Genomic DNA, 57,671 nt, shown 5'->3' with positions numbered 1-57,671 from the left:
CCGTGGCTCATGTTGTTCTGGTAATTATACACCTGGCAGGAAACGGGAACGCCCGATTTTTTAAGCCCGTTGCAGTATTCTTTTATGGCTTCTCCCAAACCGTATTTAATCAGCACTTCCGGCATCATGCTCCTGGCTATCCTGCGCAGTTCGTCCACGGCGCTGTCCAGGTGATGCATGGTTTTATGAACAATGGTTTGCCGGGGCAATGAGGTTCCTGGTTCCTGTAATGCGGAGAGCTCTATTTTTACGCCTGAGAGCAGCCCGCCGAGGCCATCGTGCAAATCGCGGGCAAGGCGGGTACGTTCCTGTTCCTGCCCTTCCAGCATAGCAGAGAGAACGGACATGCGATGCGACTGGTTGATCTGTTCCAGCTCCAGGTTGTGCAGCCGCTGCTTTTGTTTAAGGGCGTTCGACCGCTGCTTGAAAGCATAGTACAGGAATGCGGCGGCGAGGAACAATGCAATGGTAAGCGCGGAATATATTTTATTGAGCTTCCTGTTATAGGTGAATCTTTCGTTCACTGTTTTCAGTTCCTGCTCCCGTTTGGCGGTCTTGAAATTCGCATCGGTAAGCGCTTTTTGTTGTACCTCCGCTTTATATTTTGCATTGAGCAGTGATTTATCTTTCAGGGCGGCGGCATATTTCGCGGCCAGTAATGCCTGGTCTTTTTGCCCGGAAAGATACCTGGTGTGGATCAGTTCCCGGTTCCTTTGTTCTGCGAGTAACCGTACCTGCAGCAGGTCCTTCTCTTTGCGGGCCATTTCATATTTGGCTTCCAGGTCTTTGGCTTTGCTCATCTTCTCCCCGTCAAACAGCTCCTTGTAGATATCCATGTATTGTTTGTAGTTGAAAAGCGCCATGGAAGTATCTTTTCTCTGTTCGTACGCGGTTGCCAGTCCGAGGTACGACTGGGAAAGGTTGTATTTATCATAAAGGGGATCCTGCACTGATGTTGCAATGGCGTTGTTGTAATATTCAATCGCCTCGTTATAGTCGCCTCGTTATAGTCGCCGCGGTTATGGGCCATATTGGCCAGGGTGTTATATACGCCGGCTTCCACTACATATTGTTTAGTCATCCTGCCTTCTTCCAGCGCTATATTGTTGTAATAGTCGATACTGTCTTTGTTGGCCTGGGTGGGAGGCATATTCTCTGCAAAAATATTGGCCAGCCCGGCGGCGGCGAAGGGAATATCGCTGGGATTCACGAGCCGTTGCCTGTTGGCCCTTGCAATATTGAGTGCATAGCGTATATAAAACAGCGCTGAATCAAGCGCCTCTTGACGGGAATTGTTGCTGCGGTAAAGATTGGTGAAATACGAGCCCCGTTCCTGGTTGGCGCTGATCAGTTTATCCAGCGAGCCCAGTTTATTGGCGGCGGCCAGGGAGAGCCGGGTATATTTTTCAACATTCACCAGGTCGTACCACCGTAAGTAAATGCCCGCCAGTTCTGAATAAATAGCTTGTTTATATCTTAACGCATCCGGTTCATTTTCCAGGATATCAAGGGCCTGCTGCAACGTGTGGATGCCCTCTGTTTCCTTGTGCGCGCGGATCTGCAGCCAGGCTTTCATGTATTGCACATATCCTTTCATCAGGTTGCTGTGCGACCGGGCTATGTAATAATTGGCGCTGTCCATGCATTGATAGGCGGCGTTTTCATCTCCCATAATAAAATAAGAGGCGGCCATCATGCCATAGGTATGAGCGCGGTATTGGCCGTCTTTCATAGGAGCGGCCATGGCCAGGGAGCCACGCAGGATACCCAGGCCTTCCTTCCAGCCTGAGTTAAAGAATACCACCTGCCCAAGCCTGTCCATTGCGTCTATACGTTTTTCCAGCGGCAGCTGCGGCCGGGCTATAATATTACGAAGCGAATCGGCCAGCAATTGCGCATTACTGCTGGCAGTGGTAAGAAGCAAGGTGATAGTGCATACGATACGGCAGGTGCATGGTTTTTTTGATCAGCTGCAAATTTACAATTGTCGTGGAATTAAAAATGGCTGATTTCAGGGATATCTCCACCAGGCTTCTGCCGCTACTTTTGCCTTATCAATTCATGAAAACTAAAACAAAATGAAAAACGTAAAAGCCATTTTCACCTCCTTCTGTATTGCTGCCGTTAGTACCCTGATTGCAAGTTGCGGCGCATCGCTTAGCCCTGTTGAATATAATAATAAGCTGATGTCTGTGATGAATGAGCAGGAAAAACATATGAATGAAATGAATACTGCCATGGTGAGCCAGGACTTTGCCAAAGCGGAATCGGTGCGTAAAACATGGGTAGAGCAGCTGGATAAATCCATTGCGGAAGTGAACAAGATAGAAACCATCAAAGAGGATGGAGGCCTGAAATCAGCTGTGGAACAGGGATTGAAAGAATATAGAAAGATAGCCGGCGAAACTTACAAAGAACTGATAGGATTGCGGACGAAAGAGAAAAGCGGCGATACTTCCGTACAGCCGCAGATCCAGGCCGCGCTTAACAGGATCAATCAATCGTTTGAACCTATAGGAGGAAACATCAACAAAGCCGGTGATGAATTTGTAAAGAAGCATAGCAAGCCATAGTACCGGCAACCATTGACTTTGTCAGAAGAAGAACCATGGGCTGACCCAAAAGTATTCTTTGCTTTTGGGCAGCCTTTTTTAGAGATGGCACATATTGGCTGAAAAATTGTACATTGCCTGTACAACTGTATCGAGAGTCCGTATCATATCCGAAAAAACGATGAACCTAGCCATATCCGCCAAAGGCAATTTTATTGCCTGTTTCACGCTGTCTGTGCTATCCTTTTGTCTGATGGCTCTTACTACCCGTGCGCAGCTGAAAGCAGATTTTACGGCAAACAATACGGCCGATTGCGGCCTGCTGGTTACCACCTTCACCGATCATTCCACAGGCAACCCTGTATCCTGGCAATGGGACCTGGGCAATGGCTTTACTTCTACAGAACAAAATCCCCAGGCTTCTTATGTAACAGCGGGCAGCTATACCGTTAAGCTCACTGTAACAGACGCTACCGGTGCTACCAATACCATTACCAAAACCAATTTCATCAATGTGTGGAGTAAGCCAAAGGTGAACTTCAGCGCCGTACCTCCAAGCGGTTGCGCCCCTTTTACTACCACATTTACCGATAAGTCGGACCCGGTAGACGGTACCATTACCCAATATGCCTGGGACTTCGGCGACGGCTTTGATGGCAGCGGCAGCAACATCACACATACCTTTGACCGGGCCGGTGATTACGCGGTAACATTAACGGTTACTAATAGTCATGGCTGTACGAATTTTCTCCGGCGGGAAAAAGCAGTGCAAGCATTGCCCGCCATCAGGGCGGATTTTACGGTGGCGCAGAAAACGCTTTGCCAGGCGCCGGCAGATGTGGTTTTCACCAACACCTCCACCGGCAGCGGCACCCTTAGCTATCTCTGGAAGTTTGACGATGGCGCTACTTCTACACAAAAAGATCCGGGGAAGCACACCTTTACCACTCCCGGCAGGCATAGTATTACCCTCACTGTAACCAATGAACTGGGTTGTTCTGATACCAAGATTGTAAGCGATATTAACCTGGCCAATTATAACACGGATATAGATATACCAACGCTGGTATGCGCCGCCAGGGCCAACAGTTTCACCGCTGTGGCCACTGGTATTAAGCCGGATAAATATGCCTGGGAGGTCAATGGCCAGCCCTTCGGCGGAAACACTGCCACAATTGCCTATACCCCAGCAGCTGCAGGCCCGCTGAAAGTGAAGTTAACTACTACCTACGGAAGCTGTACCCAGGTGGTGGAGAAAACCACCACTGTGAATGCCTCGCCGGCAGTGAATATCAGCAGTGATAATAAGCCATCCTGCACGTTGCCGGTTACGGTCAGCTTTAACAGCAATTCATCAGGCGCAACCGGCTGGCAATGGACATTTGGTGATCAGCAAACCTCCACGGAGCAAAATCCTGTACATAGCTACAGCGCAGCAGGTGTTTATAAAGTAAGCGTAGTGGCTTCCAATGCGGTAGGCTGCCAGATGAGGAGTGAAGCAGATATCCCTGTGATACAAACCCTGGTTACGGCTACTGCCAGGGAGGCCAGCGGATGCGAGGGCATCTCACCAACGTTTACCGCTACCAGCAACAGCAGTGACCTGATAGCAACTTACAGCTGGGATTTTGGAGATGGATCTGCAAAGTCAGCAGAAGCCAGTCCTGCACACGTATATCCCAAAGAGGGCACTTACCCGGTAACGCTTACCTATACTACCGTAAACGGATGTACGGGAACCGTGAAATGCCAGCAGGATGTAAAGATATACCGTAAACCCACGGTAGATTTCTCCTCGCCTGAAAGCCCAAAGGTTTGTGGTAATACCACGGTAAGTTTCAAAGACCAGTCGAATATAGGCGATAAATGGGTATGGGATTTCGGAGATAAAACCATCAGCCAGGACAACAATCCAACGCCTCAACACAGTTACACGGCGCCAGGTATATACGATATTACGCTTACCGTTTTCAACGGTACCTGCAGTAATTCCCTGACTAAAAAGCAATACATAGAAGCTACGGATCCATTTCCCCGTTTCACTGTTGCCCCGGCGGATTGTAATAATCGTCTTACCGCCACGTTTAACGAAAGCTCCACCAGGGCCACCTCCTGGAAATGGGAGTGGGGCGATGGTACAGATACGGCCTACACTACACGAAGCGCCAGGCTTACCCATACCTACCCTAAAACAGGCAGGTACCTGGTACGCCTCACGGTGTCAGACGGTATCTGCACCACAAAGCTGGAGAGAACAGTGGAGGTGATTGCAGCTTCACCTGTTGCCATCACTGCAGATAAAAGCACCTTGTGCAGCAGTGATACCGTACATACAAAGATCAGCAGCTATAACCCGGATATCTACGGCATTAACGGGTATGCCTGGCAGGCTAACGGTAAAGCCTATCCCGACAGTACGCTTACCAGCTATCCGTTTACCAACCTGGCGCCGGGCAAACAGGCCTTGCAGCTGCTGGCTATCAACAGGGCGGGTTGTACCGACAGCAGCAACGTGGTGAACGTGGCGGTGCGTGGCCCGCTGGCGGGGTACAACCTGCCGTCAGATGTGCAATGCCGTGGTACGGCGGTAACCTTTACAGATGCTACAGACCTTACTTACAGCAGCGGAGTGGCAAAATGGGAATGGGATTTCGGCGATGGAACACCTTCGCAAACCATCACAGCGCCGCCCTTTACACATGTGTACGACACGGCAGGCTATCGTTTCAAACCGGTATTAAAGGTAACCGATAAAGAAGGCTGCTCGAATGTTTACTCGGGGAAAACTCTGCAGGTGAACGGCCCCAATGCAGATTTTGTGGCAGATAAATACCTGGTAACACCCGGTACCAATGTTACTTTCACCAATCAATCCACAGACATTGGCGGCACCATTGCAACGGTGCGCTGGGATTTTGGTAATGGAACTTCTTCCTCAACTACTCAAAAGGCAGTGGTGAACTACGCCAATTTAGGGTTGTATAAAGTACAGCTGCGGATAACTGATAACAATGGTTGTAAAGACACTGCCGAAAAAGAGATCAAGGTTACAAAAACGGGCGCAGCTTTTACCTATACTTCCTCCTTTGTTGATGGCAGCAATTGTGCGCCTATGTTGTTCCGCTTTACCAATAGGTCTTTCAACTATACCAGCTCCTTCTGGGATTTCGGCGATGGCAGCACTTCAGACCAGGCCAACCCCGTGCATACCTACACGCTGGCCGGCCAATATAAGGTTACTTTAAAAGTAAAGGGAAATAATGGAGATGAAGACCAGGTAGCAGAAACCATTATAGTAACAGGCCCGTTTGCAGAAATAACGGCAAGTACCCAGGGCGGCTGTCATGAACAGGAAGTAGTGTTCAATATCACCGGGGCAAAGCCGGCCACTTTCAGCTGGGATTTTACAGATGGTATTGTACAGCAAACAAAGGAAACAGTGATCTCACATACCTTTAAGAAACCAGGAATATATAATCCCCGCTTGTTGCTTACCGATAATTTAGGGTGCCGTGGACTGGCCCTGCTTAAAGATCCGATCGTAATAGATGAGCTGGATGTAAAACTGAACCCTTCCGCTACGGAACTATGCGGTGAAGGTGATATCACCTTTGATCCTGATTTCACCAGCCATTCCATAAGCCTGGGAATGCCGGCTACCTATCAGTGGACCTATGATCCTTCGGTAACCGCTACAGGCGCAAACACCGCCACACCAAAGTTCCACGTGAATAAGCCAGGTACCTACCAGTTTACGCTCACTACTACTACCGCCTATCATTGTGTAAAAACAGTATCTGTTACGGTGCTGGTACGCCCGGTGCAGCGGGCATCCATTACCGGCCCGGATAAAGCCTGCAGGGATGTACCCGTAACTTTTAACGGAAGCGCTTCCGGTGATGGCGATGTTACGTGGAAATGGAATTTTGGCGGACAGGGTACCGATAACAAACAACAGCCCGCAGATAAGGCGTTTACCACACCAGGCATGGTAGATGTAACACTGGCAGTTACCAATAAGGAAGGCTGTACAGATACCGCGCATCACAGTATCAATATCCTGCCTTTGCCGGATGCGAAAGCCACGGCTCCTGCGGATTTTATTTGTCTGAATAACACAACGGTGCTGCAGGCCAGCGGTGGTGTTAAATATGAATGGACGCCCGCCGAAGGACTGAGCAATCCTAATATTGCCAATCCCCAGGCAAGCCCCGTTGCCAATACCACCTACCAGGTGAAAGTGACAGACAATAATGGCTGCATTAATACCAGCGATGTCAGCATCCGCGTGGTGCAGCCCTTTACCATCAGGGCTACACCTGATACCGGGCTTTGTATCGGTGATAAGCTCCCCCTGATGGCAACCGGGGCTGATAGCTATGTATGGGAAGGGCCTGGCCTTGATAATCCCGGTATTGCCACGCCAACAGGCAGCCTAACCAGCATTGGCAGCTATACTTACAAGGTAACTGGATACGATAAGGACGGCTGTTTTTCCGACAACGCATCGCTGCGGGTGCAGGTGAACCCATTGCCAACAGTAATGCTGGGTGGCGATATGCTGGCAATGGCCAGCGTGCCGGTGCAACTGGGAGCCAGCGTGAGCAATGATGTAGTTCGCTGGAACTGGTCGCCGGTGGAAGACCTGGACTGCAGCACCTGCCGCGTTGTACAGGCTGTTCCCAATCTCACTACCCGGTATGTGCTGGAGGTGGAAAACCGTTTCGGCTGCAAGGCCTCCGATGATATAACCGTACACGTTACCTGTAGTAAAGGTGCAGTGTTTATGCCCAATGCATTTACACCCAACGGCGATGGGCAAAATGAATATTGCTATCCCAAAGGTAAAGGCGTGAAAGAAATAGAATACCTGCGGATCTACGACCGCTGGGGCACACTGGTATTTGAAAATATGCACTTCCCCGTAAATGCACCGGTTTCAGGATGGAATGGTAAGAACAAAGGAAATGTGGCGCCTATAGGCACCTATATCTATTCGTTGAAAACTATCTGCGAAAACGGGGAAGCATTTGAATTCAAGGGAACAATCACGCTGATAAGATAGGTGGTATCCGGGTATAAAAAATCTGAAATTGTAAATTAATTGCGCTATATTATTATATTATTGCGATAGAGATGTTTTGTTAACAGGCGTGCCCGGCGCCGCCGGGAAAATACTATGATAAACTGTATACATGAGCTGCCACGGCTCATATGAACCCGTTATATTCCCGTGTTATTCATTGAACCAAATTCTATTACTATGAGCTTCAACATCAAACCCTTTTTAACCCTCACAGCATTGTCCTTTTCTTTATTGCTGTTAACCACAGCGGCGGTGGCGCAGGTAACATGGCCGGCGGGTCAGTTATTGCCCTCATTTCCCGCAACGGCGGGCAACCTGGATTTATTTTACAATAACGGCACCGCTCCGCTGAGCTGGCGCTGGGAAGCAGAAGGCCCACAAATGGCGCATCATACCGGGCGGCTTGAAACAGATGGATGGCTTTGCCAGGTTGGAATCGACGCGGCAAATGAGCATATGCTCTATGGCCCATATGATAACTCTGTTACTGCAGGAGCCAATATGGCGGAGTTCCGCATGAAAATAGATAACAATACAGCAGATAATAATCCTGTGGTAGATATTGATGTAAGGGACGCTACTACAGGCGCCATTCTCGCAGCGCAAACAATTACCCGGCAACAGTTTACTATAGCATCTAACTATACAAGTTTTAAATTGCCCTTCACTATGCCCGCTGCCAATCATTCTATAGAGCTGCGCGTATTCTGGAAAGGAGCGGCTTATATAAAAGTGGATTGGGTAGGTGTACAGCAACAAACTGATGCCGCTGCGGAAACCTACCTGTTCAGTTCCCTGAAAGGCATTGTGAACAGAACGCAGCCACGCATCTTTTCCTATGAAGGTGATGCCTTTGCGGAAGGGCCATATGCCTGGATGCAATCCCTGGGTTTAACATGGACAGAACATACAGACAGGTGGGAGCTGATCAGCAAATACCGCAGCGAAATATCCGGTCTTATTGTATACGACCCGGCGCAAACGGCCACTGTTAACCTGGCAACAACACTTGCAAAAGATAAGAAAGCGCTCATTGCTTCGCCTGCCTTATTACCAAAGCTCACGGCTGCACCTTATAATCTTCCCATACTAACAGATCTGCGGGGGCAGTTTACGAGCAAGCTGCAGGTATATCAAACATTGTACAACACCTATTGGCCCACAATGGATCATCGTTTACTGATCGGGTTAAGCCCGGAACTGCACCAGGGCTCTTTAAGGGAATACGCCACCGCATTGGGCGCGGCTGTAATCTGGCTGGATCCTGCTGTAAGCGGTGAAAGCGCTTTGCTGAACAGCTTCTTATCTTCCATGCCGGCAGGATCGGCATACATGGGCTGGTGGCCCGAAGAAGGCGCCGGTATCACCCGGGCATCCAGCTATGGTATCGCCACCGTGGCGAGTGATTATGCCACTAATTTAACAGTGCACAGTGGCATGCCCAGAACGGTCAACATCAAACCTATCCCTCCAAAACCAACACTGAAGAACAAGATCTATGTTGCCTTTATACTAAGCGACGGCGATAATTTACAATACGTGGAGCACCTGATGCGCAAGCTATGGAGTAATCCCGATCGCGGCGCTGTGCCTATGGGATGGACCTTGTCGCCCGCCATGCTTGATGCTATGCCAGGGGCGTTGAACTACTATCATCAAACTTCCACTGATAACGATAACCTGATTTCCGGACCTTCTGGGTATGGATATGTATATCCTAATAATTTCCCTGATCAGAATACGTTAAACCAGTTTGTTATTAAAACAGAAGATTACAATAAAAGAGCCGGTTTCCGGGTGCTTACTGTCTGGAATACGATTACAGGCGGTATCAACCAGAATGTAGGCGAGAGCTTTGCCACCTATGCGCCTTCACTGTTGGGATTAACCGCCCAGAATACCGGTGGCGCGCTTAGTATTTACAACCAGCGTTTACCGGGAATGCCGCTTTCCTGCAACTATTGCACAGGGGAGCAGGCTATGAAAGATGCCATTGCCGCTGCTTCTGCAGGATGGAATGGTACCACGCCGAGGTTTATTATCATCCAGGCGCAACCCTGGCAGGATGTGAAGCCCACTAACTTTAAGAACGTAATGAATTCGCTGGATTCAAATCATATTGTAGTGCGGCCGGATCATCTTTTCCAGTTGCTCCGCGAGGAAAACGGGCTTCCGGCAGGAGATAGCCTGGCGGCAGATACTGCCGGAACATTTGCCGTTCAATATCAAAAAGATTTTCCGGGAGATGAAAAATTAAAAAGGGACAAGGACATTGTGTTGTATCCCAACCCGGCCAGCAGCAAGCTTTATGTAAGCGGGCTGAATAATAATGCAGTGCTCGAAGTGTACGACAGCAAAGGTCAGCGTTTGAAGACAGTATCCGGTATATCCATTGACGTTACCGAACTGGTACCGGGTACTTATTTTTTAAAGATCAGGTCCGGGGAAACGAGTCATACCCGTAAGTTTATAAAGCGTTAGGAGAGACGTAATGCAAAAGAGGAAAGGCCATCTTCTGTAAAATACTGAAGATGGCCTTTCCTCTTATTTAAATCTATATCAGGCTAAATCAAACCTGTCGAGGTTCATCACTTTATTCCATGCTGCTACGAAGTCTTTCACAAATTTTTCCTGTGCATCAGCGCTGCCATATACTTCGGCAATTACCCTCAGTTCTGCATTGGAGCCAAACACCAGGTCGGCGCGGGTGGCTGTCCATTTTGCGGCGCCGGTGGCGCGGTCGCTGCCTTCGTACAATTCTTTGTCGTCCGACAGCGCCTTCCATGCGGTACGCATATCGAGCAGATTTACAAAGAAATCGTTGGTAAGCACGCCCGGGCGTGAAGTAAATACGCCATGCTTTGCGCCGTCGAAGTTAATGTTCAGCACACGCAAACCGCCGATCAGCAAAGTTAATTCAGGTGCGGTAAGCGTGAGCAGCTGGGCCTTGTCTATCAGCAGCGCTTCCGTGGGCACAGCAGATCTTGATTTGCGGTAGTTGCGGAAGCCATCTGCAGCGGGTTCCAGGTGACCGACAGATTCAACATCAGTTTGTTCCTGTGAGGCATCCATACGGCCTGGTGTAAATGGAACGGTGACAGTACTTCCTGCATCTTTCGCCGCTTTCTCAATCGCAGCAGCGCCGGCCAGCACGATAAGGTCTGCCAGGGAGATCTTTTTACCGTCTTTTTGTGCGCCGTTGAATTCTTTGCGGATACCTTCCAGTACGTCCAGTACTTTCTGCAGTTGCGGGGGATTGTTCACCGCCCAGAATTTCTGCGGTGCCAGCCGGATGCGCGCGCCGTTGGCGCCGCCGCGTTTATCGGAGCCGCGGAAGGTAGAAGCGGAAGCCCATGCTACAGACACCAGTTCGGATACGGTAAGACCGGATGCGAGCACTTTTGCTTTGAGGGCAGCAATATCATTTTCATCGACCAGCGGATGATCTACTTCAGGAATAGGATCCTGCCAGATCAGTACTTCCTGTGGAACATCCGGACCGAGATAACGTGCACGGGGGCCCATATCACGATGGGTTAATTTAAACCATGCACGGGCAAAAGCGTCGGCAAATTCTTCCGGGTTTTCCAGGAAGCGCCTGGATATTTTTTCGTAGGCAGGATCAAACCGTAAGGCAAGGTCGGTGGTGAGCATGGTAGGCCGATGCTTTTTGGAAGCGTCGTATGCATCAGGAATTATGTCATCGGCATTTTTAGCTACCCATTGGTGTGCACCAGCCGGGCTTTTGGTCAGTTCCCATTCAAAGCCAAAGAGGTTTTCAAAGAAGTTGTTGCTCCATTGGGTAGGCGTTTTTGTCCATATTACTTCCAGTCCGCTGGTAATGGTATCTGCGCCTTTACCGGAGCCGTAGCTGTTGCTCCAGCCCAGGCCCTGCATTTCAAGTCCGGCAGCTTCCGGTTCTTTGCCTACATGGGTGGCCGGAGCTGCGCCATGTGTTTTGCCGAAGCTGTGGCCGCCTGCTATAAGGGCTACTGTTTCTTCGTCGTTCATAGCCATACGGCCAAAAGTATCGCGGATATCTTTAGCGGCTGCAATGGGATCAGGGTTGCCATCAGGACCTTCAGGATTTACATAGATCAGGCCCATCTGTACGGCTGCCAGGGGTTTTTCCAGGTCGCGGGAGTGGATCTTGCCATCTGCATCATCATCAGAGGAAACAACGCCATGCTCTTTGGGAACGCCTTCGGAACCGTGCGCATAGCGCAGGTCTCCGCCCAGCCAGGTGGTTTCTGAGCCCCAGTATACATCTTCATCCGGTTCCCATACGTCTACACGTCCGCCGGCAAAGCCAAATGTTTTAAAGCCCATTGATTCCAGGGCCACATTACCGGTAAGGATCAACAGGTCGGCCCAGGAAAGGTTGCGGCCATATTTCTGTTTGATGGGCCACAGCAGCCTGCGGGCTTTATCAAGACTCACATTATCAGGCCAGCTGTTCAGCGGGGCAAAACGTTGCTGTCCTGAGCCTGCGCCTCCACGGCCGTCCCCCACACGATAGGTACCTGCACTATGCCATGCCATGCGGATGAACAAAGGGCCGTAATGCCCGAAGTCGGCCGGCCACCAGTCCTGTGAGTCGGTCATCAGTGCATGAAGATCTTTTTTCACTGCTTCCAGGTCGAGGCTTTTAAATGCTTCGGCGTAGTTGAAGTCTTCACCCATTGGGTTCGACGAGGGCGAGTGCTGACGCAGGATACTTAATTTTAATTGATTGGGCCACCAATCGCGGTTCCTGGTGCCGCCTCCGCCAACGTTGAGTTTCATGCTGCCATTATGAAAAGGGCATTTACTGATGTCGTTTGATTCTTTTCCCATGTTTACAAGTTTTGTATTGAGTGAACAATTACTTGCACCTTGTATTTGTGCAGGATGATAAAGGTAATGGTATTGTAATATAAATGAACTCAATTAATTTCTATAATTAAATAGTTAAAATCTATTTGCGTAAAAGTTGGCCTAAACCATTCGGGGAGAGTTAAATACAGGTGGCACTCCCTGTATTATTCATAAACATTTAAGCAGCTAAAAGGTTTTCAAATGCAGAAAAGGGCACCTTTTTACAGGATGCCCTTTTGCCGGGGTTAATTAATGTGCATTCATCTGTACCGAAATAAGAAAACAAAGCCAAATGAGATCATTTGGCTGGTGAATGTTTATACCGAAATACCAAGTTGAAGCCAGGTGAGATCTCCCCGCTCATTATCATCTTATTTATAATTGAACACTCTTATTAGCTGTACGACAGGCGACAAATAAAAAAGGGTGATCGGTAACAGAAATTTTTTTTCGGGTCACCCTTTTTTATTTGTCGCCTGTTGTATAGCGAACGTAATTTTATTTACCAACCAAAAGAGTTATAACAAATCTAGACCAGTGAACAGCAGGCCTGTTGTTTTAATGAATGCCCGGAATCAAAACCGCTCCTGACTACCAGGGAAGGGGGGGTATTAATTTATAACCTTAATAAGTATGGACTTTTACAGAATGTTCCGTACGGGGAACGTGTGTGTGCCAACCAAACGATTAAGGCGGCCGGCATTAGCGGCTTTTAATGGTAATTACTTCATTGTGGCAGCGGGTATGACAGCGTTGCTGTTGATGGCAGCCGGCAACGCTGTGGCCCGTGAATCCCCAAATTCAGCTGGTTCGGATCATGTTTCAGAAGAAACATTTATCCGTCAGTAGTAAAAATGTGGTATATACTTAGACATCGGTTATAAATTAAACAGGCGGCAGTATTATTACTGCTGCAAATTTATTACAACGGCAACCTCCGTTTAAGGCCAAGCGGTTTTAATGCCGGGTTGGCCTGCAGCGCAGGGGCGGGTATTTCCAATGTGTAACCCGGATCATTTTTTTTAAGTACAAATCGCTCGCGCGGGCGCACTTGCTGGTTAATAACAGGCGTAAAATAATGTGTGATGGAAGGGGCCGTGGTTCTGCGCAGATCAAACCAGTTGTGCAACTGGAAAGCCAGTTCTTTTCTTCGCTCCAGCAATATTGTTTCCAGCAATGTTCCGCGGTTAATTTGCCTCGATCGGGTGACTGTTTTTACGCGGCGACTTTGCAGGAGATCAAGATCTGCGAGGGCCTTTTCATTTTCACCCAGGTGTGCATTGGCTTCGGCCCTGTTCAGGTATGCTTCGGAAGTGCGGAAGGAAAAGCAGTAGGCGCCGCTGTAAATACCACTTGTTTTGGGAATCACCACAACATTGTTGCTATAATAGTAACCGCCCAATCGCTGGTCGGTGGAATCATATTGCCGGAGCAGGTCTGATGAAACACTGAAGCCGTACCCGTTTCCGCCTCCGAAGTTGTTGAAGGCAGTGGGGTTGGGATCATTATAAAAAGTATAGATGATTTCCGGGTTGGCTGCTCCCAGCATGCGGATATAAAAATCGGACATACTGGTTCGGGGCGTGGTGTTATCTTGCAAAGCAGACCTGATTTCCAGGCATTGGCCTGCAAAGGCGGCGGCCTGTTCCCAATGTCGCAGGTAAAGATGTATACGTGAAAGGAGCAGGTATACCGCTGCCGGGGAGTAATGAAAGATACTGCTTGTTTTTCCCGATTCCTGCACATATTTCAGGGCGGTGTTGAGATCTTCCAGGATCTGGTTGTACACAGCAATAACAGTGCTTCTGGGCAGATGTGTATTTACAAGCGTGCTGCTGACGGAAAGGGGCACCCCCATTGAATCTGCCCTGTTCGCAGGATCATAGGGCCTTCCCCAGATGTTTACGAGGTAATAGTAGGCCAGCGCTCTCGAAAAATGAGCTTCGCCCAGCAGGAATTGCCGTCCGGAAAGATCTCCTTCAATTTTCTCTCCTTTATCGGTAATAATATTACATGCTTTTATAATCCTGTATAACCCAAGCCAGGTATTATTCAGGATATCCGAAGGGGACTGTCTTTCATCATACTGGATATCGTATATATTCTGCCAGGTGTAAAAAGCGGAATAAGGCCCCTTTTCATCAAACGATTGCGCCGGCCCAATGGTTTCTTCCACATCTGCTGTCATCATATCAAGAAAGTAAAGAAAGAGGTCGCCGTCCGGCGACAGGTTCCTGTTCCACCCCTCACCGTTCAGCATTTCAGTATAATCTGCCACCGTTTGGGGGGTGCGACTGTTATCTGTGGGCGTATCCAGGTACTTCCTGCAACTGCTCATGAAGCTGGTAGCAATTAGCAATATACCGGTATATGTGAGATGACTGATTTTCATACCTCTAAAAATTTATCTCCGTTCCAAATGTGAAAGACGGGCGCCTGGGCAATGTACCCGGGGGCAGTTCCGGGTCCTGGCCGTTCAGCCTTTTATCTGCCAGTAGCAATACATCATGCAGCTGCGCATAACAGGAAATATTTTTAAACAGTTGCCTTCCGTTTCCCGGTACAGGGAAATTACGCTGTACCGAAAGCGTGGAAAGCCTGATATGACTGGCATTTACTATCCGGATATCGCTGTTGTTATACATTTCCGGAGAAAGCGTAGACATGAGGTAAAGTGGAGTTGTTCTGTTAAGATTTTGCATAGTGGCAGCATCAAAGCGGTAATACTGCACGGGCGACATGGCAATCGGATCGAAGAGATACAATCCATTCTGGGCATTAACACCGGGTATATCGGTTATTTTTTCATCACCGGGTTGTTTCCAGCGTTTCTCAATGGCTGTCGACATATTCTCCGCCGGGTTAGGTACGAATGCCCCGTTTTCATAAAGGTTGTTCAATCGTTGTTTATAGCCCAGCTTCACCAGGAAAACAGTTGTCAGGCTCCAGTTCCGGTATTTCAGGTTGCTGGAAAAACTACCGTCTGTTAACGGGATACGGCGGCCTGCGGGAACAAATACATTGGCATAATATTGCGCAACAGTAGGCTGAACGGTATAATCGCGGTCGTAAATTCCACGGAAAGTTGGAAATCCCTGGCTGTTGAGTCCCGTGAATTTGTAAGCATACATGGTATTAAGATCGCCACCGGCCTTGATGATATCCCCGCTAAGATACTGTTGCTGATTGCCTATGATCCCCGGATCAGTGAAGTTGTTTTGCAATACCCGGGTTTTATTCACGGCTATATTAGCCGCTATGTTCCATTGCCAGTTTCGCCGCCGGATAACCTGGTACTGAAGCCCCACCTCAATGCCATTGTTTATAATACCGGCGGTGTTAAACATCCCTGCGTTGAAACCATTTTCTTCTGCCAGGTTGATATTGGCAAGCAGATCGCGGCTCCGTTTTCTGTAGGCTTCAACCGTTCCGTATAACCGGTTGTCAAAAAAAGAAAAGTCAATGCCTGCATTGAACACATACGTTTTTTCCCAACACAGCCCGGGGTTATCAAAATTGACAATAGTAGCCTGGCTTTCCCCGGATATAGGATCCTGCACAGGATTGGATATCGACAGGCCGGTGGATTTTATTTCCGGTAAACCGATGTTATATCCATAAGATACCCGGATATCGATAGCGTTGTTTGTTTTCTTATGCCTGCTGATCAGCGGTTCATCCAGCACCCGCCATTTGGCCGCTGCGGACCAGGTTTTTTGCCAGGGCTTGTTACCATACAAGGCAAAATAATTAGCGCCATCCTGCCGGATATTAAAGTTCAATGTATACCTGTCTTTGTAAGAATATACCAGCATGCCATACCAGCTGGTTTGCCGGTATTTATCCATGAATTGTGCAGTAGGTTGAATGCCGGAGTAGGTAAAGAAATTATTATACATGGGGTACTCACTGGCGGGTGGGGGATAAGCCGCCAGCCCGCTGCCCGGATAATACCCGAGTATAAAACGTTTGCTGGTATTATATTTCGACTGTCTCAGTTCATTCCCTGCCAGCAATTGAATATAGTGGGCGTGCGCTTTAAGGCTATATTCCAGCGAATGACGGATAGTATAATAATACTGCCTGGTAGCAGTTTCCTGGTATTCGCCGCCAGAGGGAAGGATGATATTGCCTTTAGCTGCATCGCTGTACGGCATATCAGGCCCCAGCCCCATCCTGTACCGGGAGGCAATATAGTAGGTGTTTTCCAGGGCATAGCTGTTGTTGTTGGCAGCAGATGAGCCCAGTCCGTATAAGCCATGCAACTTAAAGGAACGGAGAAATGTCCAGTCGGCATTCATCACTGCACGGTAAGTATTTACCGATGTCCTGGTACGGCTGTTCTCCATTTCAGAAACAATGTTGAACAGCGCTACCTGTGAGGTGTCCATTACATAATTGTCTACCGACCAGTTGGGAGAAGCCGGCGGATAATACATTCTTTGCTGCTGCCTGGTGTAGGGCAGGCTCCTGGCGGTGTGATAGGCATACTGGTACGGGTCGGTCTGGTAAGGATAGCTGCCTGTGTTGCTGGCGCCGGACAATTTGATGCCTGCCTGTAATCCGGGTATAGGATGATAGCTGGCGCCCAGCATGCCGGAATATTGCCTGGCCCGGGTAAAGATAGCGGGACCTGTTTCACTGGTATAGCCGGCAGACAGGTAATACGCGGTTTTTTTACCACCACCGTTTACCGACAGGTGGTAGTTTTGTGTAACGCCGTTATTGAACAGGATGTTAAACCAGTCTGTATTCATCGATCTGTAATCCTGTTCCAGTTGCTCAAACCTGGCCCGGCTCATATTCCCATTGAGAAAACCAGTGTAGTCGCGCTCAAATCCATCCGGGAGAATGCCGTTTGAAAGCGGCAGCTTTTTATCTATGATTTCCTTTGATAGCCCCATCCGTTGGGCAGCATCCATGAGGTTCAGGTGATGATAGCTGGGCCGGAATGTAATATTGGTCATCTGGGAAAAAGTGATCTCCGGCTTTTTATATGGGGCGCCGTTACGGGTGGTGATAAGAATCACCCCGTTGCCGGAGTTAACGCCATACAGCGCTGTTGAAGCGGCATCTTTCAGGATATCTATCTGTTTGATGTCTTTAGGGTTAAGACCGGTAACGGGACTGGACATCAGGTTTACATCATCCAGCGAATTGATGTTAGCTGCATTGAGTTTTACTGGCGCGTCAACGATAATGCCATCAATCACCCAGATAGGTTCACGGTTGCCGGAAAGAGTGGCAGTGCCCCGCAGCCGTATTTTGGGCGCAGCCCCCGGGCTGGTACTGTTCCTGTTAATAGCAAGGCCGGGAACTTTACCCTGCAACATATTGTCAATGGATAATTGATCTTTTCTATCCAGGCTGGCAGCTGAAACAGTGCTTACCGAGGCCGCAGAATACTGGTGTTTTAAAGTGGAGTACCCGTTTATGACCACTTCATTGATGGCGGTGAAAGCCGGTTGCAGTGAAACGGGGAGGAATGCCCGGTTTTTTACCGCCACTGATGTTGTTTGCATGCCCAGGAAAGATACCTGCAATATAGCATCGGGAGATACCGTGATATGGAACATACCGCTGTCGTTACTCCAGGTGTTGTTACGGCGGCCTTTTTCAACGATATTTGCCTGGGCTAAAGGCATCCCGTTTTTATCCGTGATCCGCCCCGAAATGTTAACAACCGGAGGGTTGTATGCATTGCTATTGATGGGCAGGATCACATGGAGCCCGTTTTTACGCACCACCTGTAATCCTTTATCCTTCAGGAGCAGTTGCAGTATATTGTCTACCGTTTCATTATCGGCCCGCAAGCTTACCAGGCCCAGTTTGTTAAGTTCTTCCGTGTTGTAGAAAAAAGTGATCCCCGTTTTTTGGGTGATCAACGTAAGCGCCTGTGTAATATGTTTATGCTTCACGTGAATAGACATACGCATCGACTGCGCACTGGCACTCAATGGGAGTAAGCAAATAACCAGGAGAAAGAAACAGTTCCGGTATAGTGTTCGGGACAAATGTAGCCATCCCTTCACATGACATCTGGAATGGTACATCAAATTAATGGAATCATATTGGATAACAAAAAATGTGCTGTTGATCTTGATACTTCGACTGATGTTTAGACTAAAGTTGTTCGCTGTTTTAATTAAAGATAGATAAATATTACCTGATTTCAATAACCCTTTGTAAGGAGTCGATATTAAAATTTACGGGGCTGGTGGTAGTAGCCTTAATAAGATCCAGCAGTGGGGAAATATCTGGTGGCCTGGTCATTAACGGTATGTTATAATGGAGCTGACCGGGTGCTTTATTGATGAAGATAACCCTGTAGTGATAAATAGCGCCTAATTGCTGCATAATGTCTTCCAGCGAAGCATCGGTAAATATTATTTTTCCTTCCTTCCATGCCATCGCATTTTCCAGGTTGCCCGTACTTAACTGTAATGTACTGCTGAGAGTGTTTAAATCCGCCTGTTGGCCAGGCTGCAGGTATTGGATGGTACCCGGTTGATCAGCCAGTCCTACTGATATTTTACCCTGGGTGAGCGTGGTGATGATATGTTTTCCGTAAGCATTTATATTGAACGAGGTGCCTAATACCCGTACTACCTGTTTATTTACTTTAACAATAAATGGCTGTTGTGTATTGTGTGTTACTTCGAAATATGCTTCCCCCGTCATAGTCACTTCCCTGGCTGTACCGGTAAAGGTGGCAGGGTAATCCAGGCGGGAAGCTGCATTCAGCCATACCCTGGTGCCATCTGCCAGGGTCAGGGAATCGGCAGCGCCGGCAGGGGTTTCCCTGGATACATAATTTCCTGCTACAGGAAGCTGGTGGCTGTTTCGTTTCAATGCCAGCCAGGTGGCGCCGGCTATAGCCAGCGGCAGCAATATAATGGCGACATAGCGCATTATCTTGTAGTATAAGGGAACAACCGGTGTGGCCGTTTCAGGCAGGGATAGCCTGGCTTTTAGCTTAATGAGGTCTTCCGCTGTGTTTACGCCTTCCCATCCCTTCAGGTCGCCGGCCTGTGCGCGCATTTCCATGATCTCTTTCAGTAACCCGCGTTCTTCCGCTGTCATCCCTTCCGGTGATGCAGCTGCGTTTTGCTCATCCAGCAGGTGATGTAGCTTTTCCCAGTCTATGTCACTATTTTTTTCTCGCTTACCCATTACATTATATTATGACAGTTGAAAATTAAAAAAGGGTGATCCCCCATGTAACAGGTTATCAACAGGAGGATAGACACCGGGCCACAGTTTTTCCGCAGAAAAAGATAGGCCTTCCTGATTTGTGTTTTCACTGTATTGATAGAGATATCCAGTTTTTGGGCAATGTCCGCGTACTTTAGCCCATCCACGGCGCTCATTGTAAAAACTTTGCGTCTTTGTTCCGGTAGCTGGCTGATGGCTGTTAAAAGCCTGGTCCTGTAATCTTCATTTTCATTGTTACGGTGTTGCAGATCATCGTCACTGTAGAGGGATTGTTCAATATCCTGTTTGTGACGTTGTTTCACCTGTTCGCTTTCGATATAATTAAGGCTCCTGTTCTTAACTGATACGTAGGCATAAGCCTCAAAATTATCAGGTTGATCCTGGTGCAGGTATTTTTCCCAGTATTTTACAAAGAAGTCCTGAACAATATCTTTTGAGATATCATTATTTTTGACAATGCTATAAGAAAACTGACACAGTATTTCGTAATATTTATTAAATAGATATTCAAGCCTGGCCTGATTAACGACAGTATTACCCATATTACTAAAAGAAGGTCAGATCTGCTGTAACTTAGTATAATTATTCCCGGGGGTAAATATAAGCAGAATAAGTATATGAAGGACTGCCTTTATCGGGATCCAGAAGCTTTGTTACAGATCAGCAACTGCCGGGAAAGTCTGGGGTCCGAATCGGGGAGGTAACATGGCAGCCGTATGGGAAAGAATTGATATAGCCGGTGTATACTGACATTTTGTTGAATAGATCATCTTTTAAAACCTCCAACATGCACGAAGAAATTAAAGCCTATAATGCTTCCATGCTGCCTGCGGATAAAGCCATCTGCACAAAGCTGGCCCGGGAAATTGATAAACATCTTACCGGTGCTGAAAGTAAGATCTGGCACCGGCACCCGGTTTGGTTCCTCAACGGCAACCCCATTGTAGGCTACAGCAGGTTGAAAGATAGTGTAAGGCTGCTGTTCTGGAGCGGGCAGTCTTTTGAAGAAGAAGGCCTTCAACCGGAAGGAACATTCAAAGCAGCTGAGGCCCGCTATACCGATGCAAAGCAGGTAGATACGGACCTCTTAAAACGCTGGCTGGAAAAGTCCGCAAAAATACAATGGGATTATAAAAATATTGTGAAGCGCAAAGGCGTGCTGGAACGCCTGCTGTAAATATTGCCTGCCTACACTTGAGACATCTGCAATAATTTCCTGCTTTCCTTGCTCACAAAAGTGATCGGTACAAATTTATCGGTAGGAGCGCCGATGTAATATACCATCCACTCAGGATCGTGATGGGAGAGCATTTCACTGATACAATCCGCCCGGTGCCCCATGGGGTTGGAGCAATCGTCCCAGTAAAACAGCTCCACACGATAGTGCAGTTGTTGTTTCTGGTTGTTGATCGTCACCTCCACTTCTATTTCCTGTTTGCCGGGGAGTGGTGGAATAGGAATTACAATATGACTCATGATAGTGATGTTATACGAAGTTGCCCGCAATAAAGCTGCCATATCAAAGTGACAAACGGCATATTTAGTTATGTATAGTAATTTTCGATAATTGTTCATGCCTGGGCAGCAGGTGTCCGGAAACGGACAATCAGCGGCTGCTGTGTTGTTTTTTAAATATTCCCGCGGGAATATCCCTGCCGGCGGAGACAGGCAACGGGTGCAGATAATTAACGGGAATAGTGTCTTTATCTATTTCATTCAGCAGCACTTTACCCGATCGCTGCACAGTGTTTGTAACGGGCATATCCAGGCTGTCTTTTTCAATGGTCCCGTTATTATTCAAACCCATATCAATAGCATTTCCTGTAACCAGGGAGTTGGTGAAAACATAGTGAGGCTGGTAATCCTTCATGCCTACCCAGAAGCAGTGATTATTGGCGATAATATTATCCCTGAAAACAAAGTCGGAATATTTCCCGAACCATACAGCACCTTCATAAGCCCCGTAAATAATAGAATGGGTAAGGGAAAAACCGTTTACAGACAGGAACAGTAAAAGTGCATTCCTGCATTCATAAAAGATGCAGTGATCTATTTTAATGCCGCTGCCCTGCGCAAACACTGCGCCCTGCATTGGAGCTGCATTTTTACTGCCTATAAAATAGCATTGCGATATCTTCATGTCTTTCAGTTCCGGCCTGTGCCTTTCAATGGCATAATAATATACCACAGCAGGGTGGGTATTGCCCAGGAATTTCAATCCTTTAAAACAGGTATTATTCCTTTCCACCTGTATACCTATACAATGATCGAAGTGCCCGTAGTTTTTATTGTTGGGAGAAACAGATTGTATCACCGGCATACTGGAAGGTAGCCAGCCGCCGTCGTCCGGCAGGATAGCCGCTTCAATGGTATATGCTACGGTATCGTTTTTTATATTGAAGGGAGATATCAGGACCTGTTTGGTAAGTAAATACAGCCCGGGAGCGAGCTTTATGGTAACCGGTTCCTTCCCCGAAAAACCATTGGCCATCGTTACTGCCTTGTCAATACTTGCCAGGGGATCTTTTATGGTGCCGGTTGCCTGGTCCTTTCCTTTTGCCGGGTCTACAAATATGGTTTGCCCCGCCGATCCTGTCTGGATTAGACATAAAAAACATAAGTTGATGAATAACCTGTACATAGCTGTTGATTGAGTTATGGCAAACTACTCTTTTCCGTCATGTATGACCATTCAAAACAAATGCAAGTTTGTGCAAGTGTATTCAGGATTATTATTTATTAATAATAAGTTTTATATAGATGTGAAATAAGTTAAATGTTTTAAACAGGCAATAGTAATTTTGACGCTTTCAACAAAGTAATCTGACGTTTTAAACAAAGTGACTTGCCTGAACCGCCGTTACCTTTGCTTCATAAAATCAGTTATTATGAAAGACAATTACAACGGTGCATTACAGCAACCAATCAGCTCAGGGTTCAACGCCTTCTCAACAACAAGTGATGTAATAAAGGGAATCGACCTCCACGGGAAAACGGTTATTGTTACCGGAGGCTATGCCGGGATAGGTCTTGAAACCGTAAGAACCCTGGCATCAGCAGGAGCTAAGGTAACCGTACCAGCCCGCGATACCGGAAAGGCAATAAGGAACCTGGCAGGCGTGGAAAATGTAAGCATTGAAGCCATGGATCTTGCAGACCCCGCATCGATAGATACATTCGCGGAAAAGTTCCTCCATACCAGCCAGCCGCTTCACCTTCTTATCAATAATGCCGGCATTATGTGGGTACCGCTGCAGCGTGATAAGCGGGGATATGAATCGCAGCTATCCACTAATCATCTTGGGCATTTCCAGTTAACGGCCAGGCTTTGGCCGGCCTTAAAGCAGGCAGGCGGCGCAAGGGTGATCAGCGTATCTTCTTACGGTCACCAGATGGCGCCCTTTAATTTTGAAGATCCGAACTTCCTGGTCCGTGAATATGAAACATTGCAGGGGTATGGACAGTCGAAAACAGCCAACAACCTGTTTGCCGTGGAGCTGGACCACCGGGGCAAAGTGGCAGGAGTGAGGGCCTTTTCCCTGCATCCGGGCTCGGTGAATGGCACAGACCTGGGTCGTGTAGCGCCAATGGACCTGTTCCGGCAAATGGGCACCCATGATGCGGACGGTAATATTTTCCCCGAAGTAGCAGCCAAACTGAAAACTATTCCGCAGGGCGCAGCTACTACCGTGTGGTGCGCTACCAGTCCGCAGCTAAACGGCATAGGCGGTGTATATTGCGAAAACGCGGATATTGCTGAACTGGATAATGGCAGTATTGCAAAGCGCTACGACGATCCTTTGTCTTTAAGAGGCGTACAGCCGTACTCGTTAGACGGCGCCAATGCAGCAAAATTGTGGGCGCTCAGCGAACAAATGACAGGTGTTGTATTCACCGCGGGCTGATCTTTTATTTTGTAAATTGTGTGCGCACATGGAATTTCAGACAAAATACATAACGCCCGATATTAAGCTGTCGACGTACACCGGCAGGCTTTTCAGAACCGAAGTGGTATTTGAGCACCATATATTGGTGTGGTTCATTTCAGGAGAAACGAAGATCGTACTGGCCGATAATACACATGTGTTTAATGCAGGTGATATTTTCCTGATACCGCGCAACCAGCTGGCTACTGTGATCAATTACCCGAAAGACAGGAAGCCACATCAATCTGTGGCCATGCACCTTACGCCGGAACGGCTGAAGGACTATTACCGGAGGAACCAGCCATCGCCCGGCAGGCCATCGCCCCTGCAAAGCATACGGATCTTTGATAAGCATCCTTTATTGGAAAGCTGCTTTGCCTCCCTGATCCCTTACTTTGACCTGGAAACCGGCCTGCCGGAAAGCATCGCGGCGCTTAAAACAGAGGAAGCCATTACCATCCTGAGGACCATCGACAAAAATATGGATAGCCTGTTGGCCGATTTTGAAGAGCCGGGCAAAATAAATCTCACGGATTTTATGCAGCGCAATTATATGTTCAATATGCCGCTGGAGAAATTTGGTTATCTCACAGGCCGCAGCCTGGCCACTTTCAGGCGGGACTTTAAAAATGCCTTTAATACCACGCCACAAAAATGGCTTACACAAAAAAGACTGGAACTGGCATATTACCAGCTTACAGAAAAGCAGCGTAAACCCATAGATGTGTTTGTGGAAGCAGGCTTTGAAAACCTTTCCCATTTCTCATATGCATTCAAAAAACATTTCGGGTATGCGCCCACTGTGCTGAATATAAAATAACCTGCCATTCACCTTTTCAAGTGCTGTCAAAAAAATACGTATTGAAGGAGATATGAAAAAGCCTGCTTATTTTGCGCAGCAGTTATATGGTGTTAACCTCAACAACAGCAAATATGGGAATGATCTTACTACGTATCACCGGTTACGGATGGGTGGCAATAGCATTTATGGTTTTATCGGTACTTGTGGCCGTAAAAATATTAAAACGGAATAACCGCAATGGCAATATCGGTTGCATCAGCATTGGTTATATATCGCTGGTGGTGTTTTGCCTGCTCAGCTTATCATCAGTGCTGGGAGGCTTCCTGGGCGAATTTGTGATCAATTCGTTTACGCTGCCACGTTATAAGGGAAAAGTAGTGAGCATCTCTTCTTACCAGTCCCGCGACAGCAAAACAAACCGCACCACTACCATGTACAAATCGACCGTGGCCTTTACATTAAAAAATGGTACACCGGTAGAAGTTGAAACAGACGTGTCCTCTTCAGGTAGAAGAGAAATAGGGGAAGTGGTTACTGTTGGCTATGAGCCTGGCATGGATCGTGCGGAGGAATTTTCCGGAGGCAAATACCTGTTGATTGGAGGCGGTGTGGTAATGCTATTGGTGATGGGTTATTTTGTTGTGGGTGGTATCCTGTATTCCATGAATTTAAGGATGGAGTGGTATTTTGGTTTGGGGATGAAGCTGTTGCTGTATTTTATTCTGCCTTTGGGAATGTTGTTCATGTTTGGGGCATTGGGTTATGCACTGGTACAATATTTTATGGGTCTCCGGCCTGATATGCCCGGATGGGCGGTGGCCGTATGCGGCTTTTTCTGCCTGGTATTATTTTTTGCCATGATAGGCTATGTGCGTTTGCTGGGAGAAAGGACACGGGGTATACGTTAATCAAACACTTTTAAAATAAAAGAGCCGGTTCATAGCCGGCTCTTTCATTTATCCTGTTACTTCCAGCCACCGCCAAGGTCACGGTAGATATTCACCACGGCATTCAGCTGTTCTTTTTTTGTTTCTATCAGCTCCAGCTTCTTTTCCAGCGCATCCCGCTGTGTCATCAATACTTCGAAGTAATCGGCCCTGGCCGATTTGAACAGGTCGTTCGAAATATTAATGGACCTTGTCAGCGCATCCACCTGTTTTGATTTTAGGATATAGCTCTGTTCAAGATTGCTGATATTGGAAAGCTGGTTCGACACTTCAAAGTAAGCATTCAGGATAGTCCGCTCATAATTATACATAGCCTGCAACTGGCGTGCATTGGCGCTGTTGAACTCCGCTTTAATGGCGTTCCGGTTAATGAGCGGCCCTGCCAGATCGCCGGCCAGGGAATACAGCAGCGACTCAGGCAGTTTAAACAGGTAGGAGGGCTTGAATGCCTGGAATCCTAGTCCGGCTGAAATACCAAACGATGGATAGAATTCCGCCCGGGCTACCTTTACATCCAGTTTTGCGGCAGCCAGGTCCAGTTCCGCTTTTTTAATATCCGGGCGATTGCCCATTAACTGTGAGGGAATACCCGCGCTTACCTGTGGAGGCAAAGCGTCCAGGAAATTACCTTTGTCGCGCGGGATCTCCTGCGGATACCGGCCCAGCAGGAAGTTGATCCTGTTTTCCGTTTCTTTGATCTTCTGGCGGATATCAAATTCCAGGCTTTGCGAGTTTAATACTTCCGCTTCAAATTTCTGTACTGCCAGTTCGGTTGCCCTGGTGGCTTCTTTCTGGATCTTTACAATTTCAAGCGCATTTTTTTGCAGATCGATATTTTGTTTTACGATCACCAGCTGGTTATCCAATGCCAGCAGTTCGTAATAGGAATTGGCTACTTCCGCCACCAGGTTGGTGAGCACAAAGTTCCTGCCTTCTATGGAAGACAGGTACCTGGCTACTGCGGCTTTTTTAGCATTGTGCAGTTTTTTCCAGATATCAATTTCCCAGTTGGCATTCACGCCAATGGTATAATCTGCCAGCGGATCCGGCATTTCTTTACCGGGAGTGATCTCGGTAGATGCGTCACCGGCGCCCTGGCTGGTATACCTTCCTACTTTCTCTACACCTGCGCCTGCACCGGCTGTAACAACCGGCAGCAATGCAGCATGCCTGGAACGGATATCATTTCTTGCAATTTCAATTTCCTGTAAGGTCACCATCAGCTCCTGGTTATTCTTCACCGCAGTATCCAGCAGGCTTACCAGGTTTGGATCCGTAAAAAATTTCCGCCACTCGATGGTTGATATATTGCCGGTGGAATCGCCGGTGTTACCGAAAGACGCGGGCACCGTATTTCCTGCCTTGGGCATTACCGCCGGTACCTTGCAGCTGGCAATCGCCAGGCAGGCGCTCAGCAGGCCAATGCCGCTATGTATCCTGAATTTATACATTGTGATCAATTTCTTCTGTTAAAGGATTCTCTTCTTCATCTTTCACCAGCGCATGCCCTTCTGCCAGCCTGCCAAATATGTAATACAGCCCTGGTATGATCAGCACCCCGAAAACGGTTCCGAAAAGCATACCCCCGGCGGCTGCAGTACCAATGGTACGGTTACCCAGCCGGCCAGGGCCGGTGGCCACCACCAACGGGATCAGCCCGGCTATAAATGCGAAGGAGGTCATCAGGATAGGCCGGAACCTCACCTTGGCGCCTTCCATGGCGGCTTTCAGCACGGTTGACCCGGAGCTGTGTTTCTGCACAGCAAATTCTACTATCAGTACGGCATTCTTGCCCAGCAAGCCAATCAGCATTACCATGGCTACCTGCGCATAGATATTATTTTCCAGTCCCAATACTTTCAACAGGAAGAACGCGCCGAAAATACCAGGCGGCAATGAAAGGATCACCGCCAGCGGCAGGATAAAGCTCTCATATTGCGCAGCCAGGATCAGGTATACGAAACCAAGACAGATCAGGAAGATATAGATAGCCTGGTTGCCCTGTGCCACCTCATCTTTTGAAATACCTGCCCAGTCGATCCCAAACCCTCTGGGCAAACTCTTCTGCGCTACTTCGCTGATCACCTTAATAGCTTCGCCACTACTGTAACCGGGAGCGGCGGCCCCGCTGATTTCTGATGCGTTGTACATGTTGTGCCGGGTGATTTCCGACAGTCCATATACTTTTTCCATCTTCATAAAATCAGAAAACGGCACCATTTCATCATGGTCATTTTTCACATACAGCTTAAGGATATCATCCGGAAGGGCCCTGTACTGCGGCGATGCCTGTACAATTACTTTATACTGCCGGTCGAATTTGATGAAGCTGATCTCGTAGTTACTTCCTACAAGGGTGGAGAGCGTGTTCATGGCATTATCGATACTCACGCCTTTTTGTTGTGCAAGGTCGTTATCAATCCTCAGCATATACTGCGGGAAGCTGGCGCTGTAAAAAGTGAATACCGACGACAGCTCCTTCCGTCTACTCAGTTCTTTCACAAAATCCCTGCTCACCGTTTCCATTTTTTTATAGTCGCCCGACCCTGCTTTATCCAGAAGGCGCAGCTCGAAACCGCCGGCAGCGCCATAACCAGGTACGGCGGGGGGCTGGAAGAACTCAATAGTAGCACCGGTGATGTCTTTGGATTTTTCTTCCAGTTCATTGATGATCTCCTGTACAGAATGTTTCCTGTCTTCCCAGCTTTTCAGGTTAATAAGGCAGGTACCAGAGTTGGAGCCTGTACCTTCTGTAAGGATTTCATAACCTGCCAGGGAAGAAACGGATTGCACACCTTCCACGCCTTCTGCAATTTTCTGCAGCTTTTCTGCCACCTGGTTGGTTCTTTCCAACGACGATCCGGGCGGGGTTTGAATAATGGCATAGAACATCCCCTGGTCTTCATTGGGGATGAAGCCCGAAGGCACCGTTTTATTCATGAACCATATACCGGCGCAGAAAGCCGCCAGTACGCCAAAGGTGATGGCCCTGCGGTTAACGATGGCGCCCAGTATTTTCTGGTACTTTCCTGATGTTCGGTTAAAGGAGTTATTAAAGCCTGCCAGGAATTTATCCAGCGCGTTTTGCTTTTTAGGTTTCCCGTGCGTGTTCTTCAGGATCATGGCGCAAAGCGCTGGTGTAAGCGTGAGCGCCACCACACCCGAAAGGATAATAGCAGTTGCCATGGTGATGGAAAACTGCCGGTAGAATATACCAACGGGGCCCGACATGAAGGCTACCGGTATAAACACCGCTGCCATCAGGAAGGTAATGGCAATGATAGCTCCGGCAATTTCATGCATCGCTTTTTTGGTTGCCTTTAGTGGCGAAAGATGTTCCTCTTCCATTTTGGCGTGCACCGCTTCAATCACCACGATGGCATCATCCACTACTACACCAATGGCCAGTACCAATGCGAAGAGGGTGATGAGGTTCAGCGTGATGCCCAGGAACTGCATGAATACAAACGTCCCGATCAGCGATACTGGCACCGCCATGGCGGGGATGATGGTAGAGCGCCAGTCGCCCAGGAACAGGAACACCACCAAACCCACCAATACAAAGGCTTCCACCAGGGTATGGATCACTTTCTCAATAGAAGCGTCGAGGAATTTGGATACATCATAACTGATTTCATAATCCATTCCTTTTGGAAAGGAGTTGGCTTTGATCTCTTTCATCTTCGCCTTCACATCCCTGATCACCTGGCTGGCATTACTTCCGTATGATTGCTTCAGTACGATGGCCGCAGAAGGTTTACCATTCAGGTTGGAATAGATATCGTACATGGAGCTTCCGAACTCCACGTCTGCTACGTCTTTCAGGCGCAGTATCTCACCGTTGGGGCTTGAACGGAGGATCACGTTTTCGTATCCTTCCTTGTTTGTGAACCTTCCGGGATATTTTAATACGTATTCAAACGTCTGGGATCTTTTACCGGAGCTCTCCCCGGTTTTACCAGGAGAGGCTTCCAGGCTTTGTTCTCCCAGCGCTTTCATCACTTCGTCGGCAGAGATCTTGTAGGCCAGCATACGATCCGGTTTCAGCCAGATCCTCATGGCATATTCGCGGTTACCGAGGATATCGGCGAAGCCAACCCCATCTACTCTTTTTAATTCCGATAAGATGTTGATGTCTGCGAAATTGAAAAGGAATTTCTGATCGGTTTGCGGATCATCGCTGTAAAGGTTGATGTACATGAGCATGTTAGATTCCTCGCGGGTAATCTTAACACCTTCACGTACTACCAGTGGCGGCAGTTTGTTCACCACGGAGGCCACGCGGTTTTGTACGTTTAATGAGGCCTGGTTCGGATCGGTACCGAGATTGAAAACCACCTGCAGGGAGGCTTCTCCATCGTTACCTGCATCAGAGGCGATGTATTTCATTCCCGGAACGCCGTTGATGGCCCTCTCCAGCGGAATGATCACTGATTTGATCATTAACTCACCGTTGGCTCCGGGATATTCTGCCGTTACATTTACTTTTGGCGGCGAGATGGACGGAAACTGTGTAACAGGTAATTGTGATATAGCCAGTATTCCGAGGAAAACGATAATAAGCGATATTACTATGGACAGAACCGGTCGCTGTATAAATTTATTAAGCATGGCACTAGGCTGGTTTGGACTTGAACGACTATTCCGCTTTTAATCGCAGATGGGAAATCACTTCGGCTGGTTTTTGGTAATCGTAATTGATTTTGTCATTGTCTTTTACCTTCTGTACACCTTCAAGTACTATCTTGTCGGTTTCCGAAAGGCCGTTTTCAACCACATACATATCAGGCATCTGGCCACGGATGGCGATGTTCCTGGATCTTACCTTGTTGTTATTGTCTACCACGAAAACATACAGTTTGTCCTGTATTTCGTAGGTAGCTTTTTGTGGGATGACCAGCGCATTTTTAAGCGGGATGGTCATCAGCACCTTGCCGGTTTCACCGTTTTTCAACAGTTTGTCCGGGTTAGGGAATCTGGCCCTGAAGGCAATGTTGCCTGTTTCGTTGTTGAATTCACTTTCAATGGTTTCCACATCGCCTTTATACTGAAGCGGTTGGTTATTGGCCAGCAGCAGGCTTACTTTGTTATCGCCCCGGCCTTTGGCATTGGTGGCATAGTCGAGGTATTCCGGTTCAGACACGTTGAAGTAAGCGAACATCTGGCTGTTGTCTGAAAGGCTGGTCAGCAGCCCGCCTTCATCGATAACGCTTCCCAGTTTGAACGGGATACGGTCAATAGTGCCATCAAACGGCGCCCTGATTTCGGTGAACGACAGGTGCAGCTTTGCAAGGGCCATTTCAGCTTTTGCCTGGTCCAGCTTGGCCTGGGCCACTGCCTGTTCGTTTTTGGAAACGATGTTTTTGTCTACCAGGGTCTTGGTGTTCTGCAGCTCTATTTCGGCTGCTTTTACTTCTGCCTCTGCCTTCTGGAGCTCTGCCTCAAACATTTTCGGCATGATCCTGAACAGCAGCTGACCGGCTTTTACGAACTGGCCCTCATCCACGTAAATGTTCTGGAGGTAACCTCTTTCCTGTACCCTGATTTCGATGTTCCGTACAGATTTTATCTGTGAAACATACTCGTTGGTAAACGAAGTATCGATCCTTATCGGGCTGGTAACGGTAAATTTGCCGGCTTCTTCTTTTACTTCTTCTTTTGGTTTACAGCTTGTGTAGCACAATACAACAAACAAGCCCGCAAACATGACAATTCTGTTCATGATATTAAATGGATATTAAAGCGATGGTATGTTTGTAAGGCAGGGATGCCTATGGACAATAAGCGGGATCAGTTGCCAGGATAACGCCTGAACTGTGATGCAGGAGGAAAGTAATATCAAATACACACCCGCCAGGCACGCATGGTCATATTCCCGGTAACTGATACAGGTGTATGATCAGATCCTTAAAACGCTATGTGTAATGTATATATCGGAAAGATAGCCCCAGAAGGGTGGAGGGGCTTTATGGCATTTGTGGAGATAGCTTAAATCATCCGGGCTGATGAGCGTCAGGTAATAGCTGGTAAGCAACCTGTATTTCCTGGCAGAAAAATTATTAACATCTTCCTCATCCAAATCTTCACTGATCAGGCAATCTTCTTCGAGATCAGGACTATTTACGGTAGAATAATCCTGGTTGGTGTCCAGGAATTTAATGCGGTGCTGGTGTTGAAGATTTTTAAGCAGAGAGTCCGGGTTGTTATGATGAGCAGAGGTAAAAGCATAGCCCTCCCCCCTGAGCAGGAGGAAACAAAGATATGCGAAAAATACAGCTACTCTCATTCGGGGGCCAAAAGTAATAAAAGTTTGATAGTAAATGAAAAAAAGCTGCCCCTGGCTTGTGAAGAAACTGTTATTTTTTGGGTATGGGCGATTTTATTCTATATGTTGAAATAAGATAATATATGTAGATGAAGGGTTAATCGATGCCAAAATCGCCTGTAAAGGATTTAGCAGGAGTGATGTTGTAGCAGTCGACCCCCGTTTTATCTGAAGTAATACCCATCACGATAACATATATTTCGTATTTACTTTTGATATTAGCGGCGTTTGTAAGCGTCTTGAAATTGTGCGCGCATATAACGTTGATGAACCGGCCGGCGGAAATCGTTTTCCAGTCGTAACCCCTGGGCGGAGCAAAGATGCCCGTTTTTGTATTGGGCCGGGGAATCTTTAGCTGTAAATAATCTTCCAGGGCCGGCCAGGTTTTGTGATCATCCGGGGAGATAAAGGCGGAGATGTTATCCGTGAGTTGTATGCCAGGATTAATTAAGGCGCTGTTTTTAATATCCCGGAAGATGCGGTTTTGAAGGTCCGCACTATTGTCTGTAATAGTCAGGTGCTTTGCTATTACATCGGTCATATCCTGTACCGTAAAAATCGTTTCCGCTTCCGCATCGGGGATCCCGATACCGAAATGTTTCTCAAAAGTCACCAGCAGTTCCACGCTGTCCAGCCCCATAAATAATGTTTGTTAGTTTGCTTCTTTTGTAATCAGCTTCCGGTGTTTGCCTCCCCATTCGCTCAGTTGTTTGAAGATAGGGCCAAATTCTGCCGCCATTTCTGTGAGCTCATATTCCACCCGTGGGGGCACTTCTGCGTACACGGTCCGTTTCACCAGCCCGTCTTGTTCCATTGCGCGCAGCTGCAGCGTTAACATGCGCTCGGTGATGTAGCAAAATTCTTTCTTCAGTTCGCTGAACCGCATTTTTTTCTTTTCCAGTTTACTCAGGATCAGTATTTTCCATCTGCCCCCGATCTTATTTACAGCGTAGGTAAGGTCGCATTCAATAATGATGTTTTCATTGCGGGTATATGTTGAATTTTTCTTCCTGGTTGCCATTACTTACATGTTTGTTAGTACCGTACAATTGGTTGTATAACCTATAAAATTAGATGCTGCCCGTTACTTTTACAAAGAAATTTTAAAAGCGCCCAGGCGCATTATTTATTCATCTTTATTAAGATAAAAAGTATGGATCTGTATCTGAAAGAAAAAACAGCAGTAGTAACAGGCGCCAGCCAGGGGATTGGCCGCGCCATTGTAAGGGAACTGGCTATTGAAGGTGTAAAGGTGCTGGCAGTTGCAAGAAATGAAGATTTGCTGAATAGTTTGAAAACAGAAGTGGTAGCCGCAGGGGGAGTGGAGCCGGTAACGCTGATCCAGGATTTTGTGGCGCCCGACGGACCGCAGAAAATTGCAGCAGCGGCGCTATCCGCCCTGGGGCATGTAGATATCCTTATTAATAATGCAGGCCGTAGCCGTCCTGTAGAAGTGGTTGGACCGGAAGAGCCCTGGAAGGAATCCATGACCCTGGATTTTGAGCGCCACCGGCAGCTCACACAGGAATTACTGCCTCATTTTATGGAACGAAAAGAGGGTGTTATCCTGAACCTGACCAGTACTTATGAATTGCGGACCCTGAATGTTTCAGCAGTGGCCAAAGCGGCGGTGGTGGCCTGGTCCAAACAGCTGGCGGGGCAACTGGGGCGTTATGGTATCAGGGTCAACTGCCTGCAGCCCGGTCTTATTGATACGGAAAATATCCGTCCTTATTTTCAGGGCGATGAGCGGCGGAAGTTTGCTGAACGCGAAATTCCGTTGGGCGATTTTGGCGAACCGCAGGACATGGCCAATATGGCGGCATTCCTGGTATCGCCCCGTGCGCGGTATGTTACCGGCAGCGTTGCCACTGTTGACGGAGGTATGCGTTACCATCCGTTCTGATCTTATTCTTCATCAAATTCCGGATCAGGCAGCTCAATAGTTTCAGTAAACCATATATGGATCACTCTTAAATTGCCGATGATATCTGAGTATTGTGAGCGAAGCAGCGGGAATAGTTCAGGCGGCGCTTCATCACTTATATAGCAGGCATTAAATTGCTCCAACGGTATGTTCAGTTTACCTGCTATCTGTGCATGAGTGACGATCACATTGCTTTCTGCTGCTTTTTTTTTCAGCTGCTGTACAGTGCCGCGAAAGGTTTCCTTCTGGCCGGATGATTCTTCCATGAGTTCCTCTTCCATTATTGTGTAAGTTTAAGTGATTAAAGCTATTTAATTTTTGTGACCGGATCCCTCTCAACTGCGTCTAAAGTTTAATTAAATTCACGGATGAAATACCAGATCGGGAATATCCCGTTATTGAAAAAAATACTTTGGGCCGATTGCCTGTTGGGAGGTGGTACTGCAGGTGCTGGGCATGCTGGCTTACCTGGAGGGGAGGCATATTCAACCGCGCCGTTGAGTATACAGAAAAGGAACGAGGTATTATTCTTCCTGCAAATCGCCGGGTCTGAATTTGCTGCAGCCTGTGATACGCCGGCTGTGTCATTGATGTAGTGGTGTTAATGAAGGAAGATGTATTGTAAAAAATCCGGAAAGGAAACAAACAATTGGACACGCTATGAGCTCAGTCAAACAATTATCAAAGCATTTCAGGGATGTTCATTTCGGGGGGAACTGGACCAGCATAAACCTGAAAGACATATTAGCGGATGTAGATTATAAACAGGCCACCACAAAGGTACAGGATCTGAATACGATCGCCGTTCTTGTTTTTCATATCAACTACTATGTGGGCGCTATCCTGAATGTATTGCGGGGCAATCCTTTAAATGCGCATGATAAATTCAGTTTTGACCTGGGACCAATATCTTCCGAAGAAGAGTGGCAGGATTTGGTAACCAGGTGTTTTGCAGAAGCAGAACAACTGGCTGCAGCGATTGACGACCTGGATGATGCCATACTATTCAGGGACTTCGCAGACCCGAAGTACGGAAGCTATTACCGGAACTTGCTGGGGGTTATTGAGCATACACATTATCACCTGGGGCAGATTTCCCTGATAAAGAAAATGACCAGGCTAAATTCATAAAATGGAAGAGATCATAAGTAAACAGATAAGCATCAACGCCCCGGTTGCCCGGGTATGGCACGCGGTTACAGATATTGGTTTGATGACAGCATGGATGGGAGGGCCTGAACTGGAGCTGGAGATAGCAACCACCTGGGTAGTAGGATCCCCGATTGTGATCAGTGGGTTTCATCATGCCAGGTTTGAAAATAAAGGCACTGTACTGGAGTATTTACCGGAGCAGGTTGTTAGCTATAACTTTTTAAGCTCCATATCCAGGTTACCCGATAGCGCGGAGAACTATTCAATTATCCGCTTTATGTTTGAACCGCAGAATGAACAAACTTTGTTGTCACTAACCATCACTAATTTTCCTACCGCAACTATATACCATCATCTGAATTTCTATTGGAATACTACGGTGGTAATGATAAAGAAAACGATAGAAGGTATGATGCAGGATAACGCCTGTGTAACCGGTTAACTTTCGTCAGACTTACTACCGGGTCTGCCGGTAACTTATTAATATTCGTCAACGTACCATCAGGTCTGCCGGTAACTTAGTACCTGAAAGCCACTGTTGTAGCCCAATGCCCAATAATACCGCACGTCCAACTTTTTTATTAACGGAGCCCTTGCCGCAGGGAGAATTGCTTTGTGCTCATAATTAATGAGTTGTAAAGGGTTAATTCTTTTTTTCTTTTAGCTCCAGTGACCTCTCCGGAAAAAAAATATTTTGCGCAACCGATTAGTTGCTTATATTTGCAACTGAACGGTTGCGCAAGTAAAAACAAGACAAATGAGAAGAGATGTTTTCCAGGCCATTGCCGACCCGACACGGCGGGCCATTATATTACTGATTGCGTCGCAGGCAATGACGCCAAATGCTATTGCCGAACATTTCGACATTACCAGGCAGGCGGTATCAAAGCATCTGCGGATATTAACGGAATGCCAGCTGGTAAAACAGGAACAGGCAGGCAGGGAAATTTTTTACCAGCTGGATGGTACCAAAATGCAGGAAATAGATAAATGGCTGGAGGAGTTCAAAAAAATATGGGAGAGTCGTTTTAATGAACTTGACAAAGTACTGTTAACACTTAAAAACAATAAGCAATGAGTAAGAACTTAGCGTTTGATTTTTCCGTAAACAAGGAAAACAAAACCATCACTGTAAAAAGAGAATTTGCAGCGGCACTTCCTTTAGTATGGGACGCCTATACGAAAAGCGAGATCCTGGATCAATGGTGGGCGCCAAAGCCCTGGAAAGCCAGAACAAAAACAATGGACTTCAGGGAAGGCGGATCCTGGCACTACGCAATGGTAGGCCCGGAAGGAGAAGAACATTGGGCATTGGCAAATTATAAAAGCATCGAGGATCAAAAGAAATTTACGATTGTTGATGCTTTTGCTGATGAAGCCGGAAATCCCAATACAAACATGCCCCAATCGCAGTGGGAAGTGAGCTTTACCGGTAAAGGAGATGTAACACTGGTAGAATCAGTGATCACTTATCCCGACCTGGCCCAACTCGAGGCAACCATAAAGATGGGTTTCAAAGAAGGTCTGACAATGGGAATGGAAAACCTGGACGGACTGCTCCCAACGTTGAAAAAATAAGACAACCGTCTTTACCTTTTATTGTTATACAACAAATAAAAATGAAATGTATATTTACGGTAAATCAACACTATGAAAAACAAAATTCTATTTGTAGTCAGTCTTCTGTTCGGACTTATGTTCATCAACGCCGGGTTGAATAAATTTTTCAATTACATGCCGGTACCAAAGGATATGCCTGAAAGTTTGGTAAAGTTAATGACGGCCTTTATGCAGATAAGCTGGCTGATGCCGCTCGTAGGAGCTATTGAAATAATAGGCGGCGTACTTTTCATCACTAATAAGTTCAGGGCGCTTGGCGCTATCGTTATTCTCCCGGTAATGGTGGGAATAGTTTTAACCAACCTTATTTATTCACCGTCCGGGTTGCCTATAGCGTTGGTATTGCTGGCAATTAATATCTGGGTGATCATTGAAAACCGGAAAAAGTATCTTCCGATGGTAAGTTAAACCGACAGGTTCACCTGATAAATGAAAAAGCCTTCAGATTCAGTCTGAAGGCTTTTTGTTAAGGGCATCTGTATGGCCTGCAATGGTGTTTCCTACCAGTATGTAAATTGATAAGGATCAAAAAATTTATAGGCCACCACCGGGTAGAAGCTTCCCTGATCCGTTGTACCGGTTGGCGCTTCGCCTGCTCCCGGATATGCTATATTGGCCCAGAAACCAAACCCACCTTTGCCGGAGGCCACTTTGAGGGTGAGGATATTTTCACCTGCAGAAAGAGAAACGGGCAGTATAAATTCGTTTTCCCTTTTCTGATGGTTGGCATCTACACGCAGGATAGATCTCCCGTTCAGCCATACTTCCATCCAATAGTCAACGCCTATACGAAGAATGGCTTTCTGCGCCAGCGGGCTGCTCACACTTTTGGTTACATACGCAACTGCATTATCATCTATACCACCGAAGGCTTTGGCAAGGTCCACAAAGCCGTTGTTACCGGCATCCACTGTTTGCCGCCAGTCCAATACTTTATCCTCTTCCGTTTTATAGGTGAGATTGGGATTTTCAGCGCCGGCAATGGCATCCTGCTCACCGGGAAAAGTAGTAGCCAGCGCTTTTGTTCCCCCGGATGTATTTACTGTAAAAGGGCCCAGCACTTTCCAGGAACTGAGTGTATGGAACGAAACCGGGCGGTTAACCCTGCCAAGTTTGAATGCAGTAGCAACGGAAGGAGCGGCGCCAAGGTTGGTAAGCAGTTGCGCGATCAGCTGGTGCATGCGGATCACACTTAACTGGATGGCTTCCTGCTTTTCAGGGGCGTCTGCATAACGCAGGGCCAGTTGATCCGGGGCGAGTTGCAGGTAGATGCTTTTACCTTTCCCGGTGTTTTTTACTGAAAGAAGCCCATCGCATATTGTTGAAGAAGTAAATGCGGTAACCTGTAATGTATCCCGCCACCTGTTCATCCAGCTGCGCTTCGGTGGCAAACGTGATAGGCCGGAAGGTAGTAGGATCAAGGGTTACATCCATTTTGCAGGAGGCCGCCAGTATACAGATAAGTGAAAGAAGTAAACGCTGAAAAGTTTTCATAACATCTTTTTAAACATGGAATCAGAAAGTAGCTGTAATACCGAAACTGAGTGTAAAGGCGCGTGGATAAGCGGTATAATCAAGACCGCCGGATAAGGCGGAATAACTGCTGCTTGGTTGCAGGAAGGTGTAACCCGTACCGCTGGTGGCGGTAACGCCGGGTGTGTTTCCCGGCGCATTGGCGGGATTTTGTACCCTGAAGGAAGACACTTCCGGATCGATGCCAGAGTATTTTGTGATGGTAAAAATATTCTGCGCAGCCACATATGCCCTGAGCCCTTTGAATCCTGCGCGGCGGATAATTTCCTGCGGCAGGTCGTATCCCAGCGAAATGGTTTTAAGCCGCAGAAAGGAGCCGTCCTCTATATAGCGGGAGGTTACTTTTGGCGCAGTGCTGCCGGCATCGCCCCTGTTGTTATACAATGCCCTGGGTACATCGTTGGTTGGATTATCCGGTGTCCAGCGGTTGGCGTATTCCGCAAACTGGTTGCCATTGGGGAAATACCCGCCGGTGGAAGCAAAGGCCATCCTGTTGGCATTCAGTATTTCATTGCCATAGCTCCATTGCAGGAAAATATTCAGGTAGAAATTTTTATAGTTAAAATTATTGGAGAATCCGCCGGTATGGATGGGGAGCGGACTGCCCAGTGTAGTTTGATCGTTTGCATCCACTACGCCATCGCCGTTAATGTCCCGGTACTTTGGATCGCCGGGCTGAATGTTTGGGGAATAGCCAGGTACGCCGTTTTTCAGGATATAGGTACCATTGCCTTGTTTCACAAAATCATCGTACTGGTACACACCAGCCCATTTATAACCGTAGAACTGGGAGATGGGCGCACCTACCTTTGCAATCCAGCCGGTGGTGTTGTTTCCGCCGGGCAGGTCGTAACGTATTTGCATGACTTCAAAGCCATCATAAAATTTATCGATCCTTCCTTTGTTAAAGCTGATGTTAAAGCTACTGCTCCAGTTGAAGTTTTTTCCTTTGATATTAACCGTGTTGATGGTAAGCTCAAATCCTCTGTTGCTGATCTCCCCGGTGTTCTGGTATTGGGTATTGAAAGAAGTGATACTATATCCTCCCAGATATGGGATTTGTACCAGCAGCAGGAAGTTTTTGGTTTTCCGGTGATAATAATCTGCATCTATAGAGATCCTGTCGTTGAGGAAGCTGAGATTAAGCCCAAGATCCAGTTCTGTTGTGGTTTCCCAGGTAAGGTCGGGATTTCCGTTTCCGAAAGGCACAGTTCCTCTTGTGTAGGAATTGTTGAAGGGATAGGCAAATTGCGTACCCCCGGCCAGTGTGGCCAGGTAGCTGAAATCGCCCACCTTGTTGTTGCCCACGCTGCCGTAGCTAACGCGGAACTTACCATCATTCAATACCGGTTTTATGCCTGCTGCAAAAGATTCCTCCGTAAACCGCCAGGCAAAAGCGCCGGAGGGAAAGAATCCCCATTGCTTGCCTGCCGCGAATTTTGAAGAACCGTCAGATCTTGCGGTAGCGGTGAGCAGGTATTTATCTTCAAAAGCATAATTCAACCGGCCCAGGAAAGAGAACAGCTGCCAACGGGAGCCGCCTGAATTGGGAAGCGTAGCGGTACCGCCGCTGATGCTTTTAATGCCCAGGTATTCGGTCGACTGTGGTATGTTGATGGACTTGAAGCCGGTATAGTTGTTAGTGGCGTACTGATAGGTGAACCCTGCCAGTGCATCGATCATATGTTTTTTCCCGATAGCAGTTTTGTAGTTCAGGATATTTTCACTGAGATAATTACTGTTCAGCTGATTATTGATAGTACCGTTAATACCATTTGTGTTAGGCACTGCGCCTGCCTGGTTTTTGAATAAATTTCCCTGTTGTGTTTGCGAATTATAAAAAGTTTCAGACTTGAGATTGGTAGCATTATAACCGCCCGAAATTTTCAGCCGGAATTTTTTCAGAAAGGTATATTCGAGGAAAGCGTTAATAGTACCGGTGTTGTTGATGTTTTTCCGGTACTCGTTCTGCGCCTGCAGCAGCGGGTTTACCAGGTTGTTTCCCAGTGTGGCATTGGAAGAGCCATTGTTGAACTCTTCCAGTGCAAGGCTGTCGATCACTTCTGTCAGCAGGTCCTGGTTGCCCACGCCGGAAACGGGCCGGTACTGCCACATGCCTTGTACTACGCCGCCGCTGGCTGCTGCGGCAGGTATGGTGCCGTAAGAGGTGGAATTGGAATACCCGGCGGTGACGCCCATCCGCAGGTTTTTATTCAGCCTTTGATCCAGTGTGAATTTGCCGTCATATCTTTTTAAGCCGGTATTGATAATAATGCCTTTCTGGTCGTAATAGGAGCCGCTGATGGAGTACCGGGTATCTGCGGTGCCTGCGCTGATATTAAGGGAATGGTTTTGCGTAAGACCGGTTTGTATGAGCAGGTCCTGCCAGTTGTACCCCGGATTATTTTTATAGGAATCCAGTGTAATGCCATGCGCAGGATCAAGGTAAATAAGCGCATTGGTATTGACAGGGTTGGAGGGGCTGCTCCTGATGCTGTCCAGTTCGAGTTGCAGTTTTACAAATTCATAAGGACTGAGCATTTCCATTTTCTTTGTGATTTGCTGCATGCCCAGCGCATAGTTGTAGGTAACTCTTGGCGGACCAGGTTTCCCTCTTTTTGTATTGATGATGATAACGCCGTTGGCGCCTCTGGCGCCGTAAATAGCGATGGAAGATGCGTCTTTCAATACTTCCAGTGAGGCGATATCATTCGGGTTGATGGAATTGATATCCATGTTCTCGATGGGGAAGCCGTCTATAACAAACAGGGGAGAACCATCCTGGCTTACGGAGCTGCCCCTTACTACTATCCTGGAGGCGGCGCCTGGCTGTCCGTCGTTGGAGGTTACTTCCACACCGGCAATGCGACCTGCCAGCGCCTGGTCGAAAGAGGCTACGGGGGCTTTCTGCATGTCTTCCACATTGGCTTTGCCTACAGAACCGGTGAGATCTTTGCGGGTGGTGGTACCGTATCCGATCACAATTACTTCATTGAGCCCGCTGTTGGCGGGCTTTAGTTTTATATCCTGGAAGCGCATGTCTTTCACCGGTATCTCCAATGGTTCATAACCAACAAAACCGATCTGCAACGTGCCCCCGTTTTCCGGCAGGGCGATGGAGAAATTGCCACCGGCATCCGTAAGCGCTGCCGCCGTGGTATTTTTGATCCGTACAGATGCCCTGACCAACGGTTGCCCGGTATCGTCCGTTACCCTGCCCTGGAGCTTTTCCTGTTTAGGGGAAGGAGAAGTGGCATTATCTTTTTTCTTCAGGATGATGTAGGTATCATTGAAGGTCCATTCGATATTTCTATCTTTAAACACAGTACTTAGTACTACCGGTAGATCGCTTCCGTTAAAGTCGACTTTCATTTTTTCCTTATCGTTCAAAACAAGGTTATTATAAAAGACGGTGTAGCCGGTTTGCCGCTGTATGGCCTTGAAGATGTCTGCCAGGCTGATGGCGGTGTTCCCGCTTTTAAGGGTTACCTGTTTCTGCCCCTGCGCAGAAACAGCTGGCGGGTTAAGCCAAAGCAAGAGCAACAGTCCTTGCAGCAAAGGACTCCATTTGGGTGGAATTAGCTTCATAACGTAGCATTTGATATTTATTAGAGACCTGATTTTATTTAAAACGGGTGAAGGGATATCAGGAATCCTTCGGGTTTTGTTTCTTTCCGTCAGAAAGTACAAAAAAAGCGGGGATGATCATGGAGGGAAAATTATGAAGATACCCGCGTCTTAATATGCTTCCTGTTTCAACGCCATAATCCCCTATGAATATTGCGGGTTGTTTTATAACTTAAAGCAAAACACACTTTAAATATGCGCAGACTGCTGCTGTTACTACTGTTTGTACCTGTATTGGCTTTTTCACAGGAAGACCGGAAGCTTGAAAAAGGATTAAGGAAGATTGTTGCCGGGTTTAACGGGGAGGTGGGCATTTATGTGAAGAACCTTAGAACCGGGCGTTACGCCGGCATCAATGCCGATACCATTTTCCCTACAGCCAGCATTGTAAAAATTCCTATCCTGGTGGGCATCTTCGATAAAATTGAAAAAGGTGAGCTGAAATATCATCAGCCGCTGATATACCGCGATTCCATTAAATACGGCGGATCGGGCCTGATGCAGTTCTTCCGTGACAGCACCGCTACAGAGCTAAGCGTGTTGCTGGCGCTGATGATGTCGTACAGCGATAACACCGCATCTATCTGGAACCAGGCACTGGCCGGGGGAGGACAGCGTATCAATGAGCTGATGGAGCGATACGGGCTTGCCGTTACCCGCGTTAATTCCCGTACTCCCGGCCGCGAAGGCATCTGGAAAGTATACGGCTGGGGTATGACTACCCCCCGGGAAATGGCCACATTGCTGGTAAAGATCCGCAATGGAGAGGTGGTCAGTAAAGCCGCTTCAGAACGGATGTACCGGCTGATGACCCACGGCTATTATGATGAAACCGGGCTGTCGCGCATTCCGCCTTATGTACAGGCTGCGCATAAAACCGGTTCCCTGGATGCCTCAAGATCAGAAGTGATCCTGGTGAATGCACCCCGCGGTGAGTACGTGTTTTACGTAGGTACGAAAAATAATAAAGACCAGCGCTGGACAGATGATAACGAGGCACAAACCCTGATCAGGAATATTTCTGCCTACCTGTGGAATTACTTTAAGCATTAATGCTTAAAGGCAAAGTATATTGTACTGACCAATGCAAAACAGGAGTAAGAACTATCTTTTCACCGCCAGGCGCAGCGCTTCCTCCAGGAACGGCGCCTGTTTTTCATTGATCAGTTTTACCGCTTCCTGCATGGTGAACCAGCCGGCTTTATCAATTTCGGGGTAGGTTTTAAACTTCCCGCTTTTAGGCGGCCATTCTATTTCAAAAGTATTGCTTACTATATTTCCCGGCTCCAGGTTACCGGAAGCCATCCAGCAATGCACCTGTTTACCGCCCTTCTGGATGATGGAGGCAAGCCGTGTAAAAGGAGGCGACGGTGTATAACCAGTTTCTTCCCCGAACTCCCTGATGGCTGCTTCCAGCGGATCTTCGCCAGGCGCTGTTTCTCCTTTGGGTACCGTCCACCAGCCAGCCTCTTTCCTGGCAAAGAAAGGCCCGCCGGGATGTACCAGGAAGAATTCCAACCCTTTGCCTGTGGAACGGGTAAGCAGTATGCCGGCGCTTTGTTTCATATGCAATGATTCGTTGTCAAACTTACAACTATTTACCTGCGTGTAAACAGATTCCCGGGAAGCTATATCTTCCGTTCTACAGAAGTGGCATGGATGGCCCGCGCGGTAGCTACACCGCCCGCAGGAACTGATCACCGTTCGCCACCCAATGGTAGCTCCCCGTTTCCTATCTCCCAAAAAATTACTATGCGCTTTTATATTTAATTGTTAAATTGACAGTTATATTAACCCGTTCTGTAGTACTGAAAAACATCACCACGTATGAAAAGCCTGTTGTTTACTTTATGCTTTATCAGCCAGATCGCCCTGGCACAGAAAGTTCCTGCAAAGAAAACCGTGCTCGCGGCCATGCGCCTCACCAATCAATACTTTATGCAGAAATGGCCTGATCCGGGTAAACCAACTTTTACGAATAAAGAACGCCCCTCCAATTTATGGACACGCGCCGTTTATTACGAAGGACTGATGGCGCTGTATGGCATCGACAAACAGGCGCCTTATTACCAATACGCCACCGCCTGGGGCGATAATCATCAGTGGGGGCTTTGGGGTGGCACACAGGTGAGGAACGCGGATAATCAATGCTGCGGACAAACATACATCGACCTGTACCTCATCGATAAAAAAGAAGAACGCATACGGGATATCAAAGCAGCTGTTGATAATATGAAGGCCTCAGATAAAGTGGACGACTGGTGGTGGATAGATGCGCTGCAGATGGCGATGCCGGTATACGCCCGCCTGGGAGTGATTTATAAGGATACCAGCTATTTTAACCGGATGTATACCATGTATGCCTATACGAAATATAATCATGGGGATCATGGACTGTATAACCCTGCTGATCATCTGTGGTGGAGAGACAAGGATTTTGATCCGCCATATACCTCACCCAATGGGGAAGACTGCTACTGGAGCAGGGGGAACGGATGGGTAGTGGCCGCACTGGTACGCACCCTGGAACAGCTGCCGGCCAGCGATCCGCATTACAATGAATACCTGCAGGATTACCGCGATATGCTGAAGGCCCTGCTTCCCTTACAACGGCCGGATGGCTGCTGGAATGTAAGTTTACATGATGCCAACGAATACGGCGGTATGGAACTTACCGGCACCTCGCTGTTTGTCTACGGAATGGCCTGGGGAATCAACCACAAGCTGATCAGCCGGGAAACCTACCTGCCGGTAGTAATAAAAGCATGGAATGCCCTGGTGAAAAATTGTATTGCTCCGGATGGACGCTTAGGCTACGTGCAGGGCACTGGTAAAGAGCCTAAAGACGGACAACCCGTTACGTTTGACAAAGTGCCCGATTTTGAGGACTATGGCCTGGGCTGCTTCCTACTGGCAGGCAGCGAAGTATATCGCTTGTAGAGGTGGTTACCTGTGGAAAGTTTTTTCCAGGCTTCTGCCTTTCTTTAACCGGAAATGGAGAAATAACAGCGCAATAGCAATCAGCAACACGCATAAACAAACAACAATACTCCATTCCAGGTGAAGCTTTTGTGTATGGTAAAAGGAAAGTATCGCCTCTATGGCCACGCATTGCAATGCACTGCCAATAAATACATAGGCAATGAGATTAACGCCGCCGGTAGGGGAGAGCCGGATAACAGCAAGAAGAGCGGCCACAATAAGACTGGCCGTCAAAAGAACGGGAATGGCGATCTTAAATGACCAGTCCAGCCCGCCGGTAAACGTATCCAGTAATAAAAGCAACACACCCGATGTGATAAATCCTCCCAGCATGCCTGCAACATTATTACCAGGCAGGAATGCAAAAAACAGGGCATAGGAGAGAATAACCAGGCATACGGCTACAGGGTATTCTGACCATGAAATTGTTTTATTGACAATAAAATTGATGAGCAGGGCTGCCATGATGGATGAGATCAACACGAGGAATACAATTTCCCATACCAGCTTCTTTTGTTGCCGGTTTAGCGCCGCAGGAGCAGTGGCCGGCACAGTCCCGTTATGGGGAACAGGATCCGGTACAACCTTGCCTGTATTGGCGGTATCGCCGCACAACGGGCAGGTTTGCATATCATCTTCCAGTATTACACCACAATTACTGCAGTATTTCATACGCTCATGAATTTATTATTTTAACCGTAATTTCATGATGGGCCATAAACGCCAGGAAATGCCTTTCCAGTTCTTTCGATGTAGTGATATTACCAAAACTTAAAACGAGGTTATCACCAAAGCCGGCAACGCCGCAATTTACTTTCAACACCTTGTTGGGCGGAGGAGGAATAAATATAAACTGCTCAATAAGTTGATTGGCCGCTGTTCCCAGGTCTATTTTTCCAAGGTTGGTTACCACTCCGCTGTATTGTTTGGTGCCAACCAGGTACAGCCTGGAAAGAAAAAGCGACTTCAGGATTAACGGGATATTCCTTACAATGGCATTGCGCTCCCCTCCAACGTTGCGGGAGATCATTTTATTGATCAGCTTTTGATCGGTTTCCAGCTGCATCTGGTGATATACCGTTTTAACGATTTCCTCAAAAGTGTAATGACCCAGCCGCAGGTCAATTTGCGGAAGTACATACAGCGAAAAATTTCTCATGGAACGCGTAGGATACAGCTTACGCAGGTTCAGCGGCACTTCAATCCGGAGGATCTTCCGGTTGATATTCTTTTTTAACCTGGGCTGATATTCATGAATATGCTGGAGCGTGTACAGATATACAGCAGTAAGATACACGGTGATGCTTACTCCCAGCAGCTTCGCTTTTTTTGAAAGCTCAGCTATGGGAATAATAGCGGTAAGTACACTGAACCTGGGTTTGTTTTTCAGGGAGAAAGGCACATGAAAAGCCCCGGGCGTTTTAATATGCGGGGCATCAATCTTTTTAAAATACCTGCTATATGCATCTTCATATTCTTCAGCCGATGGTTTACTGTCCGGATCATAAAACTCCGGTTTACCGGCAAGCGGAATGCAACATTTTTCAAAATATACCAGCAATAATGTTTTCAGAAATTCAAACGCGCCGGTGCCATCTGTAAGGATATGCGAAAACTCTACGCTTATCCGGTTATCTTTTACCAGTATACGGAACATCAGCTCCCCCTTTTTGAAGGCGCGGCAGGGCGTTTGTAAATCGGCATCTATGGGGATGGAGTCTGGCAGCTGTTCCAGGTAATACCAGAAAAAGCCGGCTTTAAGGGTTACTTTGTAATAAGGGAACCTGTTTTCAATGTCCCTAACGGCTTCAAGCATGGCTTTTGCCCTTATCCTGTCTTTTAATACAACAGATATCCGGAAAACAGAGGTAAGCTCTTTATCCTTGATAGCCGGATAAATTTTTGCTGCATTATCCAGGCGAAGCCAGAAGTCGTTTTTCTGAATACCAGGCATGCCTTATGTATTGTAAATATTATGCCAGCGCACCGCTGTCATGTTTAAAACAGATCATTTGCCAAGTATACACAGCAGATTATTTACGCTTTTCCTCCGCCTGATCGGTAAGAAACACTTTTTGAAAACGCTGCTGGCAGCGGGAAAGCAGAATTTTTACAGCAGCCCGGAACCCACCGCCAAAGTCTATAAATACTGCAGGGTAGATAAGCGACAGCTGGGCGGACAACAGGTTTTTACCCTGCAACCAAAAAAACATAAAAGCTCCCGGCACATATTGTACCTGCACGGAGGGGCTTATGTGCAGAGCTTTACTTCCCATCATTGGTCATTTATGGCAGAATTGGTTAATGCCACAAACTGTACAATTTCGGCCCCGGATTACCCACTGGCTCCCGCATTTACTTTTGAAGATTCATTTCGTATGATACTGGCGCTTTATAAAGAATTACTTGAAAATGTGGCGAAGGAAGACCTGGTGATAATGGGGGATTCTTCAGGCGGCGGACTGGCACTGGCTTTCTGCCAGTTACTGGCGAATGAGCAGCTGCCGCAACCCGGACAGCTGATACTGCTTTCACCCTGGCTGGATATAAGTCTTACTAACCCTGAAATTCAGCAGATCGCTATGGAAGACCCTTTCATGGGACTGGAAGGACTTTTACAGGCAGGCAGGCTTTACGCCGGCAATGCGCCGCTGGATCATTACCTGCTGAGCCCCATTTATGGCTCATTCCAAGGATTGGAGAACATTGCCGTTTTTGTGGGAAGCAGGGAGATCCTGGTAGCCGATGCCCGTAAACTGAAAACAATGATAGCTGGTGAAATATCACAATTCATTTATGTGGAGTATCCGGGCATGGTCCACGACTGGATGCTGATTAACCTCCCCGAATCCAGGCAGGCAAGGCAACAGATCATATCCATTATTGAAACCGGTAAATTGTAACGGGAAACGATACATTAACATATAATAAAATCGTCTGCATACAGTAATAAACGGTGAAAATTTCGTTACTTGAAGGGAAATTCAATCAAACGGATATTAACCAGACAAACCTATGCAGGAAGATATAGCATCGTATAAGGCGGAAACAGCGGTAAGCAGGAGTTTATATATCAGGATCATAACCAATCTCACTTTTTGGGTGCTCATAGCCATTATCGCCGGCGTATGGTTGGGCAGCGCTGCTCCGGCAACCGGTGTGAAGATGGAAATTATAGGAAAGACGTTTATTGATATTATCAAGTTGTTTATTGCGCCGATCATCTTCCTCACCATTGTTTTGGGGATCAGCGGGATGGATGATCTGAAAAAAGTAGGACGCATCGGTGTTAAATCCCTTCTTTATTTCGAAGTAGTATCTACCATTTCACTGGCTGCAGGCGTGCTGATGGCTTTGCTGATCCGGCCAGGGAAAATAGATAAGTCGTCACTTCAAATAGAAAACGCCTCCAGGTATACTTCCGGTGCAAAGGAGTTCGACTGGCTATCCTTTTTCATGAGTAACCTTACACTTCAGGTACTGGTGGCCGCCATTATTACCGGTGTGTTGTTAAATTACTCAAAGCACCGCCTGGTGGTGATCGGATGGCTAGGTCAGCTGTCTAAAATTGTTTTCAAGGCATTGAAGTATGTAATGTACCTCGCCCCGCTGGGGGCTTTCGGGGGAATGGCCTATACCGTTGGCAAATTTGGTTTACATACGCTGGTGCCACTGGCCAAATTGATGGGAACCGTGTACCTGACCATGGCCATTTTTGTTTTCCTGGTACTGGGCAGCATCCTGAAGTATTATAAAATGAGCATCGTGAGGTTTCTCAGGTATATCAGGGAAGAACTGTTACTGGTATTGGGCACTTCTTCTTCTGAATCTGCGCTGCCTTCCATTATGATGAAACTGGAAAAAATGGGTTGCAGCAAATCCGTGGTAGGACTGGTTATTCCGACAGGATATTCCTTTAACCTGGATGGGACCTCCATTTATTTGTCGATGTCCGTTATTTTTATTGCACAGCTGTATGATGTGCACCTCAGCATAGGAGAGATCCTGACCATCATCGGGATACTGATGGTTACCTCGAAAGGCGCCGCAGGTGTTACAGGCAGCGGTTTTATCGTACTGGCGTCCACGTTAACAGCCGTGCACAAGATCCCGGTGGAAGGACTTGCATTTTTACTGGGAGTAGATAAATTTATGAGCGAAGCCCGCGCCATTACCAATATCATTGGCAATGGGGTGGCCACCATCGTTATTGCCAAAAGCGAAAAAGAATTTCATCCCCCGGTAGAAAAACCGGTGGAATATACAGAAGAAACTTATTAGGCACTTCCTTTCTGTTATTATCATTAATTTTATGGAAGAAATAAGATTGCAATGAAAAGGACTGAATGGTTCAACAGAACATTTCCCGTAATTGAAGATAACGGCACCCTGCCAACGATCATTGAAAGGCTTAGCGGAACCCCCGCCCGCATGGAGGAGATCATCGCTCATATACCACCAGACCTGTTGGTGATAAAACCCGGCGGGAAGTGGAGCATTAAGGAAGAAGCCGGGCATTTGTCGGATATGGAGCCGCTATGGCTGGGCCGCCTGGAAGATCTTATCAACGGCGCTGCCGAATTAAGGGTGGCCGATCTTACAAACCGCAGAACCCATGATGCCAATCATAATGAAACACCCGCCGGCCAGCTGCTGCATCAGTTCAGGGAACAACGGCAACAACTGGTGAACAGGCTATGGAGCCTGGAAGATGCACAACTGGAACAATCGGCACTGCATCCGCGACTGAAAACGCCTATGCGGATCGTTGACCTGGCTTACTTCGTGGCAGAGCACGACGATCATCATATGGCCGGTATCCGCCAGATCCTCCGGGAACACAGCCGCTAGTGAATAACTAACGGTCATCTATAAACGTAAATGATTAAGATTCCATGCGCACCTTATTAGTACTGCTTACCTGTTTGTATTCTTTCCCTATCATGGCCCAGCATCCTTTTGAACTGGATGGAAAGGCAGACGCCCTGCACAATGGCGATAAAATATATCTTGTTTACCAGGTGGAAGACCAGCAGAAAACAGATTCTGCGATGGTGGAATCCGGGCATTTTGTATTTAAAGGTACACTGGAATACCCTGTTATGGGAGCCTTATATCTTAATAAGAATCCCTATGTACAACGATTGGCGCCAGGAGAGCAAATGGATTATGTAAGGCTATATCTGGAACCAACTGTCTTTAAAGTAATATCTGCCGATTCACTGAAGAACAGCGTTGTGAAAGGATCGCCGGTAAATGACCAGCAGGCGGAGCTTCGCGCAATGTTAAAAGAGAATGATGAAAAATTTCTTGCCTTGCGGAAAGAGTACGAAGCGATGCCGGATGAACAGAAGAAAGACAAGAGCATATTTAACACTTTGGTTGAACGCGAGAACCAGCTCATGAAAGAATCATTCGGGATCCACCTGGAGTTTGCCAGGAAGCATCCCACATCTTATCTCAGCGTGATCAGTCTTGTGCACATAGCCGCACAACCAGGCATGGCCCAAGCAGCTGGGCAGGCTTATGAACATCTTGCACCTGGTTTAAAAAACACGCTCCTCGGAAAACGTATCCCGGTAATGCTCAGCGCACGTGCCAATACGGAAACAGGTAAACTGGCGCCGGATTTTACACAATATGCGCCCGATGGTAAAGCAGTGAAACTTTCTTCATTCCGGGGCAAATATGTGTTGCTTGATTTCTGGGCCAGCTGGTGCGGTCCATGCCGGCAGGAAAACCCCAACGTGCTGAAAGCCTACAACGAATACAAAAGCAAAGGCTTTACCGTATTAGGTGTATCGCTCGATATGCCGGGCCAGAAGAACGCCTGGCTGAAAGCAATAGAAAAAGACCAGCTCACATGGCCACAGGTATCGGACCTGAAAGGATGGGATAACGCGGTGGCACAACAATACGGGATCCGTTCCATTCCCGCTAATTTCCTCATCGATCCCACTGGTAAGATCATTGCACAGAACCTCCGGGAAGATCATCTGCAGAAGGAACTGGCCCGCATCTTCAAAGAAAATTAAAGACGGTTAATTGAACAGCTACTGTCCGGAAGTGTTATCGCCTTGCTAACGGTGAGCGTCCAGGCCATCCGGGCTGCTATGACTGATCCTGTTAAAAGCCTGCGCTCATAGCATCCTTATTTCTCAATTGCCTGTTTCATCGGGGTCCGCTGTTTCTTCGAGATTATCTTTTTCGTTGCCTTTCCGCAGTTGCACTTTGGGGTTGCTTTGTGTACCGGTAACGTTGAAGGGTATACCCAATATGCCAAGCGGCGGTAACCCCAGGCGGCCTTTCAGGTTCAGTTTCCCGTCGAGGCTTACCTGGCCTTCAAAGCGTGGCCGGAAACCGGCTACGCGCATTTTTGTTCTGGCAATGGTGATGATATTATTTTTGATGGCCGATTTTATTTCTATTTTAGAAAGATCCGGATCTTTCATCCCGTCTTTACCCGTGGAGCTACCTACTGCGTTGAACAGTTTAAAGCCTTTCATCTTTATTTTCTTTACAGACAATACGCCTTCTCCTTTCAGCGAAGGATATACAGGATGCATGTTTTCATCCAGTTTGCCGCTCAGCTGGTAATCGAGCCCCACAATGCCGCTGGCGCTGGCTGCAGAAGACGCGATGTCGTGGAAGATCTTTATTTCATTGTAAGCGCGTTTGATATCAAATTCTTTCGCGCTGATGTGATAATCGAATGTTGCTTTCCGGGGATCAATGCTGGCATACGTGGCTTCCATGGCTACCGGTGCGCCTATGATGGAAAAGCCCGTCTGATTCAGGCGTACTTTGCTGCTGTCTATATTCAGCTGCCCGTGGAAGCTGTCGATGGCAATGCCCTGGAAGCTTATTTTATTTACCGTCGCATTCAGTGCCAGCGCCAGGTTACCGGGCACCATTACAACACCGGAAGGCGTAGCGCCGGGCTTGCCGGTATTGGTTTTTATATCGCCGTTCACCATCAGCTCATCCACCAGGATGTAGTTACTTTTCAGATCAAATGTACCATGCAGGAGTTGATCTTTCAGCGTGGCATAACCGATCACGTTACTGAGAAAACCGTTTAATACAATAGTGGATTTACCATAGCTGGCATTGAACTGGTCGAACCACATTTTATCCTGGTCGAAACGGAACACGCCGTTTTTGATCTGAAACGGCAGCGGGAATTGTTCTGCTGTTAAAACAATGTTCTTTACTATTAAGGAGCCTTTGTTGTTGAGCTTATTGTACCTGCCGGCGGAGGCATCGCTTTGGGTGCCTCGCAGCGAGAGGTTGGTTTTAATAAAGCCTTGAACGCCGTATCCCTGTATGGCAAACACTTTATATATCCTGCCGAGATCGATGACACCGTTGGAGGTAATGTTATAACGGAGATCATCAAAATTGGTAAGATCTGCTTTCAGGGTAAAAGGCTGACCTTCAAACTCAAAGGCCACAGGCTTCAGATCTACCTGTAACGAACGCATGGTACCGGTGGTATTGGTAATAACAGCATCCACATTTATTTTCTGAATAGGTTGGGGATAATATTTCGTTTGTACGCTACCGTTATCCATTTTCACTTTGGCGGTAGTAACGGGGAACAGCCTTTTTGCAGGCACATAGCTGCCTTTGGCAGTGATGTCTATACCCAGATCACCGGAAACATCCAGGCTGTCCATTTTATAGAACTGCCTGATATCCCCCAGGTGAAGGATAGAGGTGAGCTGTGCATCTACCACGGGCGCCTGGGCATTCTGAAGCCGGAAAAAGCCCTTAATATAGTTACTCAGCATATCTGCATTAATGTCTGCAATATTCAGCTGCGTATGTGCGTAATCGTTATCCGGGCAACCCGCATCGATATTAAAGCGGATATTATGAAGCGCCTGGGGCATGGAGGCAAATTTAAAGTACCCATCCCGCAGGGCGGCGGTCAGTTTAAATGCCGGGATGCTGCTGATCACAGTATCGACTTGTTTTCGCAGGCCGCGGTATACAACGCCTTTGGCGTATCTGCCATCTGCCTGCAGATGGGCCTGCAGCCTGCCTTTTATCTCGAATGCTTTCCCGCCGGTGGCCTTGTTCCATTTCTCCAGGTCGATGTCGGTATTCAGCTTTATATGAATATCCGGCGTGGCAAGCCCCTGTACACGGATCACTGAGCTGAAATAATCTTTATCAATATTAAAGAAGATAGAATCCACATTGATATAAAGGCTATCCAGGTTCAGTTGTGGCAGCTTCGACTGGAAATTGAGAAAGAGGTTTTTAACAGGAGCAGGGGCTTTGGCATTGGTAATGATGCCGTCCCTTATCTTCATATTAAAGGTTACATCGGGCATGATATTGGTTTCCGCAATGTATTGCCCGATAAGGCTGGCGTTTACATCTGCCGTTCCCTGTATGTCTGTTTTATCCAGCCAGCCCACATATTCCGCGGGGAGCGCGCTGAAAATGGCATGCAGGCCTGATTCCATAGAGCTTAGGCGGAAGTCCATCCGGTAGCCGTTTTTCAGGAACCCGAAAGAACCGTTCAGCCGCACCGGCAGCTCATTCAGCTTGAGGTCATTCTTCTCAAAAATAAAATCGAGCGAGTTGGTGTTGATCTTCGTGATCAGCTCCCCGTTCAATGGCTTCGACAGGATATATGAAGTGCCTCCGTAGCTAAGGTCAAATGCGTGTATACGTATCCGTGAGTGCAGGTCGAACTGTGCTTTGCTCAGGTCGCCTTTGCCGGTATAGTTCACATCTTTTGCCTGGATGTACATGGGTAGCGACTGATCGTCGTAAATGATATTACAGCTCTCCAGCTGTATGCGGGCAATCTTCAGGGAGGCGCTGCCGCTGTCGGCCTGGCTGGAAGCCGTGGCCGGGGCGGATTTGTACACATTATAATTCGGATGCCCGGCTGCGTCTACCAGTACATGTATATTTCCGCGGGTCAGGTAAATTTCATCGATGTTGATGGTGCTGGAAAAAATACTGGCCAGGTTCACCCCCAAGGCTACTTCGTTGGCGGCTATCAGCGTATCCTGCTGGAAAGGAGCGGCTCCTTTCAGGCTGAAATCATAAAGCGTCAGCGTCAGTGAAGGGAAATGGTTAAAGAACGATAACCGTGCACGGGAGAAATTCAGATCGCCGGTAATACTGTTATTGGTCCACGACTTTATTTTATTGGATATGGCCGTTGGAAAAAGAATAGGAAGTAAAAAAAGCAAAAGAAAGATAGCAGCCACTGATATTGAAAAAATCTTCAATGTTTTTACAGCTGTTCTTTTTACGATAGCATTACGCATAGTATTCCGGAGATATGGGGAGGTTATCGCCCGGCACGTATCATCATCCTGCTGTCCTGTGCGAGGAATAAAAATAGCTGCCCAACAACCCCTTATGGTTACGGGCTAAAGATAGGCTTTTTTTATGAGCCCGCTTAAAAAGTGCCGCCAACAGGAAGGATAGCCTGCGGGCGGCACTTTTATTATACCCTTGATGCTGTCAGCCTTTCAGGATCTTTGCTTTTTCTTCATCAAATTCCGCAGCGGAAAGGATGCCGGCATCCAGCAGCTCTTTCAGGTCAAGCAGGGCTTGTTTCTTATCCGCCATGCTTTTCCCGGCGGGAGCTTCAGCCGGAGCCGCAGTAACGGGCGCCGCTTTTGCCTGTGGTGAATTGTAACTGAGCAGCAGCGCGGCAATTTCGTTATACCCTTTGATAGAGGCATAGTCGATAGCCTTTTGCTCTTTGGTATTAACGATGGATACATCTGCCTTTTGTTCCAGCAGGTATTTAACAATATCTTTTTTACCGTTAGATGCGGCGTAATGTAGTGCAGTATTCCCGGATTCATCCTGGATATTTACATTGGCCCCGCGTTCCAGCAACAGTTTCACCATGCTGAGATGCCCGTTTTTAGCGGCTACATGCAGCAGGCTTTCCCCACCGTAGCTGTAGGTGTGATTGAGATTGAAGGCACTGTCCATAGAAAGACTGGCAGCGCTTTCCACCCAATCCAGGTAACTGTTCATACTGGCGGTATCTGCGGAAAGCGGCTGGCTGAAATTAACATCAATGCCTTTATCCAGGAAAAGGCTCACGATCTCTTTCTGGTTATTGGCGCAGGCATACCAAATAGGGGAGAGCCCGTTCCTGGACGTGGTCAGCACGTCGGCTCCATGTTGTACAAGGAGGTTGGTGAGTGCCCGGTTGGTGTCATAGCAGGCAATCAGCAGGGCGGATTCTCCCGCGTGATTGGTATGATTTACGTTGGCATTGTTTTCAAGGAGGCAAGTGGCCATGGTAGGGTTTTTGGCCCGTACTGCTATGATGAGGGGGCTGTCGCCGCCTTTGTTGGTGGTGTTTACATCTGCACCGTGATCAATGAGCGTTTGCACTATCTCTCTATTGCGCCATGCAGCGGCAATGAGCAAAGGGGTTTCGCCCTGGTTGTTCTCCAGGTCTACCGCAACGCCTTTCTTCAGCAGTTTATCTACCAGTTCCTTCTGACCGGTTTTAGCGGTAAGGTGCAACAGGCTGTTGCCCTGGAGATCATTAATATCTGTGCGTGCGCCTTTTTCCAGCAGGAACAGGGCGGTTTGTTTTTGTTTTTGCAGGCAGGAAAAATAAAAGGGTGTTTCGCCGTTATGGTCTTCGTAGTCCAGGTCGGCGCCGGCTTCCAGCAGCAACTTCACCAGGTCTTGGTAGCCGTGGTGTGCAGCGTAATGCAGGGCCGTTCTTCCTTTCTCGTCGGTATAGGCTACATCAACCTCGTTATTGGCCAGTAAAATTTCTGCTATTTTACGTTTGCCGCTTTCACAGGCAATAATAAAAGACATGGACATGGTACTACGCTTTATGTTTTAACAGTAACTCTACAGTTTTTGATTTGAGGTTATCGGTGCTGGCAAGGTCAATGGGCCGCTGATCCAGATCGTTGGTGATATTTACATCTGCGCCCTGTTCTATCAGCAGTTTAACCTTGCGGTAAAGCTGCCGCGCCGCTTCCTGTTCATAGTTAACGTTGTAGGCGCATACTTTATGCAGCAGGGTATTGCCTTCATTATCGCGGCGGTCTATCTCTATTACACCGGTTTCCAGTACCCCCTGTAACATCTCCGCGGGCTGCTCGGCTAACCAGTCGATGGCTGCTTTGTCTTTGGCATAATAAGGAGAGGTCTGGTAAATATCGGCCCCGTCGCGGATCAATGCCTTTATAAGCGCTACGTCCGCTGTGGAGGCGCTGCGGCGCATACGCATGGCGCCGCAAAAAACAGTTTCGCCGTTTTTGTTGGCAATGTCAAAGTCAACTGGTGCATGGGCTGCCAGTTTTTCATACCGCTCCACATTGCATACCTGGTGCACAATAGCGGCGTAGAAAGGGGTTTCGCCGTCTTTCCCCGGCTGGTTTAGGTCAGCACCATGCTGCAGCAGCAGGTCAATATATTTCTGCTTATTGGTGGCAATGGCAAGATGCAGCGGTGTTTCTTTCACAATATTACCGGCATTGGGGTCCAGTCCTTCCCCGATCAGATATTCCAGGTAAACAACACCGGTGTCTTCTTTGATCGCGTATTCCTGGATGATCTTATACAGGTAATTTTCTTCGTAATTGGTTTTATAATTCACATCGCAGCCAGCTGCTACCAGTATTTTAATATGCTCAATGGGAGCGGAGTTATTAAAGGCAATATTCAGCAATGTTTTATCCTGAACGGCATCGTTGATATTATCCAGTTTCCCGGCAAAAGCGGCAAGGAAATCCAGGTCGGCCGGCCCTGTGCCCAGGTACCTGAACAAACTCGGGAAGATGGTATTGTCGAATTTTTCGTATTCGTAAGTATCTGTTTCTATGAAACCATCTTTTACCAGGGCATTTATCAGCTCAAATGCTTTGGCCCTGATCAGCGTATCATAAATTTGGCTTTTTTCGTAAGACTGAAGATCTTTTGGTACTTTTTCACCCTGATCCATTAATTCTTTTGCTGCCGGAAGGTTGCCTCTTTTCAGCGCGTCGGTTAGTGGGTTTGCTTCGTACATAAGCCTGGTTTATAAATTTTTCGGGTCCGTTGGGTCAATTTTCCTGCCAAATATACGATAGGATGGTTAACAGCAAAATCTTCTTTATAATTTAAATGCTGCAGCCGCAGATTAATAAAAAACAGGAACTTCATCATGATAAGCCGGTGGCAGAGGTGATACCAACGGTGACGGATATACTTTTTTCATTTTATCTCCGGGTGATCTGTCGGTGTTTTTTTATTATCTGCCATTTAATTATTATAGATGATCGGTGAAACATGCCTGTAACGGGGGGCTTGGGAACAATCCGGCACAGGCATTTTAAAACATAGAAAATTGTTAATATTTAAGTTATGCTTGCTTATGTTTTCATCCTGTCTTAGATTGAGATGGAAATGAGCAAATTTTTACAAAGGATATTTATATTGATAGTACTGATCTCGCTACGCCTGGTATCTACCGGGCAGGTGCGGGTTCATGGCACGGTATACGACCGCACGGCCCGTTTCGGGATGGCGGGGGTAAGCGTGAAGAGCAATTCCGGCGCTGGCGCCGTTACCGATTCCGCCGGCAAATACAGTATTATATTGCCTCTTTCCGATTCTATCAGTTTTTCCTACCAGGGTAAAGCCACCCAGAAATTTGCTGTAAAGGAGATCAATACTAATCGCACTTTCGATATGAGCCTGCATGTGGATATTCATTCCTTAAAGCAGGTGGAAGTAACTGCTACGCTTCCGCGCAGCTATTCTGAGGATTCCGCAGCGTTCCGTAATGAGTATCGCAAGGTGTTTGATTATTCGCCGGACTATCTTACCAGCGGGGGCAATAGCATGGGCGCCGGAGTTAACCTGGATGCGCTTTTTAGCCTGAAGAAGATCAAGCGGATGGAGAATTTCCGCCGTTTCCTGGAAAGGGAAGAGCAAGAGAAATACATTGATCACCGCTTTAACAGGATGCTGGTACAAAAGATCACGGGGCTGCAGCCACCTGCGCTGGACGCTTTTATGAAGCAGTACCGGCCCAGCTACGGACTGTTGCTGAGCTTTGAAACCGACTATCTCTATTATAAATATATCAAAGACTGCGGTAAATATTTTTTAGAGA

46 protein-coding genes and 1 pseudogene (2 of these 47 cut by a window edge) are annotated in these 57,671 nt (G+C 47.5%); 22 read left to right on the top strand and 25 right to left on the bottom strand.

The genetic code is table 11. From position 1 onward, the window contains the following. Together FN124_RS24195 and FN124_RS31835 are read right to left on the bottom strand one after the other, a co-directional pair. A protein-coding gene (locus FN124_RS24195) for a sensor histidine kinase (RefSeq protein WP_142687341.1) crosses the window boundary here: on the bottom strand, nucleotides 1-863 show its 5' portion. Its footprint begins 283 nt before the window's first position; only the first 863 of its 1,146 coding nucleotides appear in the window; the start codon lies at nucleotides 861-863; its stop codon lies off the left edge, out of view. A 15-nt stretch (nucleotides 864-878) separates the two neighbouring features. Then, nucleotides 879-950: pseudogene (locus tag FN124_RS31835) on the bottom strand (hypothetical protein); the annotation flags it as partial. 1,128 nt (nucleotides 951-2,078) lie between these two features. On the opposite strand from FN124_RS31835, the gene FN124_RS24185 reads away from it, so the two are divergent. From FN124_RS24185 to FN124_RS24175, 3 genes are all read left to right on the top strand, one after another. Further along, nucleotides 2,079-2,573 (top strand): LIC11966 family surface protein, encoded by a 495-nt coding sequence (locus tag FN124_RS24185; protein ID WP_142687339.1) that lies wholly within the window; start codon nucleotides 2,079-2,081, stop codon nucleotides 2,571-2,573. Nucleotides 2,574-2,733: 160 nt separating this feature from the next. Continuing rightward, nucleotides 2,734-7,617, top strand: a complete 4,884-nt coding sequence (locus tag FN124_RS24180) for a PKD domain-containing protein (RefSeq protein WP_142687338.1) — start codon at nucleotides 2,734-2,736, stop codon at nucleotides 7,615-7,617. A gap of 198 nt (nucleotides 7,618-7,815) precedes the next feature. Further along, nucleotides 7,816-10,119, top strand: a complete 2,304-nt coding sequence (locus FN124_RS24175) for a T9SS type A sorting domain-containing protein (protein WP_142687337.1) — start codon at nucleotides 7,816-7,818, stop codon at nucleotides 10,117-10,119. A gap of 78 nt (nucleotides 10,120-10,197) precedes the next feature. On the opposite strand, the gene katG is transcribed toward FN124_RS24175, so the two are convergent. Continuing rightward, on the bottom strand, nucleotides 10,198-12,474 hold the full coding sequence (gene katG, locus FN124_RS24170) for a catalase/peroxidase HPI (RefSeq protein WP_142687336.1): 2,277 nt from the start codon (nucleotides 12,472-12,474) through the stop codon (nucleotides 10,198-10,200). A 654-nt stretch (nucleotides 12,475-13,128) separates the two neighbouring features. On the opposite strand from katG, the gene FN124_RS24165 reads away from it, so the two are divergent. Next, entirely contained in the window at nucleotides 13,129-13,344 is a 216-nt protein-coding gene (locus FN124_RS24165) for a hypothetical protein (RefSeq protein ID WP_142687335.1), read from the top strand. A 73-nt stretch (nucleotides 13,345-13,417) separates the two neighbouring features. Here the strand turns inward: FN124_RS24165 and FN124_RS24160 are convergent, their stop codons facing one another. The 4 genes from FN124_RS24160 to FN124_RS24145 all read right to left on the bottom strand — a co-directional run bounded on the left by FN124_RS24160 (nucleotide 13,418) and on the right by FN124_RS24145 (nucleotide 20,252). Continuing rightward, a complete protein-coding gene (locus tag FN124_RS24160; RefSeq protein WP_142687334.1) occupies nucleotides 13,418-14,887 on the bottom strand; it encodes a RagB/SusD family nutrient uptake outer membrane protein in 1,470 nt (489 codons plus the stop codon). A gap of 4 nt (nucleotides 14,888-14,891) precedes the next feature. Next, on the bottom strand, nucleotides 14,892-18,452 hold the full coding sequence (locus tag FN124_RS24155) for a SusC/RagA family TonB-linked outer membrane protein (protein ID WP_185937348.1): 3,561 nt from the start codon (nucleotides 18,450-18,452) through the stop codon (nucleotides 14,892-14,894). A 205-nt stretch (nucleotides 18,453-18,657) separates the two neighbouring features. Further along, nucleotides 18,658-19,668, bottom strand: a complete 1,011-nt coding sequence (locus FN124_RS24150; protein ID WP_142687332.1) for a FecR family protein — start codon at nucleotides 19,666-19,668, stop codon at nucleotides 18,658-18,660. Further along, the gene (locus tag FN124_RS24145) at nucleotides 19,668-20,252 is read right to left on the bottom strand and encodes an RNA polymerase sigma-70 factor (RefSeq protein WP_142687331.1); all 585 of its coding nucleotides are present in this window, start codon (nucleotides 20,250-20,252) and stop codon (nucleotides 19,668-19,670) included. The genes FN124_RS24150 and FN124_RS24145 overlap by 1 nt, the downstream gene beginning before the upstream one ends. 245 nt (nucleotides 20,253-20,497) lie before the next feature. Here FN124_RS24145 and FN124_RS24140 point away from each other — a divergent pair, with 245 nt between their 5' ends. Continuing rightward, nucleotides 20,498-20,887 (top strand): DUF1801 domain-containing protein, encoded by a 390-nt coding sequence (locus FN124_RS24140; RefSeq protein ID WP_142687330.1) that lies wholly within the window; start codon nucleotides 20,498-20,500, stop codon nucleotides 20,885-20,887. An 11-nt stretch (nucleotides 20,888-20,898) separates the two neighbouring features. Here FN124_RS24140 and FN124_RS24135 read toward each other — a convergent pair whose 3' ends face one another. Both FN124_RS24135 and FN124_RS24130 read right to left on the bottom strand, forming a co-directional pair. Beyond that, nucleotides 20,899-21,186: a hypothetical protein gene (locus FN124_RS24135; protein WP_142687329.1), complete on the bottom strand. Its 288-nt coding sequence runs from the start codon at nucleotides 21,184-21,186 to the stop codon at nucleotides 20,899-20,901. Between the two features lie 130 nt (nucleotides 21,187-21,316). Beyond that, nucleotides 21,317-22,351 (bottom strand): right-handed parallel beta-helix repeat-containing protein, encoded by a 1,035-nt coding sequence (locus FN124_RS24130; RefSeq protein ID WP_142687328.1) that lies wholly within the window; start codon nucleotides 22,349-22,351, stop codon nucleotides 21,317-21,319. Between the two features lie 247 nt (nucleotides 22,352-22,598). Between FN124_RS24130 and FN124_RS24125 the strand changes: the two genes are divergently transcribed. The 3 genes from FN124_RS24125 (at nucleotide 22,599) to FN124_RS24115 (ending at nucleotide 25,346) form a co-directional block, all read left to right on the top strand. Beyond that, on the top strand, nucleotides 22,599-23,615 hold the full coding sequence (locus tag FN124_RS24125; RefSeq protein WP_142687327.1) for an SDR family NAD(P)-dependent oxidoreductase: 1,017 nt from the start codon (nucleotides 22,599-22,601) through the stop codon (nucleotides 23,613-23,615). 28 nt (nucleotides 23,616-23,643) lie between these two features. Continuing rightward, entirely contained in the window at nucleotides 23,644-24,456 is an 813-nt protein-coding gene (locus FN124_RS24120) for a helix-turn-helix domain-containing protein (protein ID WP_142687326.1), read from the top strand. Nucleotides 24,457-24,569: 113 nt separating this feature from the next. Beyond that, complete coding sequence (locus FN124_RS24115; RefSeq protein ID WP_142687325.1) at nucleotides 24,570-25,346, top strand: hypothetical protein; 777 nt, start codon at nucleotides 24,570-24,572, stop codon at nucleotides 25,344-25,346. A 56-nt stretch (nucleotides 25,347-25,402) separates the two neighbouring features. Here the strand turns inward: FN124_RS24115 and FN124_RS24110 are convergent, their stop codons facing one another. From FN124_RS24110 to FN124_RS24085, 6 genes are all read right to left on the bottom strand, one after another. Then, nucleotides 25,403-26,836: a TolC family protein gene (locus tag FN124_RS24110; RefSeq protein ID WP_142687324.1), complete on the bottom strand. Its 1,434-nt coding sequence runs from the start codon at nucleotides 26,834-26,836 to the stop codon at nucleotides 25,403-25,405. Continuing rightward, nucleotides 26,829-29,996: an efflux RND transporter permease subunit gene (locus FN124_RS24105; protein WP_142687323.1), complete on the bottom strand. Its 3,168-nt coding sequence runs from the start codon at nucleotides 29,994-29,996 to the stop codon at nucleotides 26,829-26,831. Before FN124_RS24105 ends, FN124_RS24110 begins: the two co-directional genes overlap by 8 nt. A 28-nt stretch (nucleotides 29,997-30,024) precedes the next feature. Next, nucleotides 30,025-31,107, bottom strand: a complete 1,083-nt coding sequence (locus FN124_RS24100) for an efflux RND transporter periplasmic adaptor subunit (protein WP_142687322.1) — start codon at nucleotides 31,105-31,107, stop codon at nucleotides 30,025-30,027. 177 nt (nucleotides 31,108-31,284) lie between these two features. Beyond that, nucleotides 31,285-31,671, bottom strand: a complete 387-nt coding sequence (locus tag FN124_RS24095; RefSeq protein WP_142687321.1) for a hypothetical protein — start codon at nucleotides 31,669-31,671, stop codon at nucleotides 31,285-31,287. 136 nt (nucleotides 31,672-31,807) lie between these two features. Then, on the bottom strand, nucleotides 31,808-32,350 hold the full coding sequence (locus FN124_RS24090; protein WP_142687320.1) for an acyl carrier protein: 543 nt from the start codon (nucleotides 32,348-32,350) through the stop codon (nucleotides 31,808-31,810). 12 nt (nucleotides 32,351-32,362) lie between these two features. After that, nucleotides 32,363-32,731: a winged helix-turn-helix transcriptional regulator gene (locus FN124_RS24085; protein WP_142687319.1), complete on the bottom strand. Its 369-nt coding sequence runs from the start codon at nucleotides 32,729-32,731 to the stop codon at nucleotides 32,363-32,365. 132 nt (nucleotides 32,732-32,863) lie between these two features. On the opposite strand from FN124_RS24085, the gene FN124_RS24080 reads away from it, so the two are divergent. Continuing rightward, entirely contained in the window at nucleotides 32,864-33,616 is a 753-nt protein-coding gene (locus FN124_RS24080) for an SDR family NAD(P)-dependent oxidoreductase (protein ID WP_142687318.1), read from the top strand. Between the two features lie 2 nt (nucleotides 33,617-33,618). On the opposite strand, the gene FN124_RS24075 is transcribed toward FN124_RS24080, so the two are convergent. Continuing rightward, nucleotides 33,619-33,918 (bottom strand): hypothetical protein, encoded by a 300-nt coding sequence (locus FN124_RS24075; RefSeq protein WP_142687317.1) that lies wholly within the window; start codon nucleotides 33,916-33,918, stop codon nucleotides 33,619-33,621. A gap of 87 nt (nucleotides 33,919-34,005) precedes the next feature. Here FN124_RS24075 and FN124_RS24070 point away from each other — a divergent pair, with 87 nt between their 5' ends. From FN124_RS24070 to FN124_RS24045, 6 genes are all read left to right on the top strand, one after another. Beyond that, nucleotides 34,006-34,233 carry a hypothetical protein gene (locus FN124_RS24070; RefSeq protein WP_142687316.1) on the top strand — a complete coding sequence of 76 codons (228 nt, stop codon included), beginning with the start codon at nucleotides 34,006-34,008 and terminating at the stop codon, nucleotides 34,231-34,233. 64 nt (nucleotides 34,234-34,297) lie between these two features. Further along, on the top strand, nucleotides 34,298-34,768 hold the full coding sequence (locus tag FN124_RS24065; RefSeq protein WP_142687315.1) for a DinB family protein: 471 nt from the start codon (nucleotides 34,298-34,300) through the stop codon (nucleotides 34,766-34,768). Nucleotide 34,769: 1 nt separating this feature from the next. Next, a complete protein-coding gene (locus FN124_RS24060) occupies nucleotides 34,770-35,231 on the top strand; it encodes an SRPBCC family protein (RefSeq protein WP_142687314.1) in 462 nt (153 codons plus the stop codon). Between the two features lie 315 nt (nucleotides 35,232-35,546). Then, nucleotides 35,547-35,867, top strand: a complete 321-nt coding sequence (locus FN124_RS24055) for an ArsR/SmtB family transcription factor (RefSeq protein ID WP_142687313.1) — start codon at nucleotides 35,547-35,549, stop codon at nucleotides 35,865-35,867. Next, nucleotides 35,864-36,367, top strand: a complete 504-nt coding sequence (locus FN124_RS24050) for an SRPBCC family protein (RefSeq protein ID WP_142687312.1) — start codon at nucleotides 35,864-35,866, stop codon at nucleotides 36,365-36,367. Before FN124_RS24055 ends, FN124_RS24050 begins: the two co-directional genes overlap by 4 nt. 72 nt (nucleotides 36,368-36,439) lie before the next feature. Next, a complete protein-coding gene (locus FN124_RS24045) occupies nucleotides 36,440-36,817 on the top strand; it encodes a DoxX family protein (protein WP_142687311.1) in 378 nt (125 codons plus the stop codon). A gap of 92 nt (nucleotides 36,818-36,909) precedes the next feature. On the opposite strand, the gene FN124_RS24040 is transcribed toward FN124_RS24045, so the two are convergent. From FN124_RS24040 to FN124_RS24030, 3 genes are read right to left on the bottom strand one after another with little or no spacing between them, the layout of a single operon-like run. Then, nucleotides 36,910-37,779 carry a hypothetical protein gene (locus tag FN124_RS24040; protein WP_142687310.1) on the bottom strand — a complete coding sequence of 290 codons (870 nt, stop codon included), beginning with the start codon at nucleotides 37,777-37,779 and terminating at the stop codon, nucleotides 36,910-36,912. Beyond that, nucleotides 37,685-37,903, bottom strand: coding sequence for a hypothetical protein (locus tag FN124_RS24035; RefSeq protein ID WP_142687309.1), 219 nt, complete (start codon nucleotides 37,901-37,903; stop codon nucleotides 37,685-37,687). Before FN124_RS24035 ends, FN124_RS24040 begins: the two co-directional genes overlap by 95 nt. 21 nt (nucleotides 37,904-37,924) lie before the next feature. After that, nucleotides 37,925-41,530, bottom strand: coding sequence for a SusC/RagA family TonB-linked outer membrane protein (locus tag FN124_RS24030; RefSeq protein ID WP_142687308.1), 3,606 nt, complete (start codon nucleotides 41,528-41,530; stop codon nucleotides 37,925-37,927). A 234-nt stretch (nucleotides 41,531-41,764) separates the two neighbouring features. Between FN124_RS24030 and FN124_RS24025 the strand changes: the two genes are divergently transcribed. Continuing rightward, nucleotides 41,765-42,622, top strand: coding sequence for a serine hydrolase (locus FN124_RS24025; RefSeq protein ID WP_142687307.1), 858 nt, complete (start codon nucleotides 41,765-41,767; stop codon nucleotides 42,620-42,622). A 51-nt stretch (nucleotides 42,623-42,673) separates the two neighbouring features. Here the strand turns inward: FN124_RS24025 and FN124_RS24020 are convergent, their stop codons facing one another. Then, nucleotides 42,674-43,135 (bottom strand): NUDIX hydrolase, encoded by a 462-nt coding sequence (locus FN124_RS24020; RefSeq protein ID WP_142687306.1) that lies wholly within the window; start codon nucleotides 43,133-43,135, stop codon nucleotides 42,674-42,676. Between the two features lie 261 nt (nucleotides 43,136-43,396). Between FN124_RS24020 and FN124_RS24015 the strand changes: the two genes are divergently transcribed. Next, entirely contained in the window at nucleotides 43,397-44,509 is a 1,113-nt protein-coding gene (locus tag FN124_RS24015; protein ID WP_142687305.1) for a glycoside hydrolase family 88/105 protein, read from the top strand. A 6-nt stretch (nucleotides 44,510-44,515) separates the two neighbouring features. Here the strand turns inward: FN124_RS24015 and FN124_RS24010 are convergent, their stop codons facing one another. Beyond that, entirely contained in the window at nucleotides 44,516-45,223 is a 708-nt protein-coding gene (locus FN124_RS24010; protein ID WP_142687304.1) for a DUF6320 domain-containing protein, read from the bottom strand. Between the two features lie 4 nt (nucleotides 45,224-45,227). Further along, nucleotides 45,228-46,505 (bottom strand): hypothetical protein, encoded by a 1,278-nt coding sequence (locus FN124_RS24005; protein ID WP_142687303.1) that lies wholly within the window; start codon nucleotides 46,503-46,505, stop codon nucleotides 45,228-45,230. A gap of 58 nt (nucleotides 46,506-46,563) precedes the next feature. Between FN124_RS24005 and FN124_RS24000 the strand changes: the two genes are divergently transcribed. The 4 genes from FN124_RS24000 (at nucleotide 46,564) to FN124_RS23985 (ending at nucleotide 50,586) form a co-directional block, all read left to right on the top strand. Beyond that, complete coding sequence (locus FN124_RS24000) at nucleotides 46,564-47,454, top strand: alpha/beta hydrolase (RefSeq protein ID WP_185937346.1); 891 nt, start codon at nucleotides 46,564-46,566, stop codon at nucleotides 47,452-47,454. Nucleotides 47,455-47,566: 112 nt separating this feature from the next. After that, complete coding sequence (locus FN124_RS23995; RefSeq protein WP_142687301.1) at nucleotides 47,567-48,832, top strand: cation:dicarboxylate symporter family transporter; 1,266 nt, start codon at nucleotides 47,567-47,569, stop codon at nucleotides 48,830-48,832. A 51-nt stretch (nucleotides 48,833-48,883) separates the two neighbouring features. Next, nucleotides 48,884-49,402: a DinB family protein gene (locus tag FN124_RS23990; protein WP_142687300.1), complete on the top strand. Its 519-nt coding sequence runs from the start codon at nucleotides 48,884-48,886 to the stop codon at nucleotides 49,400-49,402. A gap of 44 nt (nucleotides 49,403-49,446) precedes the next feature. Then, nucleotides 49,447-50,586 carry a TlpA disulfide reductase family protein gene (locus tag FN124_RS23985; protein WP_142687299.1) on the top strand — a complete coding sequence of 380 codons (1,140 nt, stop codon included), beginning with the start codon at nucleotides 49,447-49,449 and terminating at the stop codon, nucleotides 50,584-50,586. A gap of 123 nt (nucleotides 50,587-50,709) precedes the next feature. Here the strand turns inward: FN124_RS23985 and FN124_RS23980 are convergent, their stop codons facing one another. The 3 genes from FN124_RS23980 to FN124_RS23970 all read right to left on the bottom strand — a co-directional run bounded on the left by FN124_RS23980 (nucleotide 50,710) and on the right by FN124_RS23970 (nucleotide 56,582). After that, entirely contained in the window at nucleotides 50,710-53,847 is a 3,138-nt protein-coding gene (locus FN124_RS23980; RefSeq protein ID WP_142687298.1) for an AsmA family protein, read from the bottom strand. A gap of 199 nt (nucleotides 53,848-54,046) precedes the next feature. After that, nucleotides 54,047-55,387 (bottom strand): ankyrin repeat domain-containing protein, encoded by a 1,341-nt coding sequence (locus tag FN124_RS23975; protein WP_142687297.1) that lies wholly within the window; start codon nucleotides 55,385-55,387, stop codon nucleotides 54,047-54,049. Nucleotides 55,388-55,391: 4 nt separating this feature from the next. Continuing rightward, on the bottom strand, nucleotides 55,392-56,582 hold the full coding sequence (locus FN124_RS23970) for an ankyrin repeat domain-containing protein (protein WP_142687296.1): 1,191 nt from the start codon (nucleotides 56,580-56,582) through the stop codon (nucleotides 55,392-55,394). Between the two features lie 377 nt (nucleotides 56,583-56,959). Here FN124_RS23970 and FN124_RS23965 point away from each other — a divergent pair, with 377 nt between their 5' ends. After that, nucleotides 56,960-57,671: the 5' portion of a peptidase associated/transthyretin-like domain-containing protein gene (locus FN124_RS23965; protein WP_142687295.1), read on the top strand. Its footprint extends 59 nt past the window's final position; only the first 712 of its 771 coding nucleotides appear in the window; the start codon lies at nucleotides 56,960-56,962; its stop codon lies beyond the right edge, outside the window.

The organism is Chitinophaga polysaccharea (assembly GCF_902150045.1).
Taxonomy (GTDB): Bacteria; Bacteroidota; Bacteroidia; order Chitinophagales; family Chitinophagaceae; genus Chitinophaga; species Chitinophaga polysaccharea_A.
Note: the sequence above shows the minus strand (reverse complement) of the source record. Positions and strands in the feature narration are given on the sequence as shown.

What these genes read in the sequence shown, in the direction of transcription:
- FN124_RS24160 (WP_142687334.1), bottom strand. Translation starts at nt 14,887, where the DNA reads ATGAAAATCAGTCATCTCACATATACCGGTATATTGCTAATTGCTACC.
- FN124_RS24135 (WP_142687329.1), bottom strand. Translation starts at nt 21,186, where the DNA reads ATGAGTCATATTGTAATTCCTATTCCACCACTCCCCGGCAAACAGGAA.
- FN124_RS24080 (WP_142687318.1), top strand. Translation starts at nt 32,864, where the DNA reads ATGGATCTGTATCTGAAAGAAAAAACAGCAGTAGTAACAGGCGCCAGC.
- FN124_RS23980 (WP_142687298.1), bottom strand. Translation starts at nt 53,847, where the DNA reads ATGCGTAATGCTATCGTAAAAAGAACAGCTGTAAAAACATTGAAGATT.
- FN124_RS24070 (WP_142687316.1), top strand. Translation starts at nt 34,006, where the DNA reads ATGAAATACCAGATCGGGAATATCCCGTTATTGAAAAAAATACTTTGG.
- FN124_RS24185 (WP_142687339.1), top strand. Translation starts at nt 2,079, where the DNA reads ATGAAAAACGTAAAAGCCATTTTCACCTCCTTCTGTATTGCTGCCGTT.
- FN124_RS24010 (WP_142687304.1), bottom strand. Translation starts at nt 45,223, where the DNA reads ATGAAATACTGCAGTAATTGTGGTGTAATACTGGAAGATGATATGCAA.
- FN124_RS24050 (WP_142687312.1), top strand. Translation starts at nt 35,864, where the DNA reads ATGAGTAAGAACTTAGCGTTTGATTTTTCCGTAAACAAGGAAAACAAA.
- FN124_RS24105 (WP_142687323.1), bottom strand. Translation starts at nt 29,996, where the DNA reads ATGCTTAATAAATTTATACAGCGACCGGTTCTGTCCATAGTAATATCG.
- FN124_RS23970 (WP_142687296.1), bottom strand. Translation starts at nt 56,582, where the DNA reads ATGTACGAAGCAAACCCACTAACCGACGCGCTGAAAAGAGGCAACCTT.
- FN124_RS23995 (WP_142687301.1), top strand. Translation starts at nt 47,567, where the DNA reads ATGCAGGAAGATATAGCATCGTATAAGGCGGAAACAGCGGTAAGCAGG.
- FN124_RS24150 (WP_142687332.1), bottom strand. Translation starts at nt 19,668, where the DNA reads ATGGGTAAGCGAGAAAAAAATAGTGACATAGACTGGGAAAAGCTACAT.
- FN124_RS24140 (WP_142687330.1), top strand. Translation starts at nt 20,498, where the DNA reads ATGCACGAAGAAATTAAAGCCTATAATGCTTCCATGCTGCCTGCGGAT.
- FN124_RS24085 (WP_142687319.1), bottom strand. Translation starts at nt 32,731, where the DNA reads ATGGCAACCAGGAAGAAAAATTCAACATATACCCGCAATGAAAACATC.
- FN124_RS24055 (WP_142687313.1), top strand. Translation starts at nt 35,547, where the DNA reads ATGAGAAGAGATGTTTTCCAGGCCATTGCCGACCCGACACGGCGGGCC.
- FN124_RS24165 (WP_142687335.1), top strand. Translation starts at nt 13,129, where the DNA reads ATGGACTTTTACAGAATGTTCCGTACGGGGAACGTGTGTGTGCCAACC.
- FN124_RS24030 (WP_142687308.1), bottom strand. Translation starts at nt 41,530, where the DNA reads ATGAAGCTAATTCCACCCAAATGGAGTCCTTTGCTGCAAGGACTGTTG.
- FN124_RS24180 (WP_142687338.1), top strand. Translation starts at nt 2,734, where the DNA reads ATGAACCTAGCCATATCCGCCAAAGGCAATTTTATTGCCTGTTTCACG.
- FN124_RS24130 (WP_142687328.1), bottom strand. Translation starts at nt 22,351, where the DNA reads ATGTACAGGTTATTCATCAACTTATGTTTTTTATGTCTAATCCAGACA.
- FN124_RS24035 (WP_142687309.1), bottom strand. Translation starts at nt 37,903, where the DNA reads ATGAAAACTTTTCAGCGTTTACTTCTTTCACTTATCTGTATACTGGCG.
- FN124_RS23985 (WP_142687299.1), top strand. Translation starts at nt 49,447, where the DNA reads ATGCGCACCTTATTAGTACTGCTTACCTGTTTGTATTCTTTCCCTATC.
- FN124_RS24065 (WP_142687315.1), top strand. Translation starts at nt 34,298, where the DNA reads ATGAGCTCAGTCAAACAATTATCAAAGCATTTCAGGGATGTTCATTTC.
- FN124_RS24040 (WP_142687310.1), bottom strand. Translation starts at nt 37,779, where the DNA reads ATGAACAGGTGGCGGGATACATTACAGGTTACCGCATTTACTTCTTCA.
- FN124_RS24015 (WP_142687305.1), top strand. Translation starts at nt 43,397, where the DNA reads ATGAAAAGCCTGTTGTTTACTTTATGCTTTATCAGCCAGATCGCCCTG.
- FN124_RS24120 (WP_142687326.1), top strand. Translation starts at nt 23,644, where the DNA reads ATGGAATTTCAGACAAAATACATAACGCCCGATATTAAGCTGTCGACG.
- FN124_RS24075 (WP_142687317.1), bottom strand. Translation starts at nt 33,918, where the DNA reads ATGGAAGAGGAACTCATGGAAGAATCATCCGGCCAGAAGGAAACCTTT.
- FN124_RS24125 (WP_142687327.1), top strand. Translation starts at nt 22,599, where the DNA reads ATGAAAGACAATTACAACGGTGCATTACAGCAACCAATCAGCTCAGGG.
- FN124_RS24020 (WP_142687306.1), bottom strand. Translation starts at nt 43,135, where the DNA reads ATGAAACAAAGCGCCGGCATACTGCTTACCCGTTCCACAGGCAAAGGG.
- FN124_RS24060 (WP_142687314.1), top strand. Translation starts at nt 34,770, where the DNA reads ATGGAAGAGATCATAAGTAAACAGATAAGCATCAACGCCCCGGTTGCC.
- FN124_RS24115 (WP_142687325.1), top strand. Translation starts at nt 24,570, where the DNA reads ATGGGAATGATCTTACTACGTATCACCGGTTACGGATGGGTGGCAATA.
- FN124_RS24005 (WP_142687303.1), bottom strand. Translation starts at nt 46,505, where the DNA reads ATGCCTGGTATTCAGAAAAACGACTTCTGGCTTCGCCTGGATAATGCA.
- FN124_RS24045 (WP_142687311.1), top strand. Translation starts at nt 36,440, where the DNA reads ATGAAAAACAAAATTCTATTTGTAGTCAGTCTTCTGTTCGGACTTATG.
- FN124_RS24110 (WP_142687324.1), bottom strand. Translation starts at nt 26,836, where the DNA reads ATGTATAAATTCAGGATACATAGCGGCATTGGCCTGCTGAGCGCCTGC.
- FN124_RS23975 (WP_142687297.1), bottom strand. Translation starts at nt 55,387, where the DNA reads ATGTCCATGTCTTTTATTATTGCCTGTGAAAGCGGCAAACGTAAAATA.
- FN124_RS23990 (WP_142687300.1), top strand. Translation starts at nt 48,884, where the DNA reads ATGAAAAGGACTGAATGGTTCAACAGAACATTTCCCGTAATTGAAGAT.
- katG (WP_142687336.1), bottom strand. Translation starts at nt 12,474, where the DNA reads ATGGGAAAAGAATCAAACGACATCAGTAAATGCCCTTTTCATAATGGC.
- FN124_RS24175 (WP_142687337.1), top strand. Translation starts at nt 7,816, where the DNA reads ATGAGCTTCAACATCAAACCCTTTTTAACCCTCACAGCATTGTCCTTT.
- FN124_RS24090 (WP_142687320.1), bottom strand. Translation starts at nt 32,350, where the DNA reads ATGGGGCTGGACAGCGTGGAACTGCTGGTGACTTTTGAGAAACATTTC.
- FN124_RS24145 (WP_142687331.1), bottom strand. Translation starts at nt 20,252, where the DNA reads ATGGGTAATACTGTCGTTAATCAGGCCAGGCTTGAATATCTATTTAAT.
- FN124_RS24100 (WP_142687322.1), bottom strand. Translation starts at nt 31,107, where the DNA reads ATGAACAGAATTGTCATGTTTGCGGGCTTGTTTGTTGTATTGTGCTAC.
- FN124_RS24095 (WP_142687321.1), bottom strand. Translation starts at nt 31,671, where the DNA reads ATGAGAGTAGCTGTATTTTTCGCATATCTTTGTTTCCTCCTGCTCAGG.
- FN124_RS24025 (WP_142687307.1), top strand. Translation starts at nt 41,765, where the DNA reads ATGCGCAGACTGCTGCTGTTACTACTGTTTGTACCTGTATTGGCTTTT.